The organism is Streptomyces sp. NPDC000151 (assembly GCF_040301705.1).
GTDB lineage: Bacteria > Actinomycetota > Actinomycetes > Streptomycetales > Streptomycetaceae > Streptomyces.
This window is the reverse complement of record NZ_JBEPFC010000051.1, coordinates 1-42956: the sequence shown is the minus strand read 5'-3', so window position 1 is coordinate 42956 and position 42956 is coordinate 1. Positions and strand designations below refer to the sequence as shown.

Annotated in this window: 42 protein-coding genes, 1 pseudogene and 1 riboswitch; of the genes and pseudogenes, 30 read left to right on the top strand and 13 right to left on the bottom strand. The window is 71.3% G+C overall.

The features are described 5' to 3' along the window. A pseudogene (locus ABT381_RS16860) lies at window positions 1-192 on the bottom strand (cysteine desulfurase); the annotation flags it as partial. Window positions 193-505: 313 nt separating this feature from the next. Between ABT381_RS16860 and ctaC the strand changes: the two are divergent. The 4 genes from ctaC to ABT381_RS16840 all read left to right on the top strand — a co-directional run bounded on the left by ctaC (window position 506) and on the right by ABT381_RS16840 (window position 4985). Further along, a complete protein-coding gene (gene ctaC, locus ABT381_RS16855; RefSeq protein ID WP_351594114.1) occupies window positions 506-1468 on the top strand; it encodes an aa3-type cytochrome oxidase subunit II in 963 nt (320 codons plus the stop codon). Further along, entirely contained in the window at window positions 1465-3198 is a 1734-nt protein-coding gene (ctaD, locus tag ABT381_RS16850; protein ID WP_351594111.1) for an aa3-type cytochrome oxidase subunit I, read from the top strand. The genes ctaC and ctaD overlap by 4 nt, the downstream gene beginning before the upstream one ends. Next, entirely contained in the window at window positions 3195-3593 is a 399-nt protein-coding gene (locus ABT381_RS16845) for a cytochrome c oxidase subunit 4 (RefSeq protein ID WP_351594108.1), read from the top strand. Before ctaD ends, ABT381_RS16845 begins: the two co-directional genes overlap by 4 nt. 141 nt (window positions 3594-3734) lie before the next feature. Next, on the top strand, window positions 3735-4985 hold the full coding sequence (locus ABT381_RS16840) for a L,D-transpeptidase (RefSeq protein ID WP_351594105.1): 1251 nt from the start codon (window positions 3735-3737) through the stop codon (window positions 4983-4985). Between the two features lie 89 nt (window positions 4986-5074). On the opposite strand, the gene ABT381_RS16835 is transcribed toward ABT381_RS16840, so the two are convergent. Next, window positions 5075-5476, bottom strand: coding sequence for a DNA-binding transcriptional response regulator (locus ABT381_RS16835; protein WP_351594103.1), 402 nt, complete (start codon window positions 5474-5476; stop codon window positions 5075-5077). A 286-nt stretch (window positions 5477-5762) separates the two neighbouring features. Here ABT381_RS16835 and ctaE point away from each other — a divergent pair, with 286 nt between their 5' ends. The 6 genes from ctaE (at window position 5763) to ABT381_RS16805 (ending at window position 12990) form a co-directional block, all read left to right on the top strand. Then, complete coding sequence (ctaE, locus tag ABT381_RS16830) at window positions 5763-6383, top strand: aa3-type cytochrome oxidase subunit III (RefSeq protein WP_351594101.1); 621 nt, start codon at window positions 5763-5765, stop codon at window positions 6381-6383. Window positions 6384-6462: 79 nt separating this feature from the next. Beyond that, a complete protein-coding gene (qcrC, locus tag ABT381_RS16825) occupies window positions 6463-7272 on the top strand; it encodes a cytochrome bc1 complex diheme cytochrome c subunit (RefSeq protein WP_351594099.1) in 810 nt (269 codons plus the stop codon). Continuing rightward, the gene (gene qcrA / locus ABT381_RS16820) at window positions 7269-8330 is read left to right on the top strand and encodes a cytochrome bc1 complex Rieske iron-sulfur subunit (protein ID WP_351594097.1); all 1062 of its coding nucleotides are present in this window, start codon (window positions 7269-7271) and stop codon (window positions 8328-8330) included. The genes qcrC and qcrA overlap by 4 nt, the downstream gene beginning before the upstream one ends. Beyond that, window positions 8327-9967: a cytochrome bc1 complex cytochrome b subunit gene (gene qcrB / locus ABT381_RS16815; RefSeq protein WP_351594094.1), complete on the top strand. Its 1641-nt coding sequence runs from the start codon at window positions 8327-8329 to the stop codon at window positions 9965-9967. Before qcrA ends, qcrB begins: the two co-directional genes overlap by 4 nt. 158 nt (window positions 9968-10125) lie before the next feature. After that, complete coding sequence (trpD, locus tag ABT381_RS16810; RefSeq protein ID WP_351594091.1) at window positions 10126-11190, top strand: anthranilate phosphoribosyltransferase; 1065 nt, start codon at window positions 10126-10128, stop codon at window positions 11188-11190. A gap of 77 nt (window positions 11191-11267) precedes the next feature. Next, a riboswitch (SAM riboswitch) is annotated at window positions 11268-11384 on the top strand. 199 nt (window positions 11385-11583) lie between these two features. Further along, window positions 11584-12990, top strand: a complete 1407-nt coding sequence (locus ABT381_RS16805) for an aminotransferase class V-fold PLP-dependent enzyme (RefSeq protein ID WP_351594089.1) — start codon at window positions 11584-11586, stop codon at window positions 12988-12990. A gap of 85 nt (window positions 12991-13075) precedes the next feature. Here ABT381_RS16805 and ABT381_RS16800 read toward each other — a convergent pair whose 3' ends face one another. Together ABT381_RS16800 and ABT381_RS16795 are read right to left on the bottom strand one after the other, a co-directional pair. Next, entirely contained in the window at window positions 13076-13357 is a 282-nt protein-coding gene (locus ABT381_RS16800) for an Lrp/AsnC family transcriptional regulator (RefSeq protein WP_031056779.1), read from the bottom strand. After that, window positions 13354-14103 (bottom strand): rhomboid family intramembrane serine protease, encoded by a 750-nt coding sequence (locus ABT381_RS16795; RefSeq protein ID WP_351594085.1) that lies wholly within the window; start codon window positions 14101-14103, stop codon window positions 13354-13356. Before ABT381_RS16795 ends, ABT381_RS16800 begins: the two co-directional genes overlap by 4 nt. 190 nt (window positions 14104-14293) lie before the next feature. Between ABT381_RS16795 and ABT381_RS16790 the strand changes: the two genes are divergently transcribed. The 6 genes from ABT381_RS16790 to ABT381_RS16765 all read left to right on the top strand — a co-directional run bounded on the left by ABT381_RS16790 (window position 14294) and on the right by ABT381_RS16765 (window position 21200). Beyond that, on the top strand, window positions 14294-14533 hold the full coding sequence (locus tag ABT381_RS16790) for a hypothetical protein (RefSeq protein ID WP_351594082.1): 240 nt from the start codon (window positions 14294-14296) through the stop codon (window positions 14531-14533). Window positions 14534-14551: 18 nt separating this feature from the next. Continuing rightward, a complete protein-coding gene (locus tag ABT381_RS16785) occupies window positions 14552-15922 on the top strand; it encodes an NYN domain-containing protein (RefSeq protein WP_467754615.1) in 1371 nt (456 codons plus the stop codon). A 315-nt stretch (window positions 15923-16237) separates the two neighbouring features. Next, window positions 16238-17260, top strand: coding sequence for a C40 family peptidase (locus ABT381_RS16780; RefSeq protein ID WP_351594079.1), 1023 nt, complete (start codon window positions 16238-16240; stop codon window positions 17258-17260). Window positions 17261-17556: 296 nt separating this feature from the next. Further along, the gene (locus tag ABT381_RS16775) at window positions 17557-18606 is read left to right on the top strand and encodes a C40 family peptidase (RefSeq protein WP_351594076.1); all 1050 of its coding nucleotides are present in this window, start codon (window positions 17557-17559) and stop codon (window positions 18604-18606) included. Between the two features lie 86 nt (window positions 18607-18692). Continuing rightward, a complete protein-coding gene (locus ABT381_RS16770) occupies window positions 18693-19958 on the top strand; it encodes a hypothetical protein (RefSeq protein WP_351594129.1) in 1266 nt (421 codons plus the stop codon). 99 nt (window positions 19959-20057) lie between these two features. Continuing rightward, the gene (locus tag ABT381_RS16765; RefSeq protein ID WP_351594074.1) at window positions 20058-21200 is read left to right on the top strand and encodes a glycosyltransferase family 4 protein; all 1143 of its coding nucleotides are present in this window, start codon (window positions 20058-20060) and stop codon (window positions 21198-21200) included. An 86-nt stretch (window positions 21201-21286) separates the two neighbouring features. Here ABT381_RS16765 and ABT381_RS16760 read toward each other — a convergent pair whose 3' ends face one another. Beyond that, window positions 21287-23080: an AMP-dependent synthetase/ligase gene (locus ABT381_RS16760; protein ID WP_351594071.1), complete on the bottom strand. Its 1794-nt coding sequence runs from the start codon at window positions 23078-23080 to the stop codon at window positions 21287-21289. Window positions 23081-23355: 275 nt separating this feature from the next. Between ABT381_RS16760 and ABT381_RS16755 the strand changes: the two genes are divergently transcribed. The 6 genes from ABT381_RS16755 (at window position 23356) to ABT381_RS16730 (ending at window position 28511) form a co-directional block, all read left to right on the top strand. After that, on the top strand, window positions 23356-24105 hold the full coding sequence (locus ABT381_RS16755; protein ID WP_351594126.1) for a metallophosphoesterase family protein: 750 nt from the start codon (window positions 23356-23358) through the stop codon (window positions 24103-24105). Window positions 24106-24304: 199 nt separating this feature from the next. Next, complete coding sequence (locus tag ABT381_RS16750) at window positions 24305-24778, top strand: SRPBCC family protein (protein WP_351594068.1); 474 nt, start codon at window positions 24305-24307, stop codon at window positions 24776-24778. A 2-nt stretch (window positions 24779-24780) separates the two neighbouring features. After that, window positions 24781-26019 carry an ArsA family ATPase gene (locus ABT381_RS16745; protein WP_351594065.1) on the top strand — a complete coding sequence of 413 codons (1239 nt, stop codon included), beginning with the start codon at window positions 24781-24783 and terminating at the stop codon, window positions 26017-26019. 100 nt (window positions 26020-26119) lie between these two features. Then, window positions 26120-26635, top strand: a complete 516-nt coding sequence (locus ABT381_RS16740; protein WP_351594063.1) for a DUF5304 domain-containing protein — start codon at window positions 26120-26122, stop codon at window positions 26633-26635. A gap of 159 nt (window positions 26636-26794) precedes the next feature. Continuing rightward, complete coding sequence (locus ABT381_RS16735) at window positions 26795-27736, top strand: ROK family glucokinase (protein WP_351594060.1); 942 nt, start codon at window positions 26795-26797, stop codon at window positions 27734-27736. A gap of 4 nt (window positions 27737-27740) precedes the next feature. After that, window positions 27741-28511, top strand: coding sequence for an endonuclease/exonuclease/phosphatase family protein (locus tag ABT381_RS16730; protein ID WP_351594057.1), 771 nt, complete (start codon window positions 27741-27743; stop codon window positions 28509-28511). A 69-nt stretch (window positions 28512-28580) separates the two neighbouring features. Here ABT381_RS16730 and ABT381_RS16725 read toward each other — a convergent pair whose 3' ends face one another. After that, a complete protein-coding gene (locus ABT381_RS16725; protein ID WP_351594054.1) occupies window positions 28581-29252 on the bottom strand; it encodes a hypothetical protein in 672 nt (223 codons plus the stop codon). Further along, window positions 29239-30024: an alpha/beta hydrolase gene (locus ABT381_RS16720; RefSeq protein ID WP_351594052.1), complete on the bottom strand. Its 786-nt coding sequence runs from the start codon at window positions 30022-30024 to the stop codon at window positions 29239-29241. The genes ABT381_RS16725 and ABT381_RS16720 overlap by 14 nt, the downstream gene beginning before the upstream one ends. A 248-nt stretch (window positions 30025-30272) precedes the next feature. Between ABT381_RS16720 and ABT381_RS16715 the strand changes: the two genes are divergently transcribed. The 5 genes from ABT381_RS16715 (at window position 30273) to ABT381_RS16695 (ending at window position 35354) form a co-directional block, all read left to right on the top strand. Further along, a complete protein-coding gene (locus tag ABT381_RS16715) occupies window positions 30273-30992 on the top strand; it encodes a lysophospholipid acyltransferase family protein (RefSeq protein WP_351594123.1) in 720 nt (239 codons plus the stop codon). A 142-nt stretch (window positions 30993-31134) separates the two neighbouring features. Continuing rightward, a complete protein-coding gene (gene macS, locus ABT381_RS16710; RefSeq protein ID WP_351594120.1) occupies window positions 31135-32394 on the top strand; it encodes a MacS family sensor histidine kinase in 1260 nt (419 codons plus the stop codon). Continuing rightward, the gene (locus tag ABT381_RS16705; protein WP_351594049.1) at window positions 32391-33062 is read left to right on the top strand and encodes a response regulator; all 672 of its coding nucleotides are present in this window, start codon (window positions 32391-32393) and stop codon (window positions 33060-33062) included. Before macS ends, ABT381_RS16705 begins: the two co-directional genes overlap by 4 nt. A gap of 152 nt (window positions 33063-33214) precedes the next feature. Further along, window positions 33215-34243: a 6-phosphofructokinase gene (locus ABT381_RS16700; protein WP_351594046.1), complete on the top strand. Its 1029-nt coding sequence runs from the start codon at window positions 33215-33217 to the stop codon at window positions 34241-34243. A gap of 106 nt (window positions 34244-34349) precedes the next feature. Continuing rightward, entirely contained in the window at window positions 34350-35354 is a 1005-nt protein-coding gene (locus tag ABT381_RS16695; RefSeq protein ID WP_351594043.1) for an NAD(P)-dependent oxidoreductase, read from the top strand. Here ABT381_RS16695 and ABT381_RS16690 read toward each other — a convergent pair. Together ABT381_RS16690 and ABT381_RS16685 are read right to left on the bottom strand one after the other, a co-directional pair. Further along, a complete protein-coding gene (locus ABT381_RS16690) occupies window positions 35320-37176 on the bottom strand; it encodes an anthranilate synthase family protein (RefSeq protein ID WP_351594041.1) in 1857 nt (618 codons plus the stop codon). The two genes, ABT381_RS16695 and ABT381_RS16690, sit on opposite strands and share 35 nt — an antisense overlap. A 105-nt stretch (window positions 37177-37281) precedes the next feature. Beyond that, on the bottom strand, window positions 37282-37338 hold the full coding sequence (locus tag ABT381_RS16685) for a trp operon leader peptide (RefSeq protein WP_351594118.1): 57 nt from the start codon (window positions 37336-37338) through the stop codon (window positions 37282-37284). A 124-nt stretch (window positions 37339-37462) separates the two neighbouring features. On the opposite strand from ABT381_RS16685, the gene ABT381_RS16680 reads away from it, so the two are divergent. Beyond that, on the top strand, window positions 37463-38812 hold the full coding sequence (locus tag ABT381_RS16680) for a class II 3-deoxy-7-phosphoheptulonate synthase (RefSeq protein ID WP_351594038.1): 1350 nt from the start codon (window positions 37463-37465) through the stop codon (window positions 38810-38812). Between the two features lie 134 nt (window positions 38813-38946). Beyond that, entirely contained in the window at window positions 38947-39261 is a 315-nt protein-coding gene (locus ABT381_RS16675; RefSeq protein WP_351594035.1) for a (2Fe-2S)-binding protein, read from the top strand. A 16-nt stretch (window positions 39262-39277) separates the two neighbouring features. Here ABT381_RS16675 and bfr read toward each other — a convergent pair whose 3' ends face one another. Continuing rightward, a complete protein-coding gene (gene bfr / locus ABT381_RS16670) occupies window positions 39278-39754 on the bottom strand; it encodes a bacterioferritin (RefSeq protein ID WP_031056839.1) in 477 nt (158 codons plus the stop codon). Window positions 39755-39909: 155 nt separating this feature from the next. Between bfr and ABT381_RS16665 the strand changes: the two genes are divergently transcribed. After that, window positions 39910-40533, top strand: coding sequence for a sulfite oxidase-like oxidoreductase (locus ABT381_RS16665; RefSeq protein WP_351594031.1), 624 nt, complete (start codon window positions 39910-39912; stop codon window positions 40531-40533). 30 nt (window positions 40534-40563) lie between these two features. Here ABT381_RS16665 and ABT381_RS16660 read toward each other — a convergent pair whose 3' ends face one another. The 3 genes from ABT381_RS16660 to ABT381_RS16650 all read right to left on the bottom strand — a co-directional run. Beyond that, the gene (locus ABT381_RS16660) at window positions 40564-40983 is read right to left on the bottom strand and encodes a DUF4396 domain-containing protein (protein WP_351594116.1); all 420 of its coding nucleotides are present in this window, start codon (window positions 40981-40983) and stop codon (window positions 40564-40566) included. A gap of 69 nt (window positions 40984-41052) precedes the next feature. Then, window positions 41053-41934 (bottom strand): deoxyribonuclease IV, encoded by an 882-nt coding sequence (locus tag ABT381_RS16655; protein WP_351594028.1) that lies wholly within the window; start codon window positions 41932-41934, stop codon window positions 41053-41055. 49 nt (window positions 41935-41983) lie between these two features. Beyond that, window positions 41984-42956 (bottom strand): Stk1 family PASTA domain-containing Ser/Thr kinase (locus ABT381_RS16650; RefSeq protein WP_351594025.1); only part of this gene is annotated, 973 nt, incomplete at its 5' end.

Here is a 42956-nt window from a genome sequence, read left to right as displayed (position 1 = left end):
GACCAGCTCGTCGGGGCGGCAGCCGACCGCCTCCGCCGCGGCCTCGCGCGCGGCGTCCAGCAACAGCCGGGCGCGCCGCCCCTCCCGGTACAGCCGGGCCGGATCGGCCCAGCCCTCGTCCAGCGCGGCGTGCAGCGCCTCGCGGGCGACGGGGTGCAGGGGAGCGGAGGACGCGGCATCGAAGTAGGGCACGGGCGAAACGCTAACGCGTGCGGCCCGGCGCGCCGGGCGCGGCGTCGGATGCCGGAAGGAGCGGCCGGGCGCGGCGTCAGAAGCCGGGAGGAAGCGGGGAATCCGGATGCCGCGGGGGTCCAGTGGGAGGGGATGGCCACCCCTTCGGGGGGTGACGCGCCGCGTTGGGCACCCTCCCCGCGCGACGCCAAATAGCGTCCAGTAGGGTTTGGTCCGCATAAACATCCAAACCCCTGCCCGTGACGGGCCGGCGACCGACCAGCTGAGACGGCCGCAGCCGGTTCTGCGGGCGAGACTCTCGGGAAGGCGCTACGTGAGTCCCAACGGCTCCGACCGCTCGTCGCGGCGCCCGATGCGGCGGAAGCTGCCGCAGGTGCTGGCTGCGGGCCTGGTCCTGGCAACCGCGACCGGTTGCACATACAAGGACTTCCCCCGCCTCGGCATGCCAACGCCCGTCACCGACGAGGCGCCGCGGATCCTCTCCCTTTGGCAGGGCTCCTGGGCCGCCGCCCTCGCAACGGGCGTGCTGGTGTGGGGTCTGATCATCTGGAGCTGGATCTTCCACCGCCGCAGCCGGACCAAGGTGGAGGTCCCCGCACAGACCCGGTACAACATGCCGATCGAGGCGTTGTACACCATCGTCCCGTTCATCATCATCGCGGTGCTGTTCTACTTCACCGCGCGCGATGAGAACGAACTCCTGAAGACTTCGAAGAAGCCCGACCACGTCGTGAACGTCGTCGGCTTCCAGTGGAGCTGGGCGTTCAACTACATGGAGGACGTCGACGGCAACAAGTCGAACTCGGCGGTCAACTCCAAGGACCTCTCCGCGATCCCGGACAAGTGGAAGAAGTCGGCGCCCAAGGGTGCCGAGGGCGTCTACGACCAGGGCACGCCGGGCCAGCGGAATCCGCAGAACGGCATGCCAGGGCCCACGCTGTGGCTGCCCAAGGGCGAGACCGTCCAGTTCATCCTGACCTCGCGCGATGTCATCCACTCGTTCTGGGTGGTGCCGTTCCTGATGAAGCAGGACGTCATCCCGGGTCACACCAATGTCTTCGAGGTGACTCCCAACAAGGAGGGCACCTTCAGGGGCAAGTGCGCCGAGCTCTGCGGCGTTGACCACTCCCGGATGCTCTTCAACGTCAAGGTCGTGTCTCCTGAGCGGTATCAGGAGCACCTGAAGGACCTGGCGAAGAAGGGCCAGAACGGTTACCTGCCGGCCGGTATCGAGCAGACCGACCACGCCAGGAACGCGGAGACCAAGAACAAGTGAGCATCCTCAACGAACCTCAGGGTGCCGCCGCCGCATCGGCTCCGGCAGCACCACCCGTACGCAGGAAGCAACCCGGCAACGTCGTGGTGAAGTGGCTGACGACCACCGACCACAAGACGATCGGCACGCTCTATCTGGTGACGTCGTTCGCCTTCTTCTGCATCGGCGGCCTGATGGCGCTCTTCATGCGCGCCGAGCTGGCCCGTCCCGGCACGCAGATCATGTCGAACGAGCAGTTCAACCAGGCGTTCACGATGCACGGCACGATCATGCTGCTGATGTTCGCGACGCCGCTGTTCTCCGGGTTCGCGAACTGGATCATGCCGCTGCAGATCGGCGCGCCCGACGTGGCGTTCCCGCGGCTGAACATGTTCGCCTACTGGCTGTACCTCTTCGGCTCGCTGATCGCGGTGGCCGGCTTCCTCACCCCGCAGGGTGCGGCCGACTTCGGCTGGTTCGCCTACTCCCCGCTGTCGGACGCGGTCCGCTCGCCGGGCGTCGGCGCCGACATGTGGATCATGGGTCTGGCCTTCTCCGGCTTCGGCACGATCCTCGGCTCGGTCAACTTCATCACCACGATCATCTGCATGCGTGCCCCCGGCATGACGATGTTCCGGATGCCGATCTTCACCTGGAACGTCCTGCTGACCGGTGTGCTGGTCCTGCTGGCCTTCCCGGTGCTGGCCGCCGCGCTGTTCGCCCTGGAGGCGGACCGTAAATTCGGTGCGCATGTGTTCGATGCGGCAAATGGTGGCGCACTACTCTGGCAACACCTCTTCTGGTTCTTCGGCCATCCAGAGGTGTACATCATCGCGCTGCCATTCTTCGGCATCATTTCCGAGGTCATTCCGGTCTTCTCGCGCAAGCCGATGTTCGGTTACATCGGCCTGATCGCGGCGACGATTTCGATCGCGGGTCTGTCGGTGACCGTGTGGGCGCACCACATGTACGTCACGGGTGGCGTGCTGCTGCCGTTCTTCTCCTTCATGACGTTCCTCATCGCGGTACCGACCGGTGTGAAGTTCTTCAACTGGATCGGCACGATGTGGAAGGGCTCGCTGTCCTTCGAGACTCCGATGCTGTGGGCGGTCGGCTTCCTGATCACCTTCACCTTCGGCGGTCTGACCGGCGTCATCCTGGCCTCCCCGCCGCTGGACTTCCACATCTCCGACTCGTACTTCGTCGTGGCGCACTTCCACTACGTCGTCTTCGGTACGGTCGTCTTCGCGATGTTCGCCGGCTTCCACTTCTGGTGGCCGAAGTTCACCGGCAAGATGCTGGACGAGCGGCTCGGCAAGATCACGTTCTGGACGCTGTTCATCGGCTTCCACGGCACCTTCCTGGTCCAGCACTGGCTGGGCGCCGAGGGCATGCCGCGTCGTTACGCCGACTACCTGGCGGCCGACGGCTTCACCGCCCTGAACACGATCTCGACGATCAGCTCCTTCCTGCTGGGTCTGTCGATGCTCCCGTTCATGTACAACGTCTGGAAGACGGCGAAGTACGGCAAGAAGGTCGAGGTCGACGACCCGTGGGGCTTCGGCCGCTCGCTGGAGTGGGCGACCTCCTGCCCGCCGCCGCGGCACAACTTCCTCACGCTGCCGCGCATTCGCTCCGAATCCCCGGCGTTCGACCTGCACCACCCTGAGATCGCCGCGCTCGACGTGCTCGAGAACGACGGTCAGAAGGACACGGCGCTCATGGGCGGCACGAAGGAGGCCGGCAAGTGAAGATCCAGGGCAAGATGTTCATCTGGCTCTCCGTCTTCGTCCTCGCCATGGCGTGCGTCTATGGCGTCTGGTCGAAGGAGCCGGCGGGCACCACCGCGCTGTTCCTGGCGTTCGGCCTGTGCATCATGATCGGCTACTACCTGGCCTTCACGGCCCGGCGGGTCGACGCGGGCGCACAGGACCGCAAGGACGCGGACGTCGCGGACGACGCCGGTGAGGTGGGCTTCTTCAGCCCGCACAGCTGGCAGCCGCTCTCGCTGGGCATCGGCGGTGCGTTCGCCTTCCTGGGCGTCGTCTTCGGCTGGTGGCTGCTGTACTTCTCCGCTCCGATCATCCTCGTCGGCCTGTTCGGCTGGGTGTTCGAGTACTACCGGGGCGAGAACCGCACGCAGTAAGCGCCGCTCTCGTACGGACGGGTCGGGCCCGGTCACTCCAAGGAGTGGCCGGGCCCGACCCATTTGCAGTCCTTGAACGCGCCGCACCGGCGTGGCTGTTCGTATTTTGGGCTCATGAGCCATATGCCACGATCCCGGACGGTGCTCAGCTCAGCGCTCCTGCTGCTGCCCCTGGCGGCGGGGGCCACCGGGTGCGGCGGCGGGGCCACGTCGGATCCGCTCGCCGCCCAGCCCTACGACGCGGCCGGCCAGATCGCGGCCAACGCCCCGGCGGGCGCGCGCAAGGCCGACCCCGACCGGCCACTGGAAGTCACCACCACGGGCGACGAGGCGCGGATCACGGACGTCACCGCGACGGACACCGCGGGGCGCCACATCCGCGGCCGGCTGTCCACCGACGGCACCCGCTGGCGCAGCTCCGTACCGCTCGCCGCCGGCACCCGCTACACGGTGCGGGTGAGCACCGAGGACAGCGACGGCAAGCCGGGCCGCAAGGTCCTGCGGATGGAGACGCGGGGCGGCGGCGACCGGCGGTTGCGGGTCACCTTCGGGCCCGACAGCGGCACGTACGGCGTCGGCCAGCCGCTCACCGCCGAGCTCAGCCGGCCGGTGCACGGCGCGCGCGCCAAGGTCCTCGTGGAGGGCGCCCTGAAGGTCGACAGCAGCCCGCGCGTGGTGGGTTCCTGGCACTGGGTCGACGAGCGGACGCTGCACTACCGCCCGCGCTCCTACTGGCCCGCGCACGCCTCCGTCGAGGCGTACAGCAACCTGCAGGGCCTGAAGGTCGCCAAGGGCCTGTACGGCGGGCCCGGCAAGCCCGTGCGGATCCGTACCGGCGACCGGGTCGTGGCGGTCACCGACGCCGCCGCGCACCGGATGACGGTCCGGCGCAACGGCAAGGTGATCAAGACGCTGCCCGTCACCACCGGCAAGGCCGGCTTCGAGACCCGCAACGGCATCAAGACCGTGCTGGGCAAGGAGGCGTTCGTCCGGATGCGCAGCACCACGGTGGGCATCTCCCGGAGCAGTTCGGAGGCGTACGACCTGCCGGTCCACTGGGCCACGCGGGTCACGTGGAGCGGCGAATACGTGCACGCGGCGCCCTGGTCCGTGGGCTCGCAGGGCGCGGCCAACGTCAGCCACGGCTGTACGGGCATGTCGACCGGCAACGCGCACTGGTTCTTCGACCACGTACGGGTCGGCGACGTCGTCCAGGTGGTCAACAGCAAGGGCGACAAAATGGTCCCGTTCGACAACGGGTTCGGCGACTGGAACCTGTCCTGGGGCAAGTGGCGCGCCGGCAGCGCCCTGGGCGGCGGCGTGAGCGGCGCCCAAAGCGACGAGGAGGGCGCCGCGCCCGCCGACGCCGCCAGACTGCGCCCGCGGGTGTGAGCGGCCCGCAGAACGGCACACAGCGCCCCGTCCGGGCCATTCCCGCCCGGACGGGGCGCTGCTGCGTCCTCGGTGCCGCCCGGCGGCCCTCAGGTCTGCGCGAGCAGGCGGCGGCGCAGCAGCCCCGCCAGCGCGTCCGCGAACGCCACCGGGTCGACCGGGTGGGTCACCGCGGCGTCGGCCCGGCTCCAGGTCGCGAGCCAGGAGTCCTGCGGGCGGCCCATCAGCAGCAGCACCGGCGGGCAGTGGAAGATCTCGTCCTTGATCTGCCGGCACACGCCCATGCCGCCCGCCGGGGCGGTCTCGCCGTCCAGGACGCAGACGTCGATGCCGCCCTGCTCCAGGGCCGTGAGGACGGCCGGGAGCGTCGCGCACTCCACAATCTCCACCTGCGGCACGTCGGCGGCGGGCCGCCGGCCGGCCGCGAGACGCACCTGCTCGCGGGTGCCCGCGTTGTCGCTGTAGACCAGCACCGTGGCAGTCGCCTGCATCGTTCCTCCACGCTTTTGGGGAGCACCGTCGACGGGAGCACCACTGGGGCCGGTCCCGTTCAGCGGATGCTACTGCCCGGAAGGGCCCGCGCAGGAGGGTTCGTACGGATCAATGCTCCGCCCGACGGCCCGTCAGGACTGGTCGGAGCGGGGGTGTCAGGGGTGTGCGGAACGTGTGCTTCCCCCCTTCGGGGGATGCCGGCACTGGACCGTACGGGCAGCGCACACCCCCTTGACACACCGAACGGCACCCCCCGGAGTGAGCGCAAGATAAGCGACCGACATAATGTCGGTCGTGGCGACAGCAACAGCAGTAGAAACCGGGCACGCGCACCCGTCGGTCAATCGGCCGAACCTCACCAGCGTCGGAACCATCATCTGGCTGAGTTCCGAGCTGATGTTCTTCGCGGCCCTCTTCGCGATGTACTTCACCCTCCGATCGGTGACCGGAGCTGATTACTGGAAGGAATCCGCCGATGCGCTGAATCTTCCGTTCTCCGCGACGAACACGACGATCCTGGTGCTCAGCTCTCTGACGTGCCAGCTCGGTGTTTTTGCGGCCGAGCGCGGCGACGTCAAGAAGCTCCGGGCCTGGTTCGTGATCACCTTCATCATGGGTGCGATCTTCATCGGCGGTCAGGTCTTCGAGTACACGGAGCTGGTCAAGCACGAGGGTCTCTCGCTCTCGTCCGGCCCGTACGGCTCGGTGTTCTACCTGACCACCGGCTTCCACGGACTGCACGTGACAGGCGGTCTGATCGCCTTCCTGCTGGTCCTGGGCAGGACGTACGCGGCAAAGAGGTTCACCCACGAACAGGCCACCGCGGCCATCGTCGTGTCCTACTACTGGCACTTCGTCGATGTCGTCTGGATCGGCCTCTTCGCCACGATCTACCTGATCCGGTAACAGGTCCCGCACCGGACCCGCATTCGGAACAGACACAGCCAAAGCATCGACGCAGAAGATCCTGACACCGGGGTAATCCGTGAAAAAGCTCTCCGCACGACGGCGCCATCCGCTGGCGGCGCTCGTCGTCCTACTCTTCGCGCTGGCGGTCACTGGGGGGCTGTACGCCGCGTTCGCGCCGGCGGACAAGGCTCAGGCCGATGACACCGCCCAGTCTCTTGCCATCAAGGAGGGCAAGAAGATCTTCGCCGTGGGCTGCGCCAGCTGCCACGGCACCGGCGGTCAGGGCACCTCCGACGGCCCGAGCCTGGTCGGCGTGGGCGCTGCCGCCGTCGACTTCCAGGTCGGCACCGGGCGTATGCCCGCGCAGCAGCCCGGCGCCCAGGTGCCGAAGAAGAAGAACATCTACAGCCAGGCCGAGATCGACCAGCTGGCGGCGTACGTCGCGTCGCTCGGCGCCGGTCCCTCCGTGCCCGGCAAGGAGCAGTACAGCAAGGACGGAGCGGACATCGCCAAGGGCGGTGAGCTGTTCCGTACGAACTGCGCGCAGTGCCACAACTTCACCGGTAAGGGCGGTGCCCTGACCAACGGAAAGTTCGCACCGGCGCTTGACGGTGTGGACCCGAAGCACATCTACGAGGCCATGGAGACCGGCCCGCAGAACATGCCTTCGTTCGGTGACGGCACTCTCTCGCAGTCCAACAAGAAGGACATCGTCGCTTACCTCGGTGAGGTCAACGGCGACAAGACCGCGAGCCCCGGCGGCATGGACCTCGGCGGTCTCGGCCCGGTCAGTGAGGGCCTCTTCGGTTACATCTTCGGCCTGGGCGCACTGGTCGCGGTCGCCATCTGGGTCGCAGCCCGGACAGCGAAGGCCAAGAAGTCATGAGTGAGACTGGACGACACACAGACGTGCCAGAAGAAAACCTGCCCAGTGGGCGCGAGGGCGCTCACGGTGACGTGGCGACGAAGGAGAACCCCTTCGCCGACCCGGGCCTGCCCCCCCACGAGCACCGCATCCAGGACATCGACGAGCGGGCGGCCAGGCGCTCCGAGCGCACTGTGGCTCTGCTCTTCACGGTGTCCATGCTCGCGACGATCGGCTTCATCGCCTCGTACGTGATCTTCCCGATCGACAAGATCATCTACGTCTGGCCGCTCGGCCACATCAGCGCGCTGAACTTCGCGCTGGGCCTGACGCTGGGCGTGGCGCTGTTCTGCATCGGCGCCGGCGCGGTCCACTGGGCCCGCACGCTGATGTCGGACGTGGAGGTCGCCCAGGAGCGGCACCCGATCGAGGCCGAGCCCGAGGTCAAGGCCAAGGTCATGGCCGACTTCCGGGAAGGCGCCGCGGAGTCCGGCATGGGCCGCCGCAAGCTGATCCGCAACACCATGTTCGGCGCGCTGGCCCTGGTGCCGCTGTCCGGTGTGGTGCTGCTGCGCGACCTCGGTCCGCTGCCGGAGAAGAAGCTCCGGACCACGGGCTGGAAGAAGGGCATCCGCCTGGTCAACCAGTCCACCAACCTCCCGCTGCGTCCCGAGGACATCGCGGTGGGCTCCCTCACCTTCGCCAAGCCCGAGGGCCTGGAGGAGAGCGACGAGGAGTTCCACCAGAAGATCGCCAAGGACGCCCTGATGCTCGTGCGGATCCAGCCGCAGAACATCAAGGACAAGCAGGAACTTGAGTGGTCGCACGAGGGCATCGTGGCGTACTCGAAGATCTGCACCCACGTCGGTTGCCCGATCTCCCTGTACGAGCAGCAGACGCACCACGTGCTCTGCCCCTGCCACCAGTCCACCTTCGACCTTTCCGACGGTGGCCGCGTGATCTTCGGCCCGGCGGGTCACCCCCTGCCGCAGCTGCACATCACGGTGAAGGACGGCTACCTCGAAGCCGTCAGCGACTTCGCGGAGCCCGTCGGCCCGAGCTTCTGGGAGCGCGGATGAGTAACGAGACGAGCGCGACCAACGCGCGCCGCGGCCAGGCGCCGCGGGGCGAGCGGATCGCCGACTGGGCGGACGGCCGGCTGGGCATCTACAGCCTCGCCAAGTCCAACATGCGCAAGATCTTCCCGGACCACTGGTCCTTCATGCTCGGTGAGATCTGCCTCTACAGCTTCATCATCATCATCCTGACCGGCGTCTACCTGACGCTGTTCTTCCACCCGAGCATGGCCGAGGTCGTCTACCACGGCTCCTACGTGCCCATGCACGGCATCCGGATGACGCAGGCCTTCGAGTCGACGCTGGACATCAGCTTCGACGTCCGCGGCGGCCTGCTGATCCGGCAGATCCACCACTGGGCCGCGCTGGTGTTCCTCGCCGGCATGATGGTCCACATGATGCGGGTGTTCTTCACCGGCGCCTTCCGCAAGCCGCGCGAGGTCAACTGGCTGTTCGGCTTCCTGCTGTTCGTCCTGGGCATGTTCACCGGCTTCACCGGTTACTCGCTCCCCGACGACCTGCTGTCCGGCACCGGTGTCCGCTTCATCGAGGGTGTCATCCTGGCGATGCCGCTGGTCGGCTCGTACCTGCAGATGTTCATCTTCGGCGGGGAGTTCCCCGGCCACGACATCATTCCGCGGTTCTTCACGGTGCACGTCCTGCTGCTGCCGGGCATCATGCTCGGCCTGCTGGTGGCGCACCTGATCCTGGTCTTCTACCACAAGCACACGCAGTTCCCGGGTGCCGGCAAGACCGAGAAGAACGTGGTCGGCATGCCGCTGCTGCCGGTCTACATGGCCAAGGCCGGAGGCTTCTTCTTCCTGGTCTTCGGTGTGATCTCGGTGATCGCCGCGATCGCGAGCATCAACCCGGTGTGGGCCATCGGCCCGTACCGTCCGGACCAGGTGTCCACCGGCGCCCAGCCCGACTGGTACATGGGCTTCGCCGAGGGTCTGATCCGCGTCATGCCCGGCTGGGAGTGGAACATCGCGGGCCACTACACCATCAACTTCGGTGTACTGATCCCGATCGTCATCTTCCCGGTGGTGCTGGCGGCCATCGCGGTCTACCCGTTCATCGAGTCCTGGGTCACCGGCGACAAGCGTGAGCACCACCTGCTGGACCGCCCGCGCAACGCCCCGACCCGTACCGGCTTCGGTGTGGCCTGGCTCTTCGCCTACCTGGTCATGCTCGTCGGTGGTGGCAACGACCTGTGGGCCACGCACTTCCACCTGTCGATCAACTCGATCAGCTGGTTCGTCCGGATCGCGTTCTTCGTGGGCCCGGTGCTGTCCTTCATCATCACCAAGCGGATCTGCATGGGTCTGCAGCGGCGCGACCGCGACAAGGTGCTGCACGGACGCGAGTCCGGCATCATCAAGCGGCTGCCGCACGGTGAGTTCATCGAGGTGCACGAGCCGCTCACGCAGGACCAGATGCACGCGCTCACCCAGCACGAGCAGCCCAAGCCGCTGGAGATCGGCCCCGAGGTCGACGAGAACGGCGTCAAGCGCAAGATCAAGCGCTCGCACAAGCTGCGCGCCAAGCTCTCCAAGGGCTTCTACGGCGAGGACAACTACATTCCGAAGCCGACGGTGGAGGAGTACGAGGAGATCACCAGCGGCCACGGCCACCACTGATCTCCGCGGGGCCGCGGTATCGACACCGTGACCCCGAGCACGTAGCAAGGAACGCCACCCAGAGGGCCCTGTCCGCGCACCGGACGGGGCCCTCCGGCGTACCTACGGGCCCGATAGGCTCGCTGTGAAGATTTTTGACTCACCCAGGAGCGTGGACCATGAACGTTGTGACCCCGGATGGCGGCGGCAGCGTGGCGGCCCGCACCTGGCCGGGCGTGCTGAACGCCCTCCTCGAAGGCAGTGACCTCTCCGCCGACTCCACCGAGTGGGCGATGGACCGGATCATGCGCGGCGAGGCCAGCGACGCGCAGATCGCCGGCTTCGCGGTGGCGCTGCGCGCCAAGGGCGAGACGGTCGCGGAGATCTCCGGGCTGGTCAGCGCGATGTACCGGCACGCCAACCTCATCGAGGTGCCGGGCCCCAGCGTGGACATCGTCGGCACCGGCGGCGACGGCGCCAAGACCGTGAACATCTCCACGATGTCCTCGATCGTGGTGGCCGGCACGGGTGCGAAGGTCGTCAAGCACGGCAACCGCGCCGCGTCCTCCGCGAGCGGAGCCTCCGACGTCCTGGAGAAGCTCGGCGTGAACCTGGACCTGTCGCCGCGCCGGGTGGTGGAGGTCGCCGAGGAAGCAGGCATCACCTTCTGTTTCGCGGTGAAGTTCCACCCCTCGCTGCGGCACGTCGCACCCGCCCGCAGCCAGCTGGGCATCCGCACGACCTTCAACGTGCTCGGTCCGCTCACCAACCCGGCCAAGGTCACGGCCCAGGCCACCGGCGTGGCCGATGCCCGGATGGCGCCCATCCTGGCCGGCGTGCTCGCCGAGCGCGGCTCCTCCGCGCTGGTCTTCCGCGGCGACGACGGCCTGGACGAGCTGACGACCACGGCCACCTCCACGGTGTGGGTGGTCCGGGACGGCACCGTGCGCGAGGTGTCCTTCGACCCGCGCGACGTCGGCATCGAGCTGGTGCCGGTGGACGCGCTGCGCGGCGCGGACGCCTCGTACAACGCGGACGTCGCCCGCCGCCTGCTGGCCGGCGAGCCGGGTCCGGTACGGGACGCGGTCCTGCTGAACTCCGCTGCGGCGCTGGTGGCACTGGCCCCGACGGACGCGCCGCTGAACGAGCAGATCGCGGCGGGGATGGCGAAGGCGGCGGAGTCGATCGACTCGGGCGCGGCACGGGCGACGTTGGAGCGCTGGGTGGCTGCTTCGAACGCGTAACGTCCCGCGGCGCGAGGGGGTGTCCGCATCCCGGACACCCCTTGCGGCGTTCCGATCATGTGGCATGATTCTCGGCAGGTCACGAGTGACAGCGATTAGGCCCCGGCTTGCTGTCCGGCAACCCTCCGTCCGTGGCGGGGTGCCCCGGGTGATGACCAGGTCGCAGGCAGCAAGGCCGGCGGCAAGCGCGGATCCCTCGCCAGGGATCCTGGTTATCGAGGGAGCTCTTCCGTGATGCAGCGAATGCGCTAGGGCCTGTAGGCCCCTTTTTCCCAACACCCCGCCTGTGGCGCCCCTCTGTCCGAGGTACCTGTGCGCCCGCGGGTCTTTCCACGCCCTGTGCGTGTCATTCGCCTACTTCGCACATCTCGTGCATCCCCGGGAGACTCCGCCATGTCCGTGCGCCCTGAAACCGCCCTCGCCACCGCCGACACCGCCGACGCCGAGCCCGCCTGCACCGCCGCCGCGCCGCTCCCCGTCCTCGGCAGCGACGTGCGCGTCCCGCTCGTCACCGGCGGCGAGGTCACCTACGCCGCGCTGGACTACGCCGCCAGCGCCCCGGCCCTGCAGCGGGTGTGGGACGACGTGGCCGCGTACGCGCCGTACTACGGGAGCGTGCACCGCGGCGCCGGGTACCTCTCCCAGCTCTCCACCGACCTCTTCGAGAACAGCCGGAAGACGGTCGCGGAGTTCCTCGGCTGCCGGGAGGCGGACCAGGTCGTCTTCACCCGCTCGACGACCGACTCGCTCAACCTGCTGGCCGGCGTGCTCCCCGCGCACACCCGGGTGTTCGTCTTCGAGACCGAGCACCACGCGTCGCTGCTGCCCTGGGAGCAGCGGGCGGACATCGGCGTGACGTACCTCAACGCCCCGCGGACCCCGCAGCAGGCGGTCGACACGCTGGAGCAGGCGCTCGCGGACCGCGAGCCCTACGGCCCGGCGCTGGTGTGCGTGACCGGCGCGTCGAACGTGACCGGTGAGCTGTGGCCGGTGCGCGAGCTGGCCGCCGCGGCGCACGCGCACGGCGCGCGCATCGTGCTGGACGCCGCGCAGCTGGCCCCGCACCACCCGGTGGACATCGCCGAGCTGGACGTGGACTGGGTGGCCTTCTCCGGCCACAAGCTGTACGCGCCCTTCGGGTCCGGCGTGCTGGCCGGCCGCGCCGACTGGCTGCAGGACGCCGAGCCGTACCTGGCCGGCGGCGGCGCGAGCCGCAAGGTCGCGCGGCGCGAGGACGGCGGGGTGCAGGTGGAGTGGCACACCACGGCCGCCCGGCACGAGGCCGGTTCGCCGAACGTGATCGGGGTGTACTCGATCGCCTCCGCGTGCAAGGCGCTGACCGAGGCCGGGTTCGACAACCTGGTCGCGCGGGAGCAGGAGCTGATCGGCACGGTGCGGGCCGGGCTCGCCGAGGTGCCCGAGGTGAAGGTGCTCTCGCTGTTCGGCGACGACGCGCCGCGGGTGGGCGTGCTGTCGTTCGTCGTGGAAGGCTGGAACAGCTCGCACTTCGCCGCCGCGCTGTCCGCGGAGTACGGTATCGGCGTACGGGACGGGCTGTTCTGCGCGCACCCGCTCGTGCGGACGCTGCTGGGCAGTGACCCGCAGGACCCGGGCGAGTGCGGCGCGCCGGACGCCAGGCCGGGGGAGCGGTCGCTGAACGCCATCCGGGTGAGCTTCGGCGCCGGGACGCCGGACGAGCACGTGGAGCGGTTCGTCACGGCGGTGAAGGAGCTCGTGCGGGACGGCGCGCGGTGGTCCTACCGGACCGAGGAGGGGCGCTGCGTCCCGGACCGCGGCTGAGCCGGGCCGGCCTACGGCCGGTGTCCTCAATCGCCGGACGGGCTTGATTTTGCGGCCTGTCCGGCGATGACGTGCGGGCGGTGTTTCAGGCGTCCAGTCCGATCGCGAACGCCGCTTCCAGGTCGTGCTGGGAGTACGTGCGGAACGCGATGTGGGTCTCGGTGGCGGCGACGCCGGGGACCTTGCTGATCCGGCCGGGGATGACGTCGGCCAGTTCGTCGTGCTCGGCCACCCGGACCATCGCGATCAGGTCGTGCGCGCCGGTGACCGAGTAGACCTCGCTGACGCCGTCGAGCGCCGCGATCTTCTCGGCGATCTCCGGGATCTGGTCCACGCTGGTCTTGATGAGCACGATCGAAGTGATCACGGTTGGCTCTCTCCCTCGGTCGGCCGTTCTGTGGGCTCCACCCTACCGGGGAGGCCCGGCGCGGCCTGCGGTGGAGCGGCCGGGACGTGGTAGCGGACCCAGGCGTACAGGAAGCCCAGCAGGAAGCCGACGACGTGGGCCAGGTAGGCGACGCCGGGGCCGTTGACCGCGCGCTGTGCGGCCAGCCACTGCAGCGCGAACCAGAAGAGCAGCACCGCCCAGGCGGGGAAGCGCAGCGGCAGGAAGAAGAGGAACGGGAAGAGGCTGGTCACCCGCGCGCGGGGAAAGAGGTAGAGGAAGGCGCCGAGCACGCCGGAGATCGATCCGGACGCGCCGACCAGGGTCTGGCCCGACTCGGCGTGCGCCGCCGCGTAGCCCATCAGGGCCACGTAACCGGTCAGGACGTAGAAGACCGCGAAGTGCAGCCGGCCCATTCTGGCCTCGGCCATGCCCCCGAAGACGTAGAGGAAGAGCATGTTGCCCAGCAGGTGCAGCCAGCTGCCGTGCACGAAGAGCGCGGTGAGCGGGGTGAGCAGGGCCTTCGGATCGCCGCTCCACAGGTCGCGGGGGATGACGCCCCAGCGGGCGAAGTACGCGCTCTGTGCCTGCAGGAGCGATTCGCCGGTGCCGTGTATCCCGTTCAGCCCCGAGGCCGGGCCGATGACGAACACCACGCAGCAGATGCCGATGAGGACGTTGGTCATACGGGAGAACACGGTCCGCGGGGACGGAAACGAGGCCGACATGAAGTGATCATGGCGTAATAGCCACAAAGGGGACAGAGTGCCTCGCCGTGTTCCGGTACCCGGGCGGGGACGGCACCCGGTCGCCACCAGGCCGTAGGGTTACGGGCAGTACTTTCCGTACTTCCGCAGTCCGACGGCGCACCGCGAGAACCCGCACAACGTACGACGCTTGACGAAAGAGGACGACACAATGGCTGTTCCCCTGCCGACGGCCGAAACCCGGTGGCGCTGCACCCTGTGTGGCAACCTCACGCGTTTCGACGTGACCCGCCAGTCCAAGGTGGTGGAGTACGTCCACCTCGACCTGGCCGGCGAGCCCAAGGTCGAGGAGCGCGAGGTGCTCAGTGAGAGCATCGAGTCCGTCCGCTGCCGCTGGTGCAACGCGGTCGACCAGATCGAGCTGGTGGACCGCCCCGGCGCGGACGTCTGAGATCGGAGCGGTGCAGCAGTGGTGGAGCGTCCAGCAGGGCATGAGGGGGAAGAGCGCGATCCGGAGGCCGGTGCGGCCGACGAAGTGCTCGACCGTCCCCTGCCCGAGGGCGTGCGGCGCCGTGTCGTGGCGCTCACCGCGGAGTCCTTCGGCGGCCTGACGGTCGCCGAACTCCCGCCACCTCTGCGCCAGTACGCCCGCTTCACACCCTCCCGGCGGGTGAAATTCGCGGGCAACGCGATGGCCGCGTCGCTGGAGAGCGATCCGGTCTTCCGGCAGCGGATCGCGGCCCGGCTGCGCGAGACCCAGGCCGAACTGGCCGAAGCCCTGCAGCAGGGCACCCCGCCCGCCGCCGCCGACCCGATGGATGTCGCGGCGGCGGCCTACGTTCTGCGCCCGCCGGGCTGGGCGAAGCTGGTCGCCGCCGTGGGCGAGGAGGTCCGGCGCGCGGACGAGCAGCGGGCCGGCGAGGAGGCCGAGCGGGAGCTCGCCCGGCTGCGGGAGGAGCTGGCCGAGGCGCGGGCGGCGTCCCGCGCGGAGGCCGACCGGGCGAGAGGCGAGCTCGAAGCGGCGCGCAAGGAGAACGACGCGCTGCAGCGCAAGCTGCGCAGCGCGCTCAGCGACGTGAAGCGCGCGCAGGCCGCGGCGCGCAAGGCGGAGGACGAGACCGAGTCGCTGCGCTCCGCCGCGGCCACGGACAAGGCGACCAGCGACAGCGAGATGCGCCGGCTCAAGGCCCGGGTCGCGGAGGCGGAGTCGGCGCTCGAAGCGGGGCGCCGCGCCGCGCGGGAGGGGCGCAGCGTCGAGGACATGCGCCTGCGACTGCTCCTGGACACCGTCCTGGACGCGGCGCAGGGTCTCCGCCGCGAACTGGCGCTGCCGCCGGCCAATGTGCACCCCGCCGACACGGTCGACGCGGTCGAGCCGGGCCGGATGACCCCGAAGGACGTCGCGGCGCGCGCCCTGTCCGACATGGACCCGGCGCTGCTGGACCAGCTCCTGGCGCTGCCGCAGGCCCACCTCGTGGTGGACGGCTACAACGTCACCAAGACCGGCTATCCGACGATGCCGTTGGACAAGCAGCGGCTGCGGCTGCTGGGCGGGCTGGCCGTGCTGGCCGCGCAGACCGGCGCCGAGATGACATGTGTCTTCGACGGCGCCGAGCTGGCCGCGCCGGTACTGCTCGCCCCACCGCGGGGCGTACGGGTTCTTTTCAGCAAACCGGGCGTAACGGCCGATGAGTTGATTCGTCAGCTGGTACGGGCCGAACCGCCCGGCCGCCCCGTCGTGGTGGTCTCCACCGACCGCGAAGTGGCCGACGGCGTGGCGAAGGCGGGGGCCCGCCCGGTGGCATCGGCCCTTCTTCTCAAGCGACTTGCCCGTACCTGAACGGGCGTCGGGCGTGGTGCGGAAGGTGTGGGATAGAACACTCCGCAGCCCTTCAGGCGGTCTCGGAGCGTCAGTTACCTGCTACGGGCGGTGCCACATTGGTAAAGGATGCGCGTGTGGCCAAGTTTTTTCCCGTGAAGATTTGAAGCGATCACAACTCGGTTACTAAGGTCAGGCCCGAGCCTTCATGCAGTTGATCATCCAACCGGGATGAACAGTGAAGGAACCGCCGAGTCCGCGGCGTTCACGCGGAGCCGGGGATCCCAGTTCCCCCACCACCCGGTAGGCGGCTGAAGGAAGAAGGAGCTCGCCCCCGTGGCGTCCCACCGTCGACCCAAGCAGCCGAGCCGCACGCGCGTCACCGTGTTCACCGCGACCGCCGCCGCTGCGGTCGCCCTGTCCTCCCAGGCCGCCCAGGCCGCGCCGAAGCAGACCAAGGAAGAAGTCAAGTCCGAGGTCGACAAGCTCTACGAGCAGGCGGAGCAGGCCACCGAGAAGTACAACGGTGCCAAGGAGGACCAGCAGAAGCTGCAGAAGGAGGTCGACCGCCTCCAGGACAAGGTCGCCCGTGGCCAGGAAGACCTGAACAAGCTCCGCAAGGGCATCGGCACGGTGGCCTCGGGCCAGTACCGCAGCGGAAGCATCGACCCCTCGGTGCAGCTCTTCCTCTCCGGCGACCCGGACACCTATCTGGAGAAGGCCTCCACGCTCGACCAGTTGAGCGGCAAGCAGGCCTCGCAGCTGAAGGTCATCGCGGACAAGCAGCGCACCCTGTCCCAGGAGCGCGAAGAGGCCGCCGGCAAGATCAAGGACCTCTCCGACACCCGTAAGGCGCTGGGTGACAAGAAGGACGAGATCCAGGGCAAGCTCGCCAAGGCGCAGAAGCTGCTCAACACCCTCACCGCCAAGGAGCGCGCGGCGCTCCAGGCCAAGGAGGAGCGCGCCAACCGCGCCAACAGCCGGGTCGACCTCGGCAGCGCCGTCCCCAGCTCGCAGCGGGCCGCCGCGGCCCTCGCCGCCGCGAAGACGAAGATAGGCTCGCCCTACGTCTGGGGCGCCACCGGCCCGTCCTCCTTCGACTGCTCGGGCCTGACCTCCTGGGCGTACCAGCAGGCCGGCCAGTCGCTGCCGCGCACCTCGCAGGAGCAGGCGACCGCCGGCACCCAGATCGGCCGCGGCCAGCTCAAGCCCGGCGACCTGGTGCTCTTCTACAGCGACCTGCACCACATCGGCCTGTACGCGGGCAACGGCCAGGTGCTGCACGCGCCGAAGCCGGGCGCCGCGGTGCGCTTCGAGTCGATGGACAACATGCCCTTCATGTACGGCGTCCGCGTCTGACATGTACGGCGTCCGCGTCTGACGCGCTACGCGGCCGACGCTGCGTGACGACGGGCGGCTCCGACACGCCGGAAACGTCCGAACGTGCCGCCCGATCGGGGGAATTGCGGCAGCCGCCCCTGACTTACCGCCTCGCCGGTGACCTGCACAGTCACCGGCGAGGCGGATTTTTGTGCGGGTTCGGAGGTCTTTGGCCGGGGTGTACCGGCGCGATTACTGTCTGCCCTCGCAGCCGCCGGACACGGACCGCCCGCCCCGGGCGGCAGGGGCTGCACGGGAAGGGAGTGCGGCCTCACGTGGCGTCCCACCGCCGTTCCTCGCCGGCCGGCCCGCAGGGCCCGGCACGGATCACGCTGATGTCGGCCGCCGCCGCGGCCACCGCCGCCGCGCTGACCGCGGTCCCGGCGACCGCCGACCCCGGTACCGGCACCGGCCGCACCGCGAGCCACGCGCAGCTCACCTCGCGCGTCGACGCGCTCTACGCCCGCGCTGAACGGGCCACCGAGCGGTACAACGGCGCCAAGGAACGCACCGCCGAGCTGCGCGACCAGGTGGCGGTACTCCAGGACCGCGCGGCCCGCGCCCAGGAACGCGTGAACCGCCTGCACGACCGGCTCGGCGCGATGGCCGCCGCCCAGTACCGCTCCGGCGGCGTGGACCCCTCGCTCGCCCTGATGCTCTCCGCGCGCCCCGCCGACTACCTCGACAAGGCGCAGACCCTGAACCGGCTCGGCACCGCCCAGGCCGGACGGCTGAACCGGCTGGTGGACGCCGAGCGGGTGCTGCAGCGCGAGCGCCGGGAGGCCGCCGGCCGGCTGGCCCGGCTGGAGGAGGCCCGGCGCGCCGTCGCCCGCCACAAGCACGCCGTCGAGCGGAAACTCGGCGCGGCCCGGCAGCTGCTCGCCTCCCTGCCCGCGCGCGACCGGGCGGCCTACGCCCGCGCCTCGCGCGGCGCCCGCGACGGTGTGCTCCCGGAGCTCACCGAACTCTCGGGGCTCTCCGGCCGGTCCGCGCTCGCGGTGGCCGCGGCCCGCTCGGCGGTCGGCGCCCCGTACGTCTGGGGCGCCTCGGGCCCGCGCTCCTTCGACTGCTCCGGGCTGATGCAGTGGGCGTACGCCAGAGCTGGGGTCTCCCTGCCGCGCACCTCGCAGGCGCAGCGGTACGCCGGACGCCAGGTCCCGCTGTCCCAGGCCCGCCCCGGCGACCTCGTCATCTACCGCTCCGACGCCAGCCACGTCGCGATGTACGTGGGCAACGGGCAGGTCGTGCACGCGCCGCACCCGGGCGCGCAGGTGCGGTACGACCCGGTCGGCATGATGCCGGTGTCCGGGGTGACCCGGGTCTGAGGCCGGTCCCACCGGAAGCGGCTGACGAGCGTCCGAATGTTGTCCGCCGGTATCCGCTCACGCGTACGATTCGGCGCGTGGTGGAAATGCGGCGGCCGTACCGGCGGCACACGGCGGTGACCTGGGCGGCGGCCTGTCTGGCCCTGCTGCTCGCGGTGCTCACGGGCTGCGGCGGCCCCTCCCGCGAAGTGACCGACAGTACGGCCGTGCGGCAGGTGCTGGACGCTCGCGCCGCCGCCGTCCGCGACCGGGACGAAGGCGCCTTCCTCGCCTCGGTGGACCCGGCGGCGGACGGCTTCCGGGACCGGCAGCGGGCGATGTTCGCGAACCTGCGTGGCGTGCCGCTCGCCGACTGGCGCTACCGCCTCGTGCGCACCGGCGCCTTCCCGCTCCCCGCCGCGGCGGGCGGCGGCCCCCGCGTCGCCGCCGAGGTCCGGCTCCGCTACCGCCTCGCCGGATACGACACCGCGCCCGTCACGGCCGTCCAGTACCTCACCCTCACCCGGCGCGACGGCCACTGGCGGATCACCTCGGACACCGACGGCGCGCCGAACGGCAAGCGGACGGCGCGTCAGCTGTGGGACCAGGGCCGGGTCCGGCTCGTGCGCGGCGAGCGCAGCCTGGTGCTGGGCACCGGGCAGTCCGCGGCGCGGCTGCGCGAGCTGGCCCGGCGCACGGACGCCGCGGTGCCGGCCGTCGCGGACGCCTGGCCGGGCCGCTGGTCGCGCAAGGTGGTGGTCGAGGCGCCGGACTCGGTGCGCCGCATGGCCGAGCTGCTGGGCTCCTCGGACGACTCCGCGTACACGGGGATCGCGGCCGTCACCACGGGCGAGGCGGGCGCCTCGAACCGGGCACCGGCGGACCGGGTGATCGTGAACCCGCAGGCGTACGGGGAGCTGAGCGACCTCGGCCGCCGCATCGTCCTCACCCACGAGACGACCCACGTCGCCACGCGTGCCGTGACGACGGCCGCCACCCCGCTGTGGCTCTCCGAGGGCTTCGCCGACTGGACCGCCTACCGCACGGCACGGCGCACGCCGCGCGCCGCCGCACCGGAACTGACCCGCGCGGTGGCCGCGGGCCGCCTGCCGGAGCGGCTGCCGACCGCGGCGGACTTCACCTTCGACGCGGGCGCCGACCGCCTGAACCGCGCGTACGAGGGCGCCTGGCTGGCCTGCCGCCTGATCGCCGACACGTGGGGCGAGGACCGCTTGGTGGCCTTCTATCGGGCGATGGCCCATGCGCCCGAGGGCGCGGCGGGCCTGGACCGGACGATGCGCGAGGAGCTGCATCTCTCAACGGCAGAGTTCACGGCCAAGTGGCGAACGTACGTGCAGCGTGCGCTGGGCTGAGGTACGAGGTCCGTACCTTTCCCGCCGCTGTGGTTGCTCGCGCAGTTCCCCGCGCCCCTCACGGGGCGCCCCATGCGGCACGCGCTACTGTCGGCCCTGATGGACAAGACCCTCATCGTCACGAACGACTTCCCGCCCCGCCCCGGCGGCATCCAGGCATTCCTGCACAGCATGGCGCTGCGTCTCGACCCGGAGAAGGTCGTCGTCTACGCCTCGACCTGGAAGCGCGGCGCGGACGGCACCGCGGCCACCGCGGCCTTCGACGCGGCGCAGCCGTACCCCGTCTTCCGTGACCGCACCACGATGCTCCTGCCGACCCCCCGGGTGACCCGCCGCGCAGCGGCCCTGCTGCGCGAACACGGCTGTACGTCCGTGTGGTTCGGCGCCGCGGCCCCGCTCGGGCTGATGGCGCCCGCGCTGCGCGCGGCCGGCGCGCGCCGGATCGTGGCCACCACCCACGGCCACGAGGCGGGCTGGGCGCAGCTGCCGGGCTCGCGGGAGCTGCTGCGGCGGATCGGCGAGGGCACGGACACGATCACGTACCTGGGCGAGTACACCCGCTCCCGGATCGCGCGGGCGCTGACCCCCGCGGCCGCCGGGCGGATGGCCCAACTGCCGCCCGGCGTGGACGAGAAGACCTTCCACCCCGGCTCCGGCGGCGAGGAGGTACGGGCCCGCCTGGGGCTCGCCGACCGCCCGGTCGTGGTGTGCGTGTCCCGGCTCGTGCCGCGCAAGGGCCAGGACACCCTGATCGAGGCCATGCCGCGGATCCGGGCGGCGGTGCCGGGCGCGGCCCTGCTGATCGTGGGCGGCGGCCCGTACGAGAAGGACCTGCGCGCCCTCGCGGACAACCGCGGTGTGGCCGACGACGTGTACTTCACCGGCGCCGTCCCGTGGGAGGAGCTGCCCGCCCACTACGGCGCGGGCGACGTCTTCGCGATGCCCTGCCGCACCCGGCGCGGCGGCCTGGACGTGGAGGGCCTGGGCATCGTCTACCTGGAGGCGTCCGCCACCGGGCTGCCGGTCGTGGCGGGCGACTCGGGCGGTGCCCCGGACGCGGTGCTGGACGGCGAGACCGGCTGGGTCGTGCCGGGCGGCTCCCCGACCGCCGCCGCCGACCGCATCGTCCCCCTCCTCCAGGACCCGGCCCTGCGCCGCCCCATGGGCGAGCGCGGCCGCGCCTGGGTCGAGGAGAAGTGGCGCTGGGACCTGCTGGCTGAACGCCTGAAGGAGCTGCTCTAGCCCCCGGGAACGAGGGCAGCCGCTCCGGAACGACGCCGGCCGGCCCGCGGACAAGCGGGCCGGCCGACGTCGTACGTACGGGGCGCTCAGCCCCGGTACAGCGCTTCGATGTCCTCGGCGAAGTCCTTCGCGACCACGTTGCGCTTGAGCTTGAGCGACGGGGTGACGTGCCCCGACTCCTCGGTGAACTGGTTCGGCAGGACGCGGAACTTGCGTACCGACTCGGCGCGCGAGACCGCCGCGTTGCCGTCGTCCACCGCGCGCTGGACCGCGGCCAGCAGCTCCGGGTCCTCGGTCAGCTCGGCGGCGCTCTTGCCCACCTTGCCGTGCTCCGTGGCCCAGCGCGGCAGGAACTCCTCGTCGAGGGTGACCAGCGCGCCGACGAAGGGCCGGCCGTCGCCGACGACCATGCACTCGGCCACCAGCGCGTGCGCTCGGATGCGGTCCTCGATGACGGCGGGCGCGACGTTCTTGCCGCCGGCCGTCACCAGGATCTCCTTCTTGCGCCCGGTGATCGCGAGGTAGCCGTCCTCGTCCAGGGTGCCGATGTCACCGGTGTGGAACCAGCCGTCGGACAGCGCTTCCGCCGTGGCCTGCTCGTTGTTCCAGTACGTGGTGAAGAGGTGCTCGCCGTGCAGAAGGACCTCGCCGTCGTCGGCGATGCGGACGACGGAGCCGGGGAGCGGCTGGCCGACCGTGCCGATCTTCTGCCGGTCCCAGGGGTTGAAGGCGGTCGCGGCGCAGGACTCGGTCAGGCCGTAGCCCTCCAGGACGGTGAAGCCGATGCCGCGGTAGAAGTGGCCGAGCCGCTCGCCCAGCGGCGCGCCGCCGGAGATCGCGTGCGTGGCGCGGCCGCCGAGCACGGCGCGCAGCTTGCCGTAGACCAGCCGGTCGAAGACCTTGTACTTGAACTTCAGGCTCATCGACGGGCCGGCCGGGGTGTCCAGCGCGCGGCTGTAGGCGATCGCGGTGTCCGCGGCCTTGTCGAAGATCTTGCCCTTGCCGTCGGCCTGCGCCTTGGCCCGCGCGGTGTTGTAGACCTTCTCGAAGACGCGCGGCACGCCGAGCACCATCGTGGGCTTGAACGCGGCCAGTTCGTCGGTGAGGTGCTTGATGTCCGCGACGTGGCCGAGCTTGATGGGGGCCATCACGGAGGCGACCTCGACCAGGCGCCCGAAGACGTGCGCGACCGGGAGGAAGAGGAGTACGGAGGAGTCGCCGGTACGGAAGAGGGGGCGCAGCCGCTCGACGATGTTGCCGCACTCGGCGAAGAAGGCGCGGTGGCTGAGGACGCAGCCCTTGGGGCGGCCCGTCGTGCCGGAGGTGTAGACGATGGTGGCGGGGGAGTCGGCGTCGGCGAGGGCGCTGCGCGCGTCCACCTCCTCGTCCGGCATCCCGTCGCCCGCGGCGTGCAGCCGGGCTATCGCGTCCCGCTCGATCTGCCAGATGTTGGCGAGGGCCGGGAGCCGGTCGCGCACCGACTCCACCGCGGCCTCGTGCCCGGGCGTCTCCACCAGGCAGGCCACGGCGCCGGAGTCGCCCAGTATCCACTGGATCTGCTCGGGGGAGCTGGTCTCGTAGACGGGGACGGTGACCGCGCCCGCGCTCCAGATGGCGAAGTCCAGCAGCGTCCACTCGTAGCGCGTGCGGGACATCAGGCCGACACGGTCGCCGGGCCCGACGCCGGAGGCGATCAGGCCCTTGGCCACGGCGCGTACCTCGGTCAGGAACGCGGCGGCGGTGACGTCCTGCCACTGGCCGGCGACCTTGCGGCCGATGACCGCGACATCGGGGTGCTGCGCGGCATTCCGGCGGATGAGATCCGTCAGATTGCCGTCCGCGGGGACCTCGTACAGGGCCGGAAGGCTGAACTCGCGCAAGACTGCTGCTCCTCGGTGGCGCCGGCGTCACCACGCGATGCGTCAGGCCGGCTGCGGTCCATGATCAGGCAAGGGGGATTGGACTGCCCGGACGTTACCCATCGGTATGCCTTCGGGGATAGGGGGTCCCGCCCAGATGTTTTATGCGTCACACACATCCGGACGGCTTACGCGCAGCGTAGTCCAGGCTTTCGGTGACTCGGAAGTAACCGCAGGTGAGGGGGGTCTCCCGGCAGCCGTTCCGGGGGCCTAATCTGAGCCGTATGCGCGTACATGTGGTCAGTGACGTACATGGCAACAGCCGGGACCTCGCCACCGCGGGGGAGGGGGCCGATGCCCTGGTCTGCCTCGGCGACCTGGTCCTCTTCCTGGACTACGCCGACCACTCGCGCGGCATCTTCCCCGACCTCTTCGGCACCGAGAACGCCGACCGGCTCGTCGAACTGCGCACGGCCCGCCGCTTCGAGGAGGCGCGTGAGCTGGGCCGCAGGCTGTGGGCGGGGCGGGACCGGCACGCCGCCATCGAGGGCGCGGTGCGCAAGCAGTACGCCGAAATGTTCGCCGCGTTCCCCACTCCGACGTACGCCACCTACGGCAATGTCGATCTCCCCCGTCTTTGGCCGGAGTTCGCCGGTCCCGGCACCGCCGTCCTGGACGGCCAGCGGGTGGAGATCGGCGGCCGGGTCTTCGGCTTCGTCGGCGGCGGCCTGCGGACCGCGATGAACACGCCCTTCGAGATCAGCGACGAGGAGTACGCCGCGAAGGTCGAGGCGGTCGGCGAGGTGGACGTGCTGTGCACCCACATCCCGCCCGACGTCCCCGACCTCTGCTACGACACCGTCGCCCGCCGCTTCGAACGCGGCAGCCGCGCCCTCCTCGACGCCATCCATCGCACCCGCCCGCGCTACTCCCTCTTCGGCCACGTCCACCAGCCGCTGTCCCGCCGGATGCGGATCGGCCGGACAGAATGCATCAATGTCGGGCATTTCAATGCCACTGGGACGCCATTCGCGCTGGAGTGGTGACCCGCGCGGCCCGTGGACACCCGCGGATACCCGTGGACACCCGTGGCGCACCGGGCCACGCCCGCGGACCGCGGGTCGGGGCGGCCCCCGCCGCGCGGTAGCCTTCAGCAGCAGGGTCGGACACGGTCGTCCGCACCGTCCGGACACGGGCCCCACGAGTCGGCGCACCGGCATGAATCGGCATGGAGGAGTCACGGCGATGGCCGAACACACCAGCTCTAGCATCACGATCGAGGCGGTACCCGCCGATGTGATGGGAGTGATCGCCGACTTCGACCGCTATCCGGAATGGACCGGTGAGGTCAAGGAGGCCGAGGTACTGGAGAAGGACGACCAGGGCCGCGCGCAGCAGGTCCGGCTCGTGCTGGACGCCGGCGCCATCAAGGACGACCACACCCTCGCCTACACCTGGACCGGCGAGCACGAGGTCGCCTGGTCGCTCGTCAAGTCCCAGATGCTGCGCGCCCTGGACGGTTCCTACCGCCTCGCGCCGCTGGACGGCGGGGCGCGTACGGAGGTCACGTACCAGCTCACCGTCGACGTCAAGATCCCGATGCTCGGCATGATCAAGCGCAAGGCCGAGAAGGTCATCATCGACCGCGCGCTGGCCGGCCTGAAGAAGCGCGTCGAGAGCGGCGCCCCGGGCTCCTCCGACGAGGCCGCGAGCGGCTGAGCGTGCGCACGGTCCTCGTCACCGGCCCCGGCGGCGCGGGCCGCACCACCGTCGCCGCCGCCACCGCCCTCGCGGCGGCCCGGCGGCAGCGCGTCCTCTTCCTCACCCTGGAGAGCGGCGTCCCCGAGGCGGTCCTCGGCACGCCGCTGACCGGCGAGCCCACCGAGCCCGCGCCCGGCCTGTGGGCTCTGAGAGTCGACACCGCCGACCACTTCCGCCGCGAGTTCCTGGCCTTCCAGGAGCGCGCGGCGGCCGCGCTCGACCTGCTGGGCGCCACCCCGCTGGACGAGGACGAGCTCACCGAACTCCCCGGCGCGGAGATCTTCGCGCTGCTGCACGCGCTGCGCGCCGCGCACGAGGCCGGCGCCTGGGACCTGGTCGTCGTCGACCTGCCGCCCGCCGACCGGGCCGTCCGGCTGCTCGCCCTGCCCGAGCAGGCCCGCCGGGGCCTGCGCCGGCTGCTGCCCGCCGAGCGGCAGGCGGCCCGCGCGCTGCGCCCGGTGCTCGCCCAGCTCGCCGGGGTCCCGATGCCCGCGCAGAAGGTGTACGAGACCGCCGCGCGCTGGGAAGGCGAACTGGCCGCCGTGCAGGCGGTCATCGAGGACCCGGGCACCAGCGTCCGGCTGGTCGTCGAGCCCGGCCCGGCCGGCGCCGCCGACCTGCGCACCACCCGCGCCGGCCTCGCCCTCTTCGGCCACCGGCTGGACGCCGTGGTCGCCAACCGGCTGCTGCCCGCAGGCTCCGCCGACCCGTTCCTGGCCGGACTCTCCGGTCAGCAGCAGGCCGCCCTGAAGGAGCTGCGGGAGGAGTTCGCCGGGGTGCCGGTGCACGAGGTACCGCACCTGGGCCGCGATCCCCGCGGGACGGCGGAGCTGGCCGAGCTGGCCGAGCTGATCGGCGGGCCGGACGGCGCCGCGGACTGTGCCGCGGAGGGTGCCACGGACGGCGGTACGCGCCGCGCGGACCTCGACGGGACCGTGGCGGACCGCCTCGCCGAGGACGGGCTGCTGGTCTGGCGGCTGCCGCTGCCCGGCGCGGCCCGTGACGCCCTCGGCCTGGTCCGCCGCGGCGACGAACTGATCATCACGGTCGGCCCCTTCCGGCGCATCCGTACGCTCCCCTCCGCGCTGCGCCGCTGCACCGTCTCCGGCGCCGGGCTGCGCGACGGGGTACTGCACGTCCGTTTCACCCCCGACCCCGACCTGTGGCCCCGAGAGCGCGGCGGGCCGTCCGGTCAATGAACGAACGGTGCAGGTCCCGGGCTCCGGGGCCGGTGAGTACCGCCATTCCGGTAACGTCGGAAGCACCCGCACTCCGACGTACCGCCGCCAGGAGCCCGTCATGAGCGATGACACCGAGCGCCCCGCCGACAACCCCCACCGGCCGGACCACGACGCCTGGGAACAGGCATGCGCCGAGGACCTGGCGGCGGAGCGGGCCCGCCACCGTACCGAGCACGGCCGGCAGCCGGGCAGCGCCGCCGAGGAGCTGCGCAAGCTCGCCGAGGCCGTCACCGACAAGCTCGCCGGCATCCAGCTGCCCGGCGCGGTCGGCGGCATGGCCGCGAAGGGCGCGGTCAACCAGTTCCTCCAGCAGGCCAGGGCCGCCGTCGAGCCGGTTATCGAGCGCAACCCCGACGTCTTCGACCACCTCGCGGCGGCCGGCTCCGAGCTGCTCGCCGCCTACCGCTCCGCCGTCGAGGCGGGCGAGCGCCGCTGGACCCGGGGCGCCGCCGACGACCGGGACGCCACGGCACGCGGCCCGCGGGCGGAAGGCCCGGAGCGCCCCGGCGGCGGACCGCGCGACGACGACGGCCCCGCGGGCGCGGGCGGCAGCGAGCGGATCGACCTCGACTAGCGGACCGGTCTTTATCGGAGGACCGGCCCGGACCGGTCCTCTCCGACAGGTCCGCTGCGGCGGTCAGGTGTCCGGCTGGTGATCCATTGGCCTCCGGTGGGCCCCCGGCTCCGGTACGGTTGTCCGTTGGCGGGGTTCGACCGGAAAACTGAGGGACACATGGGACTCACCATCGGCGTCGACATCGGCGGCACGAAGATCGCGGCCGGCGTGGTCGACGAAGAGGGCACGATCCTCGAGACGTGCAAGGTGCCGACCCCGCCGACCTCCCAGGCGCTGACCGAGGCCATCGCCGACGCGGTCCGCAGCGTCGGGGCCGGCCATCAGGTCGAGGCCGTCGGCATCGGCGCCGCCGGGTACGTCGACGAGAAGCGCGCCACGGTGCTCTTCGCCCCGAACATCAACTGGCGCCACGAGCCGCTCAAGGACAACGTCGAGCAGCGCGTCGGCCTCCCCGTCGTGGTGGAGAACGACGCGAACGCCGCGGCCTGGGGCGAGTACAAGTTCGGCGCCGGCCAGGGCCACAGCGATGTCATCTGCATCACGCTCGGCACGGGCCTCGGCGGCGGCATCATCATCGGCAACAAGCTGCGCCGCGGCCGCTTCGGCGTCGCCGCGGAGTTCGGCCACATCCGGGTCGTCCCCGACGGCCTGCTCTGCGGCTGCGGCAGCCAGGGGTGCTGGGAGCAGTACGCCTCCGGGCGCGCGCTCCTGCGGTACGCCAAGCAGCGCGCCTTCGCGACCCCGGAGAACGCCAAGGTCCTGCTGAGCCTGGGCGACGGCACCTCCGAGGGCATCGAGGGCCGGCACATCAGCGAGGCCGCGCGCCACGGCGACGCGGTCGCCATCGACTCGTTCCGCGAGCTGGCCCGCTGGGCCGGCGCGGGCCTGGCCGACCTCGCCTCGCTCTTCGACCCCTCCGCCTTCATCGTCGGCGGCGGCGTCTCCGACGAGGGCGAGCTGGTCCTGGACCCGATCCGCAAGTCCTTCCGGCGCTGGCTGGTCGGCAATCAGTGGCGGCCGCACGCACAGGTGCTCGCCGCGCAGCTGGGCGGCAAGGCCGGCCTGGTCGGCGCCGCCGACCTCGCGCGCCAGGGCTGACGCGGTGGTGGCCGAGCGCCCGGAGACCGAGGCCGGATTCCCGCGGTCCGTTACCGAGTCCGACGGCTCGGCCGTCGTCCGTGTGCTCAGCTACAACATCCGCTCGATGCGTGACGACCGGGCGGCGCTCGCCAGGGTCATCCGGGCCTGCGCCCCCGACGTCGCGCTCATCCAGGAGGCGCCGCGCTTCTTCCGCTGGCGGAAGGCCGCGGCGGCCCTGGCCCGGGAATCGGAGCTGGTGTACGCCACGGGCGGCGCGACCGCCTGCGGCCCGCTGATCCTCACCTCGCTCCGCGCCCACGTGGAGCGCGCCGAGGACATCCTGCTGCCGAAGTCCCCGGGGCTGCACCGGCGCGGCTTCGCGACCGCGGTGCTGCGCATCGGGGGAGCGCGGCTCGGCGTGCTCAGCGCGCACCTGAGCCTGAGCGCGGCGGAGCGGTACGAGCAGGCGGGGCTGCTCCTGGAACGGCTCGCGCTGCTGGACGCGCCGCACGCGGTGGCCGGCGGCGACATCAACGACCGGCCCAAGGGCCGCAGCTTCCGGCGGCTGGCCGGTTCGCTGACGGACGCCTGGCAGGCCGCGCCCTGGGGCGGCGAGTACACCTCCACGCCGCACGATCCGCACCAGCGCATCGACGGGGTGTTCACGACCTCCGGCGTCGAGGTCCTGGCGTGCGGCGTACCGATCGACCTGCCGGGCGTCGAGGAAGCCGACCTGCGGGCGGCATCCGATCACTTGCCGGTGCTGGCGGCGCTACGGGTACCGGCCCCGTAAGGGGCGCGGGGCGTGTCGATATGCGGCTCCGCCGCGTGGGCGCGACCAGCCACGACGGTGGAGCCACCGTCAGACGACCGCACCACCCCCGGGCCGGGGTTCATCGTCATCATCGCCCTTCATACGGGCGACAAGCGTCGCGAAGCCGCCCAGGAATCCGCCGATCCCCAGCGTGGTGATCCACCACGTCACCGGCTGCTGGAGCAGCATCATGACGATCAGCAGCAGCGGGCCGCCCAGCACCGCGATCCAGGCGAACTTGGTCGTCACGTCGGCCTGCGGCAGCGGCGGCGGTTCGGGCGGTGTGAAGTGGCCCTCGCCGTCCTCGTCGTCCTCGTCGAAGTCGTCGTCGGAGGGCTTGTCGGCAGACCAGTCGCGCGGCCCGACGCCCGGCGCGTACACGATGAAGCTGCCGGGCCGGTCGCCGGAGGCGTCCCCGGGCCGGCCGGCGGGACCGCTCTCCGGCCGCTCGGCGGGCGGCGCGTCGCCCGCCGCCTCCCCGGCGCCCGGCTGCGGCTCGGACTGCGGCTCGGGCCGCGGCTCCGGCTCCAGGTTGAAGCCCTTCTCCAGGTCCAGGTCGGTCACCGGGCGCTCCGGCTCGCCGGCCTCCGGCCGCACCGAGACGGGCGCGGACGGCCGGTCCTCCGGCGCGGGAAAGGCCGGCTCCTCCCCGTAGGAGGCCACGATCTCTGCCCAGGCGGCGTCCTCGTCCAGAGGATCGCGCGGGTCACGCTCCCCCACTGGTGGTCGTCCCCTCCCCCTTCACGGCCGGTGCGAGGCGCGCGATGAAGTCGTAGGTGTCCTCGAAGATCTGCTCGGCGTCGTGGTCCAGCGTCGCGACGTGATAGCTGCGCTCCAGCAGCTTCTGCCGCAGATCCTTGGACGAGACCCGGCTCATGATGCGCTCGGAGTCGGCCGGCGGCACCACGTGGTCCTGCGGGCTGGTCATCACCAGCAGCGGCTGGGTGACCTGCGGCAGCTCGGCGTCCACCAGGCGGAAGAACTGCCGTACGGAGTGCGCGGCGTGCAGCGGTACCCGGTCGTAGCCGGTCTCCATCGCGTTCGCCTGGCAGATGTCGCTGGTCAGACCCTTGGTCGTACGGACGACATGGCGCAGCACCGGGAGCAGCGGGGCCGCCGCGTCGTGCACCTTGTTCGCCGGGTTCACCACGACCATGCCGCTGATCGCGTCGCCGTGCCGGGCGGCCAGCCGCAGCGTCAGCGCGCCGCCCATGGACAGGCCGCAGACGAAGACCTGGTCGCACGTGCCGGTCAGCGCGCGCAGCTCGCGGTCCACCTCGGCGTACCAGTCCTGCCAGGTGGTGACCTGCAGGTCCTGCCAGCGGGTGCCGTGCCCGGGCAGCAGCGGCAGCGAGACGGTGAGGCCGCGGGCCGCGAGGTACTCGGCCCAGGGGCGGACGGACTGCGGGGAACCGGTGAACCCGTGGCAGACGAGGACGCCGACCCGACCGCCTTCATGGCGGAACGGCTCGGCCCCGGGGAGGAGCGGCACCGGAGGACTCCGTTCGGTAAAGGGAAAGCGTTCAGTAAAGGCGAGGTGTTCGGTGAAAGAGGAGCGCCGGCCTGCGGCGAGAAGCTGGTAACTGCAGGGTACGCAAAGCCCAGCCGCCCGGATAGGTCCGCAGGGAAGGGTGTGCCGTACGGGGAGCGGCGGTGCCACGCACGGTGAGGAGGCGGGCCGCCGCGCGGGTTAAGGTCTTTGCGTCGGACACAGAAGGAGTGGCGTTGATCTACGGCGCAATGAAGTTTTCCATCGGCAACTCGCTGAAGCTGGCGTTCCGCCCCTGGGTCGAGGGCCTGGAGAACATCCCCGCCGAGGGGCCCGCGATCCTGGCGAGCAACCACCTGTCCTTCTCGGACTCCTTCTTCCTGCCCGCGGTGCTCGACCGGAAGGTCACCTTCATCGCCAAGGCCGAGTACTTCACCTCGCCCGGCGTCAAGGGCAAGCTGACCGCCGCGTTCTTCAAGGGCGTGGGCCAGCTGCCGGTGGACCGCTCCGGCGGGCGCGGCGCCGGCGAGGCGGCGATCAAGAGCGGCATCGAGGTGCTGGAGCGCGGCGAGCTGTTCGGGATCTACCCCGAGGGCACCCGCTCGCCCGACGGCCGGCTCTACCGCGGCAAGCCCGGCGGCCTGGCCCGGGTGACGCTGGCCACCGGCGCGCCGGTGATCCCCGTGGCGATGATCGACACGGAGAAGGTGCAGCCGCCCGGCAAGGTCGTGCCGAAGATGATCCGGCCCGGCATCCGCATCGGCAAGCCGCTGGACTTCAGCCGGTACCACGGCATGGAGGGCGACCGCTTCATCCTGCGGTCGGTCACCGACGAGGTCATGTACGAGATCATGAAGCTGTCGGGCCAGGAGTACGTCGACATCTACGCGACCGCCGCCAAGCGGCAGATCGCCGAGGCCGCCAAGAAGCAGGCCGAGGCGGAGAAGGCGGCGAAGAAGTCCGGCGCCTAGGCGTCCGGCGAGGGGTGGCCAGATGACAGCGGAGGACCGGATACCCGCCGCGGCGGGGACGGCCGGCACAACGGCGGTGCGCACGGCGGAGGGCACGGCGGAGGGCGCGCGGGGCCGCGCCCGGCAGCCGCGGGTGCTGCGGATGTCCGTCGAACTCCCGCTGTGGCGGGCGCTGACGGGGTACCGCGTGCTCACCCTGGTCTACGCCCTGGTGATCTTCTCCCTCAACTACACCGAGTACGCGCATCCGTTGGGCGGCGCCGCGTACATGGCGGTGCTCACGCTGTGGATGGTGCTGACCTGGCGCTGCACCACCTCCGCCGAACGCTGCAGCCGCCGCTTCCTCTTCGGCGACCTCGCGTTCGCGGTCGCCGGCATCCTGCTCACGCCGCTCGTCGACACCCACGCGCGGATCGTGGGCGGCGCGCCCACGCTGCCGTCGATATGGACGGCCGGGGCGGCGCTGGGCTTCGCGATCAAGGGCGGCTGGCGCTGGGCGGCCGGCGCCTCCTCCGTGGTGGCGGTGGCCAACCTCGTCGAGCGCCAGGAGTTCGCCCGCGACACCGTCCACAACGTGCTGCTGGTGTGGGTCGCGAGCGTGGCGATCGGTTACGTCGTCGAGGTCGCCAGGGCCAGTGAGCGCACGCTCGCGCGCGCCCTGCAGATCGAGGCGGCCACCCGCGAGCGCGAGCGGCTGGCCCGCGACATCCACGACAGCGTGCTCCAGGTGCTGGCGATGGTGCAGCGGCGCGGCGCCGCGCTCGGCGGCGAGGCGGCGGAGCTGGGCAGGATGGCGGGCGAGCAGGAGGTCGCGCTGCGCACGCTGGTCTCCAGCGGGCTGGTGCCCGCGAAGCGGCGGGCGACGGCTCCGGACGCGGCGGGCACGGCGGGCACGCCGCACGAGGACGGCGAGGCGGACGGGCCCTCGTACGGGGACAACTGCGTGCCCGAGGGGGAGGAGGCGCTCGCCGACGAGCCGTGCGACGTGCGGGCGCTGCTCGCGCCGCACGCGGGCGCCGGGGTCACCTTCTCCGAGCCGGGCGCCCCGGTGTGGCTGGCGGCGGCGCGTGCGGCGGAGCTGGCCGCCGCTGTCAGTGCCGCGTTGGACAATGTACGGGTGCACGCGGGGGCCGGCGCCCACGCGTGGATCCTGGTCGAGGACGAGCCGGAGGCGGTGCTCGTGACGGTGCGGGACGACGGCCCGGGCATCCCCGAGGGCCGGCTCGCCGACGCCGAGCGCGAGGGCCGGCTCGGGGCCGCGCTCTCCATCCGGGGGCGGCTGCGGGACCTCGGCGGCCGCGCCGAGTGGATCTCGGTCCCCGGCCAGGGCACGGAAGTGGAGCTGACGGTTCCCAAGGGCGGGGCGCCCGAGGGCGGACGACGGGCGAAGGCAGGCGCATGAGTGAGCCGCAGGGCGTGAAGGTCATGGTGGTCGACGACCATCCGATGTGGCGGGACGCGGTGGCCAGGGACCTGGCCGAGGCCGGGCTCGACGTGGTCGCGACCGCGGGCGACGGCCCGCAGGCCATCCGCAGAGCCCAGGCCGCCGGGCCCGACGTGCTGGTCCTGGACCTCAACCTCCCGGGGATGCCCGGCGTCGAGGTCTGCCGCGAGCTGGTCGGCGCCAACCCCCGGCTGCGGGTCCTGGTGCTGTCCGCGAGCGGCGAGCACGCGGATGTCCTGGAGGCCGTGAAGTCCGGCGCGACCGGCTATCTGGTGAAGTCCGCCAGCACGGCGGAGCTGATCGAGGCGGTGCGCTCCACCGCCGTCGGCGACCCGGTGTTCACCCCGGGCCTGGCCGGGCTGGTGCTGGGGGAGTACCGCAGGCTGGCGAGCGATCCCGCCCCGGCCACCGAGGACGAAGCGGGCGCGCCCCGGCTCACCGAGCGCGAGACCGAGGTGCTGCGCCTGGTCGCCAAGGGCCTCTCGTACAAGCAGATCGCCGAGCGCCTGGTCATCTCGCACCGCACGGTGCAGAACCACGTCCAGAACACCCTCGGCAAGCTCCAGCTGCACAATCGCGTCGAGCTGGTCCGGTACGCGATAGAGCGCGGGCTCGACACGCCCTGAGCGCCCCGGCACGGACCGCTCGTACGAGTGAACGGCACGGCCCCGCACCCCGGAAAATCACCGGAATCAGCCCCTCGTCCCTCTCCTGGGTGACCTGGATCACCATTAGCGTGACCCGCGTCGGTCCATGCACGGGACGAAGGGAAGAAGCGATGCGGGTAGGAGTGCTTACCGGTGGCGGCGACTGCCCCGGTCTGAACGCGGTCATCCGGGCGGTGGTGCGCAAGGGCACCCAGGAGTACGAGTACGAGTTCGTGGGCTTCCGGGACGGCTGGCGCGGGCCGCTGGAGGGCGACACGGTACCGCTGGACATCCCCGCGGTCCGCGGCATCCTGCCCCGCGGCGGCACGATCCTGGGGTCCTCGCGCACCAACCCCTTCAAGCAGGAGGAGGGCGTCCGGCGGATCCGGGAGAATCTCGCCAAGCAGGAGATCGACGCGCTGGTCACGATCGGCGGCGAGGACACCCTCGGCGTCGCCGCGCGGCTGTCGGCCGAGCACGGCATCGCGTGCGTCGGCGTCCCCAAGACCATCGACAACGACCTCTCGGCCACCGACTACACCTTCGGCTTCGACACCGCCGTGGGCGTCGCCACCGAGGCCATCGACCGGCTGCACACCACCGCCGAGTCGCACATGCGGGTCCTGGTCGTGGAGGTCATGGGGCGGCACGCGGGCTGGATCGCGCTCCACTCCGGGCTGGCGGGCGGCGCCAACGCCATCCTCATCCCCGAGCAGCGCTTCGACATCGACCAGGTCTGTGCCTGGGTCGAGTCCCGCTTCAAGGTGCGGTACGCGCCGATCGTGGTCGTCGCCGAGGGCGCCATGCCCAAGGACGGCCAGATGGTCCTGAAGGACGACTCCACCGACTCCTTCGGGCACGTCCGGCTCTCGGGGGTGGGGGAGTGGCTGGCCAAGGAGATCGAGCGGCGCACGGGCAAGGAGGCGCGCACGACCGTACTCGGCCACACCCAGCGCGGCGGCACCCCCAGCGCCTTCGACCGCTGGCTGGCCACCCGCTTCGGGCTGCACGCCATCGACGCCGTGCGCGACGGCGACTTCGGGACGATGGTCGCGCTGCGCGGCACGGACATCGTGCGGGTGCCCCTCGGCGAGGCCACCGCGAAGCTGAAGACGGTCGACCCGAAGCTGTACTCCGAGGCCGGGGTCTTCTTCGGGTAGCGCGCAGGGGCGGCGCCGCCCGTTCCGTACGGCGGCGCCGGGCGGTGGGCCGTATATTCGGCCCATCGCCTCAAGACGCCCGATACGGGGAGCGGTGGGAGGAAGCGTGGAAATCCTGGCATTCGGTGTCCAGGTCGACGAGCGGCCGCTGCTGGAGCGGGCCTTCGACGGCCACCACCAGATCCGCTGTCTCGACGTCTGCCTCAACCGCGACACGGCCCCCATCGCGGCCGGCTACGAGATCGTCACGGTCGGCGGCAACGCCGACCTGAACGCCGAGGTGCTCCAGGAACTGGCGGCCGGCGGCACGAAGATGATCGCCCAGCGCTCCACCGACCACCGCAACATCGATCTGTGCGCGGCCGCCGACCTCGGTCTGACCATCGGCCGGGTCTCCCGCTGTTCGCCGCACTCCGCCGCCGAGTTCGCCTGGTGCCTGGCGCTGGCGGTCGACCGTCGGCTGGTACGGGCCGCCCGCCGCGTCCGCGACTCCGACTTCCGGCTCGACGGACTGATGGGCCGGGACCTGCTCGGCCGCACCGCGGGCGTGCTGGGCACCGGCCGGACCGGCGCCGCCTTCGCCCGGATCGCGCACGGCTTCGGGATGCGGCTGCTCGGCTGGGACGTCGTCGAGAACCCCGCCTGCACGGAGCTGGGCATGACATACGTCGGCAAGGAAGAGCTGCTCGCCGGCTCCGACCTGGTCTCCCTGCACGTACCGCTGCTGGAGAGCACCCGGCACCTCATCGACGCCGCAGCGCTCGCCGCGATGAAGGACGACGCGGTACTGGTGAACTCCGGCCACGACGGCCTGGTGGACACCGCGGCGCTCGTCGGCACGCTCACGGCTGGACGGTTGCGCGGCGTCGCCCTGGACGGAGTCCGGGACGACACCCTCGCCCGCCTGATGCCCTTCGGGAACGTGCTGGTCACCGCTGACCAGGCGTACTTCACCGAGGACGCGGTCGGCCAGATCCTCGACACCACGGTCCGCAACGTCGAGGACTACCTGGCCGGCCGCGCGGGCGAGAACCTCCTCGTCACCCCGGAGGGGCGGCGCACCCCGGAGGGGCGGCTCACACCAGAACGGCAGCCAGCAGCTGGGAGGTGAGGGCCGCGCCGTCCAGCGTCAGCACCGACTCGGGGTGGAACTGCACCCCGGCGAAGCCCGGCCCGCGCAGCGCGTGCACGTCCCCGCTCGCCGGGTCCCGGCTCAGCTCCACGCGGTGCATGGCCAGTTCGGCGACCGCCGCCTCGTCGCAGCGCGCGGTGAAGGTGTTGTAGAAGCCGACGGTCTCCTCGCGCCCGAAGAAGTCGATCCGCTCCTGCGCGCCCTGGAACGGCACGTCCTTGCGGGCGATCTCCAGCCCGAGCACCGCGGCGATCAGCTCGTGGCCCAGGCAGACGCCGAGAAGGCCGTGCCGGTGCTCGCGGACCAGCTCGGCGGCCAGCGCGCGCAGCATCCGCATCTTCGGGTCGGCCGCGTCGGAGGGGTTGCCGGGCCCCGGGCCCAGCACGATCGGCCCTTCGTGGGCGAGCGCCGTCTCCCGCAGCCCCGGCTCGTCGTACCGCCGCACCTCCACCGTCAGCCCCGAGGTGCGCAGCAGGTGCGCCAGCATCGCGGTGAAGGTGTCCTCGGCGTCGATCACCAGCGCGTGGCCGTTCAGCGCGGCGGTCGGCGCGGTGGTCTGCATCCGCAGCCAGAACGGCGCGAGCCCGGCCCGGCGCGCGTCCAGCGCGGCCCGCACCCGCGGGTCCTCGGCCAGCCGCGGCGGCGCGGCGTCGGCGCGGCGGGACGGCGCCTCCCGTACGCCCAGCGCGGTGAGCACGCCCGCGGCCTTGGCGTGCGTCTCGGCGACCTCGCTCGCCGGGTCCGAGCCGCGTACCAGCGTCGCCCCGACCGACACCCGCAGCTGCCCGCCCGCGTCGATGTCGGCGGTGCGGATCAGGATCGGCGAGTCCAGGGTCTGCGCGCCGCCCGCGTCCCTGCCGATGAGCGCCAGCGCGCCCGCGTAGTACCCGCGCCCGCCGGGCTCGTACCGCTCGATGACCCGGCACGCGTTCTGTACGGGCGATCCCGTCACGGTCGCCGCGAACATCGTCTCCTTCAGCACCTCCCGCACGTCCAGCGACGACCGGCCGCGCAGCTCGTACTCGGTGTGCGCGAGGTGCGCCATCTCCTTCAGGCGCGGCCCGATCACGACGCCGCCCTTGTCGCCGACGGTGCACATCATCTTGAGCTCCTCGTCGACGACCATCGAGAGCTCCTCGATCTCCTTGCCGTCGGCGAGGAAGTCGAGCAGGTCCTCGGGGGTCGGGCCGCCGGCCGGGTAGCGGTAGGTCCCACTGATCGGGTTCATCACGACCGTGCCGCCGCTCATCCGGACATGTACCTCGGGGCTCGCGCCGACCAGCGTCCGCTCCCCGGTGTGCACGACGAACGTCCAGTACGCGCCGCGCTCGGTGGCCAGCAGCCGGCGGAACAGCGCGAGCGCGTCGGCCCGGCCGAAGCCCGGGATCTCGCCCTCGAAGGTCCGCCGGATCACGAAGTTCGCGCCCTCGCCCTGGCCGATCTCCCGGTCCAGCACCCGCCCGACGATCCCGGCGTACTCCTCGTCGCTCACGTCGAAGCCGCCGCCGGCGACCTGTACCGCGTGGTCCGGGAGCTGCGCCAGCGCGTCGGCGAGCGGCAGCTCGTACCGCTCCTCGGGGACCAGCGCGACCAGCGGGGTGCCGTCGTCGCGCACGTCGAAGCCGCGCTCGCGGATCTGCCGGAACGGCACCAGGGCCAGGCCCTCGGGGAGGTCGGCGAGCCGGTCGTACCCGGCGACCGGGCCGATCAGTACCTCGACCGTGTCCTGGTCGTGGCCGGGGGTGCGGCGGCGCAGCAGCGCAAAGGGCCGGTCATCGGCGAGCAGCTCGGGCAGGTGCATGGTCCTCGTCCTTCTCACACAGGGTCTGGGGAGAGGAACGGCCCGGAAAACGCCGGAAGGCCGCCCCTCGGGCGGCCTTCGCGAAGTCTGTGGTGTGCGCGCGAATCAGTGGGCCGCCGGAAGAGCGGTCCACCACCAGTTCATGGTTGTCTGCGCGAACATGCTGTGCACCCTACCCGATGGCGCGGAGGGTCGGCGGGCGCGCCGCCGGGCCTCCTCTGTGGGTCCTGTCTCATACTGCGGTCGGCGTACTGGACGCCTGCGAAGACCCCGTAATGTTGACGAGGTGACCGTGAACGCTGAAACCCACGCCGGTGGCCACACCTGGCGAGACCTGCCCGCGGCGCAGCAGCCTGACTGGCCGGACCAAGAGGCTCTGCGCGATGTGATCGCGGAGCTCGAGTCCTATCCGCCGCTCGTCTTCGCGGGCGAGTGCGACCAGCTGCGTGAGCGCCTGGGAGCCGTCGCCCGTGGTGAGGCGTTCCTGCTGCAGGGCGGCGACTGCGCCGAGGCGTTCGACGCGGTGTCGGCCGAGCACATCCGCAACAAGCTCAAGACGCTGCTCCAGATGGGCGCCGTCCTCACGTACGCCGGGTCCGTGCCCGTCGTCAAGGTCGGCCGGATCGCCGGCCAGTACAGCAAGCCGCGCTCCAAGCCGACCGAGACCCGCGACGGCGTGACGCTGCCGACGTACCGCGGCGACTCCGTCAACGGCTTCGAGTTCACCGAGGCGGCCCGGATCCCGGACCCCGAGCGGCTGAAGCGGATGTACCACGCCTCCGCCGCGACGCTGAACCTCGTGCGCGCCTTCACCACCGGCGGCTACGCCGACCTGCGCCAGGTGCACGCCTGGAACCAGGACTTCGTGAAGTCCTCGCCCTCGGGCCAGCGCTACGAGGCGCTGGCGCGCGAGATCGACCGGGCGCTGAACTTCATGAACGCCTGCGGGGTGGACCCGGAGGAGTTCAAGACCGTCGAGTTCTACGCCTCGCACGAGGCGCTGGTGCTGGACTACGAGACGGCGCTGACCCGTACGGACTCGCGCACCGGCAAGCTGTACGACGTCTCGGGCCACATGCTGTGGATCGGCGAGCGCACCCGGCAGCTGGACCACGCGCACATCGAGTTCGCCGCCCAGGTGCGCAACCCGATCGGCGTGAAGCTCGGCCCGACGACGACGCCCGAGGACGCCCTCGCGCTCATCGAGCGGCTGGACCCGGACCGCGAGCCGGGCCGGCTGACCTTCATCACCCGCATGGGAGCGGACAAGATCCGCGACAAGCTCCCCACGCTGGTGGAGAAGGTCACGGCCTCGGGCGCGCAGGTCGCGTGGATCACCGACCCGATGCACGGCAACACCTACGAGGCGGCTTCCGGCCACAAGACGCGGCGCTTCGACGACGTGCTGGACGAGGTCAAGGGCTTCTTCGAGGTCCACAAGGCGCTCGGCACGCACCCGGGCGGCATCCACGTCGAGCTGACCGGTGACGACGTCACGGAGTGCGTGGGCGGCGGCGACGAGATCTTCGTCGACGACCTGCACCAGCGGTACGAGACGGCCTGCGACCCCCGGCTGAACCGCAGCCAGTCGCTGGACCTGGCATTCCTGGTCGCGGAGATGTACCGGGACCAGTAGACGGGCGCGTAGACGCAAGGTGGGGCGCGGATTCTGTGATCCGCGCCCCACTGCGTTGTTAAGCGCCCGCCGAGGCGGGTAAGGTAAGGGTAACCTCACTCAAGATCATCCGAAGCTACGGGAAAGGTACGGGGGTGAACCGCGTGTACGTCTGCTCGTGCTTCGGCATCACCGAGGAGCAGGTGCGTGCGCACGCGGGCACGGGCGCCTGCACGCCGCGCCAGATCGCCTCCGCCTGCAAGGCCGGCACTGACTGCGGCGGCTGCGTACGCCGCATACAGGCCCTGCTGGGCCGGGGCAGCTGCCCCCGCCGCGCGCTGATCGATCAGGGGGACGCGACACCGCTGGCCGCCGATCCGGCGGAGCCCGCCGTCGCCGGGACGTCCGTCACCGAGCCGGTCGCGACCGAGATCGTCGAGCCGCCCGCCCGGTACCCCGAAGCCGCCTGAGCGCTCCCGCGGCCCGTCAGCTCGGCTGTTCGACGAGCTGCGCGATGTACAGCGGCTCCCCGAGCTTCTCCACCAGCTCCAGCTGGGTATCGAGATAGTCGATGTGGTGCTCCTCGTCGGCGAGGATGCTCTCGAAAATATTGGCCGACGTGATGTCGCCCTTGTTGCGCATGACCTCGATGCCGCGCCGCAGCCGGTCGATGGCCTCGGCCTCGATCTGCCGGTCCGCCTGGAACATCTCGGTGACCGTCTGGCCGATGCGGACGTGGAAGAGCCGCTGGTAGTTGGGCAGGCCCTCCAGGAAGAGGATCCGGTCGGTCAGGATCTCCGCGTGCTTCATCTCGTCGAACGACTCGGACCGGGTGTACTTGGCGAGCTTGGGCCAGCCGTTGTTCTCCTGCATCTTGGCGTGCAGGAAGTACTGATTGATCGCGGTCAGCTCGGCGGTCAGCTGCTCGTTGAGGAACTCGATGACCTCGGGGTCTCCCTGCATGACTGCGGGGCTCCTTCACACGTCGACTGAACAGGTGCCGGGCATCCTTGCACCGGGGCGCGCGGAGCGTCCAGTAAGTGCACGCTTAGTGGGAGTTGCCCGAATCGGTCCCGCCCTGGTCATCAGCACCCCTCCCGGTCTGACACCATGGAGGCATGGGTCAGCCGGATAGCCGCGAAGAGGAGCCTCCTCAGCTGCCTCCGGGGCAGCGTCTGCAGCGCGGATGGCCGGTCACGCACTACGGACCCGTTCCCAAGTTCCGCCCCGAGCGCTGGGAATTCCGGGTGTTCGGCGCCACGGCCGACGGTGACAAGCACTGCTGGACGCACGAGGAATTCACCTCGCTGCCGTATGCCACCGTCGTCGCCGACATGCACTGCGTGACGAAGTTCAGCATGCTGGGTGCCGAATGGGGCGGGGTGTTGACGCGTACGGTGCTCGACCTGGCGCCGCCGGCCCCCGATGTCACCCATGTGATGGTCTGGGCCGAGTACGGATTCAGCTCGAACATGCCCCTGGAGGACTTCGCCGGGGAGCGCAGCCTGTTCGCCAGCCACCGGGACGGCGAACTGCTCACCGCGGAGCACGGCTTCCCCGTACGGCTCATCGTGCCGCACCTCTATGCCTGGAAGGGCCCGAAGTGGGTGCGCGGCATCGAGTACATGACGGCGGACCGCCGCGGCTTCTGGGAGGAGCGCGGCTACCACAACCTCGGGGACCCGTGGCAGGAGCAGCGCTACTCGTACCAGGAGGGGCCGGGCGACGGCCCGGAGCTCTGAGCCGTACGGCCTTCGGGGGCGCCGGCGGCCTCAGTGGTACTGGTGCACCACGGCATGCCCCTTGCCGCGTCCGATCATCCACCGGTTCACGGGCGTGGTGACGACGAACGCCAGGGCGAGGGAGAACGCCAGCGTCCCCCAGAACAGCCACTCCGACAGGTGCGCGTCCATCGCGCCCGGGACGAGTGCGATCACGCCGTTGTCGATGAGCTCCATGACGGCGATCGAGAGGGTGTCGGCGGCCAGCGCGACCTTCACGGCGGCCCGGAGGTCCAGCCCGGCCTTCAGGACGCCGCGCAGCGTGAGCGAGTAGCCGAAGAGGAACGCGAGGGCGATGGCGAGGATCATCGTCGGCACGTTGTGCCAGCCCAGCGCCGTGCCGATCACCATGCCGAGGACCTCGCCGATGGCGCAGCCGGTGAGGCAGTGCAGGGTCGCCTGCGCGGCCATCGCCCAGCCGGCCGGTGCGTGGGGTGCGTGAGTATTCCTCAAGATCCTCGAGACCTCCCTGGACGTGTCTCAGGCGTCCCGCAGCTCCTTCAGGCGCGCCACGTCCGCCGCGTGGCCCTCCTTGCCGCCCGGCGTCTCGATCACCAGCGGCACGCCCGCGGTCGCCGGGTGCCGGAACAGCTCGCGGAACGGCTCGGCGCCGATGTGGCCGGAACCGATGTTCTCGTGGCGGTCCTTGTGCGCGCCGGCCACGTCCTTGGAGTCGTTGGCGTGGATCAGCTTCAGGCGGCCCTCGCCCGCGACGTCCACCAGCTCGTCCAGCAGCGCCTTCGTGCCGCCGGGCGCCGCCATGTCGTGCCCGGCCGCGAACGCGTGGCAGGTGTCCAGGCAGAGCCCCGCACGCGGGTGCCGGTCCAGCGCGTCCAGGTACGGCCCGAGGTCCTCGGCCAGCGAGCACAGCGAGGCGCCCTGCCCGGCCGTCGACTCCAGCAGCAGCCACGGGTCGTCGTCGTGGGTGAGCTCGTCCAGCAGCGGCAGCAGGTACTCCCGTACCTGCGCCAGCGCCGTGGCGCGCTCCCGCCCGCCGGTCGCCGAGCCGGTGTGCACGACCACGCCGAGCGCCCCGATGTCCCGGCCGCGCCGCAGCGAGTGCCGCAGCGACTCCACCGACTTCTCGACCGTCACCGGGTTGTGGGAGCCGAAGTTGATCAGGTACGGCGCGTGCACGTACGCCGGGATGGCACGCTCCGCGCAGGCCGCGCGGAACGCCTCGTCCTGCATCGGATTGCCGGGCGGGGTGGCCCAGCCACGCGGGTTGGCGACGAAGACCTGGACGGACTCGCCGCCGATCTCCTGGGCGTACGGGATGCCGACCTTGGCGAGACCGCCGGCCACGGGGATGTGGCCGCCGATCGGATTGCGCTCACGGGCGCGCTGCGGGGAAGTGCTCACACCTTCAAGGGTGCCAGGCGGCCGGGCGTCCCCGGCTGTCAGGTACGCCTCACAGCTTGCTCTCCAGCGTGATCGTGATCGTGCTGCCCTTCGGAGCGGTGTCGCCGGCGTCGACGGACTGGCTGTCGACCGTGTCCGTCGGGAAGAAGAACGGCTTCTTCACCTCGACCTCGAAGCCCGCGGCGGTCAGTGCCTGCTTCGCGTCGTCCACCTTCTGGCCCTCGACGTCCGGCACCTCGACCATCTGCGGCCCCTTGGAGAGCGTGAGCGTCACCGTGTCCCCCTTGCCCAGCTTCTCGCCCGCCCCCGGGGACTGCCGTGCGATCGCGCCCTTGTCCTCCTCCGAGTACACCGGGTCCGCGGCGAACTTCACGTGGAAGCCCTCCTCCCGCAGCTCCGCCGCCGCGTCCGACCGGTCGTCGCCGACCACGTCCGGTACGTCGATCGCGCTGCCCCGGCTGACGGTCAGCGCGATCGCCGTACCGGGCCGCCGCTTCGCCCCGGCGTCCGGGTCCGTACGGATCACCGAGCCCTTGGCCACCTCGTCGCTGAACGCCTTGCGCTCGGTCCCCGGGGTCAGCCCCTGGTCGCGCAGCTTGCGCCGGGCGTCGGCGACCGGGGTGCCGGACAGGTCGGGCACGGCGACGATGTCCGGGCCCTTGGAGAGCGTGAGGGTGACCGTGCCGGTGCCCCGGATGCGGTGCCCGTTCTCCGGGTCGGTGGAGATCACGTGGCCGCGCTCCACGGTGGAGCTGTACGCCCGCCGCACCTTCACGTCCAGGCCCGCGCCGTGCAGCGTCCGCTCGGCCTTGGCCTGCGTCATGTCCAGTACCGCCGGCACGGTCGTGAACTGGCCGGTGGTGACGTACCAGACGCCGGTCCCCACGAGCAGCGCGGCCAGCAGCGCGAGGACGACGAAGAGGGTCCTGCGGCGCGGCGCCCGAGCGGTCTCCGTGCGCCGTGCGCCGCCCGCGGGCGCCACCGGCACCTCCAGCCGGCTGGTGTGCCCCGCCGCGTCGTCG

Excerpts from the sequence above, each read along its gene's own strand:
- ABT381_RS16835 (WP_351594103.1), bottom strand. The coding sequence starts at position 5,476 with ATGCAGGCGACTGCCACGGTGCTGGTCTACAGCGACAACGCGGGCACC.
- ctaE (WP_351594101.1), top strand. The coding sequence starts at position 5,763 with ATGTCGGTCGTGGCGACAGCAACAGCAGTAGAAACCGGGCACGCGCAC.
- qcrA (WP_351594097.1), top strand. The coding sequence starts at position 7,269 with ATGAGTGAGACTGGACGACACACAGACGTGCCAGAAGAAAACCTGCCC.
- qcrB (WP_351594094.1), top strand. The coding sequence starts at position 8,327 with ATGAGTAACGAGACGAGCGCGACCAACGCGCGCCGCGGCCAGGCGCCG.
- trpD (WP_351594091.1), top strand. The coding sequence starts at position 10,126 with ATGAACGTTGTGACCCCGGATGGCGGCGGCAGCGTGGCGGCCCGCACC.
- ABT381_RS16805 (WP_351594089.1), top strand. The coding sequence starts at position 11,584 with ATGTCCGTGCGCCCTGAAACCGCCCTCGCCACCGCCGACACCGCCGAC.
- ABT381_RS16795 (WP_351594085.1), bottom strand. The coding sequence starts at position 14,103 with ATGTCGGCCTCGTTTCCGTCCCCGCGGACCGTGTTCTCCCGTATGACC.
- ABT381_RS16790 (WP_351594082.1), top strand. The coding sequence starts at position 14,294 with ATGGCTGTTCCCCTGCCGACGGCCGAAACCCGGTGGCGCTGCACCCTG.
- ABT381_RS16770 (WP_351594129.1), top strand. The coding sequence starts at position 18,693 with ATGCGGCGGCCGTACCGGCGGCACACGGCGGTGACCTGGGCGGCGGCC.
- ABT381_RS16765 (WP_351594074.1), top strand. The coding sequence starts at position 20,058 with ATGGACAAGACCCTCATCGTCACGAACGACTTCCCGCCCCGCCCCGGC.
- ABT381_RS16750 (WP_351594068.1), top strand. The coding sequence starts at position 24,305 with ATGGCCGAACACACCAGCTCTAGCATCACGATCGAGGCGGTACCCGCC.
- ABT381_RS16740 (WP_351594063.1), top strand. The coding sequence starts at position 26,120 with ATGAGCGATGACACCGAGCGCCCCGCCGACAACCCCCACCGGCCGGAC.
- ABT381_RS16735 (WP_351594060.1), top strand. The coding sequence starts at position 26,795 with ATGGGACTCACCATCGGCGTCGACATCGGCGGCACGAAGATCGCGGCC.
- ABT381_RS16715 (WP_351594123.1), top strand. The coding sequence starts at position 30,273 with ATGAAGTTTTCCATCGGCAACTCGCTGAAGCTGGCGTTCCGCCCCTGG.
- macS (WP_351594120.1), top strand. The coding sequence starts at position 31,135 with ATGTCCGTCGAACTCCCGCTGTGGCGGGCGCTGACGGGGTACCGCGTG.
- ABT381_RS16705 (WP_351594049.1), top strand. The coding sequence starts at position 32,391 with ATGAGTGAGCCGCAGGGCGTGAAGGTCATGGTGGTCGACGACCATCCG.
- ABT381_RS16700 (WP_351594046.1), top strand. The coding sequence starts at position 33,215 with ATGCGGGTAGGAGTGCTTACCGGTGGCGGCGACTGCCCCGGTCTGAAC.
- ABT381_RS16690 (WP_351594041.1), bottom strand. The coding sequence starts at position 37,176 with ATGCACCTGCCCGAGCTGCTCGCCGATGACCGGCCCTTTGCGCTGCTG.
- bfr (WP_031056839.1), bottom strand. The coding sequence starts at position 39,754 with ATGCAGGGAGACCCCGAGGTCATCGAGTTCCTCAACGAGCAGCTGACC.
- ABT381_RS16665 (WP_351594031.1), top strand. The coding sequence starts at position 39,910 with ATGGGTCAGCCGGATAGCCGCGAAGAGGAGCCTCCTCAGCTGCCTCCG.
- ABT381_RS16660 (WP_351594116.1), bottom strand. The coding sequence starts at position 40,983 with ATGGCCGCGCAGGCGACCCTGCACTGCCTCACCGGCTGCGCCATCGGC.